Raw genomic sequence first — 54,999 nt, forward strand, 5'->3', positions numbered from 1 at the left:
GAACAGGACCGTGAAACAACTTTGCGCCGATGATAGTGCTGCAACCAGTGTGAAAGTAGGTTATCGTCAGGCTTGTTATTCGAAAAAACCCCTTCCGGTGATCCGGTTGGGGTTTTTTTACGTCTGGCGGTTTGATACGCCGCGGGTGGTGTCGGATTACGGCTTGCGGCCTAATCCGACCTACGTCCATAGGATGCCGGGTAGGTCGGATTAGCGTAGCGTAATCCGACAACATTGTTGACATTCGCGTGGTGATTGCTGGCTTACGCTTGTGCGTCAAGCCGACCTGGGGTATAATTCTCCTCCTCAGATCAGACGACTTGCTGCCCAGTTGGGAGCAAGTTGTTGAAAAAGTTATGCCTGATGACCATAGCAAGTTGGTCCCACCCCTTCCCATCCCGAACAGGACCGTGAAACAACTTTGCGCCGATGATAGTGCTGCAACCAGTGTGAAAGTAGGTTATCGTCAGGCTTGTTATATAAAAAAACCCCGCTAGGTGCGGGGTTTTTTTTCGTCTGCAGCGTTCATCGGATCAGATGCCCCAGGTGATGCTTTCATTTTCCGCCTTGGCCGAGCGCAGCATTTCCATCAGCGGATAGGCGCGCTGCGAGAAATGCACTTTTTGCGCGCGTGCATGGGCGCCCGTTTCGCCATCTTCCAAGGTTTCCGGCGTATGCACATCGTGTTCGATGTCGTTTTCCGGATGCAACTTGCTTTCCGCGACTTCTTTTTCCAGCAAGGCCAAGGCATCGCCCGCTTCAGCTGGCGTGATGACGCCGCGCGTGGGGTTCTTGTGCAGGATGTCGAGGATACGCTGGGCATGTTCTTGGTACATCAGCACTTCAGGGGAAGATTTGGATTTGAATGAGATCAACATAAGCGCTTTCTGAAACTTGTTGTTAGTGTCGAAACAATATCACGACTTGAAATGTCGCACAGGCCGTCCGTTTGTCCCGGATTGCATATTTGCAAGCCGGATAGAGCCATCTGTTGGACAACGCACGTATTTACAAGAGCTCGCTTATCGTGAAAACACCCGTTTAAGCGATCGTTAAGTCTCAATCCAGTTTCACCGAGTCCATGAAGGTGTCGATGGTGTCACGCGACAGCTTGCTTTCTTCGCCGAGAATGATGATCTGGAAGATGCGTTTATCCTGCGCCACAAAACGGCCGACCAGCAAGACAGGCTTGCCTTGCTGCGTGCCTTTGGCCTCGATGCTGAGCGAACTGCGCTGCTGCGTTCCGGCAGCCGTGCTGCTGGCCGCCGATGCGGATTTTTCGCTGCGCACGGTGCCGTTGATGTTTTTCAACAGGGCAGTCTGCATGGCGGGCAGGGCCGCTTGCGCCTGTTCTGCGCTGTCGAGCACGGCGCTGCCGATGGCGAAGGTATTGCCATCGACTTCGCTGGCCGTCATGGTCAGGCTGACTTTCTTGCCATCGAGATCGACCTCGCGCGTCAGCACGGCGGGCTTGCCTGGAAACAAGGCCGTGAACTGGGCGTCGGGGCTGCGATAGTCGCGCCAGTTGAACTTCGGACTGCAGGCGGACAGGACGCTGGCGGCCGCGAGCGTAGCCAGAAAGAGGGCAAGTGATGGTTTTTTCATCAGCAGATGGTAGCAGCGCCGCCAGCCACGCGCAATCGCGCACGTGTGGCGCTCACTGGCCAGCTTATATTTCACGCAGCACGCGCCGGTACTGGATCGCTTCGGCGACATGCGCTTGCGTGATGCCGGGGCTGGCCTCCAGGTCCGCGATGCTGCGCGCCACGCGCAGTACCCGGTGATAGGTGCGCGCCGACCAGTGCAATCGCGCCATGGCACCATGCAGCAGCTGTTCGCCATGCGTTTCCAGGCGACAATGCTGTTCGATTTCCGTGCTGCTCAGGCGCTGGTTCGCTTTGCCCTGGCGTGCCAGCTGCAGGGCAAAGGCTGCCGCGACCCGCGTGGCGATGGCTTGCGTGCTTTCGCCAAGGCCTGCGTGCCGCCCCAGCGCCGCCGGCGGCATGGCGGCCACTTCAATCTGCAGGTCGATACGGTCGAGTAGCGGACCGGACAGGCGGCTGTGATAACGGAGCACGGCGTCCGGCGTGCAGCGGCAGCGTCCCGAAGCATGGCCCAGATAACCGCAGGGGCAGGGATTCATGGCGGCGATCAGCTGGAAGCGGGCAGGAAACTCGGCCTGGCGGGCCGCGCGTGAAATGCTGATCACGCCCGATTCCATGGGCTGGCGCAGCACATCGAGCACCCGGCGCTGGAATTCGGCGATTTCATCGAGAAACAGCACACCGCAGTGGGCCAGCGAGATTTCTCCCGGGCGCGGCACGTTGCCGCCGCCCACCAGGGCCACGCCGGACGCCGTCTGGTGCGGAGCACGGTAGGGGCGCCGTTTCCAGTGTTCCACCTTGAAGTGGCCGCCCAGCGAATGCACGGCGGCCGATTCCAGCGCCTCTTCGTCGCTCATGGGCGGCAGCACGCCAGGGAAGCGACTGGCCAGCATGGTCTTGCCCGCGCCCGGTGGCCCCACCATCAGGACGTTATGGCCGCCCGCGGCCGCCACCTCGAGTGCGCGGCGCGCCTGCTGCTGTCCTTGCACGTCGGCAAAGTCCGGATACGCAAAATCGGGTACGGCCAGCATGGGCTGATGGCGTTGCAGGGTGGTCCGGCTGGCGTGCGCGGCAAAATGCGCGCAGACCTCGAGCAGGCTGTGGGCGGGATAGATGCAGGCATCGCTGACGAGAGCCGCTTCGTCTGCATTCGCCTGCGGCAGGATGAAGGCGCGCGGTGCGCCCGACTGGCTGCGCTGCATGGCAAAGGTCATGGCCAAGGCGCCACGGATGGGGCGCAACTGGCCCGACAGCGACAGTTCGCCAGCGAATTCGTAGTGGTGTAATTGGTCGCTCGGCAACTGGCCGGAGGCGGCCAGGATGCCCAGTGCGATGGGCAGGTCGAAGCGCCCCGATTCTTTGGGCAGGTCGGCCGGCGCCAGATTGGCCGTGATGCGCCGCGCCGGCATCTCAAAGCCGCAGTTTTGCAGCGCGGCGCGGACGCGGTCGCGCGATTCCTTCACTTCCGTATCCGGCAGGCCGACAATCGTAAACGAAGGCAAGCCATTGGCAAGGTGGACTTCGACACTTACCTCGGGCGCTTCCATGCCGGCCAGGGCGCGGCTTTTCAGGACGGCCAGACTCATCAGACTCCCCTGTGGCGCGGGCGCGGGCAGGATCAGTCTAGCGCGTGGAAGGCCGTCGGGCTTGAGCTATGCCAGCAAGGCCGTCAATAACGCGCCTGGCTGGCCGCAGCTTAGGCCTTGGTGTCGTTCAGGCGCGTTTCCAGCTCGATCAGGCGCAGTTCCAGCGCGTCCAGTTTGGCGCGGGTCTTGGCCAGTACTTGCGCCTGGATATCGAATTCCTCGCGCGTGACCAGATCGAGGCGGGCGAAGCCCTGGGTCATCATCGATTTCACGTTTTTCTCGATATCCTTGGCTGGCGAGTTTTCGATGGCTTGATGGATCTTGCCTTGCAAGTCGTTAAAGAAGGTATTCATGTCCATGGTCAGTCCTTTTATGGTGCGGCCTGTGCATCGCACCATTGCGGTGCACAGCGGCGTTAATCTGGTGCGAAACTGGGCAAATTCACAATGCTTCAGCAGCCCGTACCCGCATGCCCAGAGGCTTGGAGGGTATGTATGGCCGGAAACGCACCTGTCAAGGTGGCAATGGAGCTGGCACGTATTCTGCTAAAGAAGGTATGAACGCTTTGTGATCTCCAGCCAAGATTTTAAACCTCAACCGCTTTAAAAGTTCAATAAAAGGGAATCGCCATGAAGAATCTGTCCAAGAACATGACTTTAGCTGCAGCGTTGACGCTGGCCATGACCGCCTTGTGCGGTAGCGCCATGGCCCAGGATGCAGTGGCGGCGCCTGCTGCAGCCGAGGCCGTACCTGATAACGTGGTGAGCTACAACGTGGCGCTGACCAGCGACTACCGCTACCGCGGCATCTCGCAAAGCCGTTTGAAACCGGCCATCAGCGGCGGTGCCGACTATACCCACAATCCGACGGGTTTGTACGTCGGTACCTGGCTGTCGAGCATCAAATGGATCAAGGACGGCGGCGGCGATACCGACCTGGAATGGGATGTGTACGGTGGCAAGCGTGGCGAGATCAGCAAGGATTTTACCTATGACGTGGGCGGCCTGTACTATTTCTATCCCTCGAATGGGCTGAGCACCAATGCCAATACCTTCGAGCTGTACGGCCAGCTTGGCTATGGCCCGATGTATATCAAATACTCGCATTCGACCACGAATCTGTTCGGTGTTGCCGACAGCAAGAACAGCGGCTACCTCGATGTGGGCGCCAACGTCGAGGTGCATGATGGCTACATGCTCAACCTGCATGTCGGACGTCAGAAGGTCGAGCACAACGATTCCCTCAGCTACAGCGATTACAAGATCGGCGTGACCAAGGACTTCGGCATGGCGACCGTTTCCCTCGCTGCGGTGAAGGCCAACATCACGTCGCTGGCACCGAATGGCAAGAATCTGGCGAAATCCGGTCTCGTGCTGACCGTATCCAAAACCTTTTAAGCGAGACTGCCATGAAAATGATTACCGCAATCATTAAACCGTTCAAACTGGACGAAGTACGTGAAGCCTTGTCGGCTATCAATGTGCAAGGCATTACCGTTACCGAAGTCAAAGGTTTCGGCCGCCAGAAAGGTCACACGGAACTCTACCGTGGCGCCGAGTATGTCGTCGATTTCTTGCCAAAAACCAAGATTGAAGCGGCCGTCGATGACGCCATTGTCGACCAGGCCATCGAAGCGATCGAAGGTGCCGCGCGTACCGGTAAAATCGGCGATGGCAAGATTTTCGTCTACAACCTGGAACAAGTCATCCGCATCCGTACCGGTGAAACCGGTAACGAAGCGCTCTAAGGGGAATATTGATGCGTAAAAATATAACAAAATTGCTAGCTGGGTTTGCCTGTCTGTGTGCGTTTGGCGTCGCTGCGCCGAGCTTTGCCGATGCTCCCGCCAAGACGGAGGCGGCCACGACCACGGCCGTCGCCGCCCCCGCCGTCACGCCGGTGGCTGACGCAGCAGCACCGGCTGCCGCCGCTCCGGCCCCGGCCGCTGCAGCGCCAGCTGCCGCGCCCGTCGCCAACAAGGGCGATACCAGCTTCATGATGATCAGCACCTTGCTGGTGATCTTGATGACGATTCCCGGCCTGGCCCTGTTCTACGGCGGCCTGGTGCGTTCGAAGAACATGCTGTCGGTGCTGATGCAAGTGTTCATGGTGTTTGCACTGGTCATCGTGCTGTGGTGCATCTACGGCTATTCGATCGCCTTCACGGAAAAAACCGCCTTCTTCGGTGGCTTCGACCGCCTGTTCCTGAACGGTATCTGGGATCCGGCCAAGGGCACGTTTGCCGCCGCCGCCACCTTCAGCAAGGGCGTCGTCATTCCCGAGTTCGTCTTCGTCGCGTTCCAGGGCACGTTTGCCGCCATCACCTGCGCACTGATCGTCGGCGCCTTTGCCGAGCGCGCCAAGTTTTCCGCCGTGCTGGCCTTTGTCGTGCTGTGGTTCACGTTCGCCTACCTGCCAGCGGCCCACATGGTGTGGTTCTGGACCGGTCCTGACCTGATCACCAACGCCGCCACTTCGGCCAGCGAAGCCCTGAAGGCTGGCTGGATCTGGCAAAAAGGCGCGCTGGACTTCGCCGGCGGCACCGTGGTGCACATCAATGCCGCCGTCGCCGGCCTGGTGGGCGCGATCATGATCGGCAAGCGCGTCGGCTATGGCCGCGAATCGATGGCGCCGCACTCGCTGACGATGACCATGATCGGTGCGTCGCTGCTGTGGGTGGGCTGGTTTGGTTTCAATGCCGGTTCCTCGCTGGAAGCGGGCGACGTGGCTGCGCTGGCCTTCGTCAATACGCTGTTGGCCACTGCCGCCGCTACCCTGTCGTGGGTATTTGGTGAGTGGATCAGCAAAGGCAAGCCATCGATGCTCGGTGGCGCATCGGGCGCCGTTGCCGGCCTGGTGGCGATCACCCCGGCGGCCGGCTTTGTCGGTCCGATGGGCGGCCTGGTCATCGGCTTGCTGGCCGGTGTCGTCTGCCTGTGGGGCGTGAATGGCCTGAAACGCCTGATTGGCGCCGACGATTCACTCGACGTGTTCGGCGTGCATGGCGTGGGCGGCATTCTCGGTGCCTTGCTGACGGGTGTGTTTGCTGCACCACAATTGGGCGGCCAAGGCATCTTCGATTATGTCACCAACAAGATGTCGGCTGACCCGTACTCGATCAGCCATCAGGTGTGGGTGCAGGCGCAAGCGGTCGGCACCACTATCCTCTGGTCTGCCATTATTTCCGTCATCGCCTATAAACTGGTCGACATCGTCATCGGCCTGCGCGTACCGGAAGAAGAAGAGCGCGAAGGCCTCGATATCACCAGCCATGGCGAGCAAGCGTATCATGGTTAAATAGTCATTCTCTGGCATGCCAGCGCCCCGGCGCCGCATGTCCGGCTGGAAAAGGCACCTCATTGAGGTGCCTTTTTTTCGTTGTGGGAATGTAAAAGGTCTTTAAAACAAGGCTTTTGCCCCGATTTGGGGTACTTACACGGTAATATAGTCGGCAGTTCTGTGTGCTTTTTTGAATACTGCACATAATTTAAGGATGTAACTATGGTTCCCCATCTCGTCACGGCCCTGACCGGACCGCTGCTCGACCTCGAAAAAAAGATTCTGGCCGCGACGCCGGCCATTGAGCGCTGGTTTCGTATGGAGTGGCAAGAGCACACGCCGCCCTTCTATTGCTCGGTAGACTTGCGCAACGCCGGCTACAAGCTGGCGCCCGTCGATACCAATCTGTTCCCTGGCGGTTTTCACAATCTGGCCACGGAAATGCTGCCCCTGTCCGTGCAAGCGGCCATGGCCGCCATCGACAAGTATTGCCCGGACGCCCGCAACCTGCTGATCGTGCCGGAATTGCACAACACCACGCCGCAATACCTGCAAAACGTGGCGCGATTGATGCAGATATTCCGCCAGACGGGGCTGCACGTGCGCTTTGGCTCGTGGTCGCCCGAGATTACCCAGCCGACACCGCTGGCGTTGCCAGATGGCAACATGCTCGTCATCGAACCGCTCGTGCGCCTGAACAATGGCCGCCGCCTGGGCTTGAAGGATTTCGACCCTTGCACGATTCTGCTGAATAACGACTTGTCGGACGGTATCCCCGATATCTTGCAAAATATCCATGAGCAAAGCCTGTTGCCACCCTTGCACGCGGGCTGGGCCTTGCGCCGCAAGAGCAACCACTACACGGCCTACGATGAAGTGGTGAAAAAATTCGGCAAGATGATCGATGTCGACCCGTGGATGCTCAACCCCTTCCACGCCAAGTGCAGCGACGTGAATTTCCAGGAAGGCGAGGGCGAAGATGCGCTGGCCGCCAGCGTCGACGTGCTGCTGGCCAAGATCCGCAAGAAATACAAGGAATACGGCATCAAGGAAAAGCCGTTCGTCATCGTCAAGCCCGATGCGGGCACGTATGGCACGGGCATCATGACGGTGCGTGACGCGAACGAAGTGCGCGACCTGTCGCGCAAGCAGCGCGAAAAAATGTCCATCGTCAAGGATGGCCAGCTGGTGACCGACGTCATCATCCAGGAAGGCGTGCCGACCTTTGAAAGCATCAAGTATGCCGTGGCCGAGCCCGTCGTCTACATGATCGACCGCTACGTGGTGGGCGGCTTCTACCGCGTGCATGCTGAAAAAGGCGTGGACCAGAACCTGAACGCACCCGGCTCGCAGTACGTGCCGCTGGCGTTTGCCCAGCAGCATGCCGTGCCGGATTTGAAGGCCAAGCCGGGCACGGCCGCGCCGAACCGCTTCTATGTGTATGGCGTGGTGGCGCGCCTGGCCTTGCTGGCCGCGTCGCTGGAAATGGAGCGCACGGACCCAAATCCCGAGGTGTATTGATCCGTCAACGAGACTTGCCGGGCCCGGCGACTACCGCGCCTGGCGATCTCGGCTAGAATCAAGCATTCCTTATCCAGGCTCCCCGATTGGACGCACCATGAAAATTGCATTCCTTGCCGACCCGCTGGCAGGCTTCAAGACTTACAAAGATTCCACTTTCGCCATGATGCGCGAGGCGGCCAAACGCGGCCATGCCGTGTATGCCTTCGAACAGAAGGACATGGCGCTGGAAGAGGGCATCGTCACGGCACGGGTCAAGCACATCGAGCTGACCGGCGACGAACATGACTGGTACAAGGTTGTCTCCACCGAAGAAGTGCGCCTGTCGGCGCTGGACGCCATCATCGAGCGCAAGGACCCGCCGTTCGACATGGAATACGTGTACGGCACGTATCTGCTGGAACTGGCGGAAAAGCAGGGTGCTTGCGTCTTCAACAAGCCGTCCGCCATCCGCGACAACAATGAAAAGCTGGCCATTGCCCAGTTTTCCGAATTCACGTCGCCGACCCTGGTGACGTCGGACGAAGCGCGTCTGCGCGCCTTCCACGCCAAGCACCAGGACGTCATCTTCAAGCCGCTCGACGGCATGGGCGGCACGGGCATCTTCCGCGTCAAGGCCGATGGCCTGAACCTGGGCGCCATCATCGAGACGCTGACGGACAATGGCGCGCAGACCATCATGGCGCAGCGTTTCATCGCCGACATCGTCAAGGGCGACAAGCGCATCCTCGTCATCGGCGGCAAGCCGGTGCCATTTTCGCTGGCGCGCATCCCGCAGGCGGGCGAAGTACGGGGCAACCTAGCCGCCGGCGGTACGGGCGTGGCGCAGCCATTGACGGCGCGCGATCTGGAAATCGCAGAAAAGCTGGGCCCGATCCTGGCCGCGCGTGGCCTGATGCTGGTAGGATTGGACGTGATCGGCGACTATCTGACGGAAGTCAATGTCACCAGCCCGACCTGCTTCCAGGAAATCATGCAGCAGACGGGTTTTGATGTGGCAGCCATGTTTGTCGACGCCGTCGAGCATGGCGTTGCGCAAGCGCAGCAGCGCTAAAAGGTGAAATGACTATGGTAGGGATTTTGCTCATGACACATGCACCGCTGGGACAGGCGTTCATCGCCGCCTGCGCGCATGTGTTCCGGGGGCCAACGGAACGGTTTGAAGCCATCGACGTCGTCGCCGACCAGGACCTGGCGGAAGTGCAGAAGCTGGCGTCGGAGGCCATCTGCCGCCTCGACGACGGTTCCGGCGTGCTGGTGATTACCGACGTGAAGGGCGGCACGCCGTCGAACTGCTGCAACAAGCTGGCCGATGCGGGCAGGGTGGAAGTCATCGCCGGCATCAGCCTGCCGATGCTGCTGCGCGCCATCACGTATCGCCGCGACACGCTCGACGTGGTGGTGGAGATGGCGCTGGCCGGTGCGCAAAGCGGCGCCGTGCGCGTCGATAACCGTATTCGCGTGGGCGAGTAAAGAGTGACATGGCCGCCGCCCTGAAGGCGGCGGGTTTTATAGCAGGGCTGGCAACAATGCAGTGCATTCAGGGATAGAGACCATACAAAAATGATTCAAAAAGAACTCGAAATCATCAACAAGCTGGGACTGCACGCACGCGCCTCCGCCAAATTTACCCAGCTCGCCGCCAAGTTCAAGAGCGACGTCTGGCTGACCCGCAACGCGCGCCGCATCAACGCCAAGTCCATCATGGGCGTGATGATGCTGGCCGCCGGCAAGGGCGCGAAAGTGACCCTGGAAGCAGAGGGCGATGATGAGCAGGCATGTGTCGATGCGTTGACCGCCCTGATTAATGACAGGTTTGGCGAAGGCGAGTAATGCCCGCCGAACGCAGCCGCAGCCGCATTCCGACAGGTCAACCCATGGCATCTTTCACGCTCCACGGCATCCCGGTCTCCCGCGGCATCGCCATTGGCCGCGCGCATCTGCTGGCGCCGGCCGCCCTTGACGTCAAACATTACCTGGTCGCCCAGGAGCAGATCGAAGCCGAAGTGCAGCGCCTGCAAAGCGCCATCGCCACCGTCCACAAGGAACTGCAAACCCTGTGGAACGAGTTGCCCAAGGATGCGCCCACGGAGTTGGGCGCCTTCATCGACGTGCATGCGCTCATCTTGTCCGATCCGATGATTTCCGAAGCGCCGCTCGACATCATCCGCAAGCGCCACTACAACGCCGAATGGGCGCTGCTGACGCAGATCGATGAATTGTCGGCGCAGTTCGACGAAATCGAAGACCCCTATCTGCGCGAACGCAAGGCGGACATCCAGCAGGTGGCCGAACGCGTCTTGAAAGTCTTGCTGGGCACGGAGCAGCTGCTGCCCAAGGCCGCGGCCGAAGATGAATTGATGGCACAGATGATTGTCGTCGCCCACGATATCTCGCCGGCCGACATGCTGCAGTTCCGCGACCGCTCCTTCATCGGTTTCATTACCGACGTGGGCGGACAGAACTCGCACACGGCCATCGTCGCGCGCAGCCTCGATATTCCCGCCGCCGTCGGCATGTCGCAGGCATCGATGCTGATCGACCAGGATGACTGGCTGATCATCGATGGCGACGCCGGCGTCGTCATCGCCAACCCCAGCGCGCTGGTGCTGGAACAGTACCGCGAGCGCCAGGTGGCCATGCAGCGCGCGCGCAAGAAGCTGGGCAAGCTGAAAAAGACGCCGGCCGTGACCAAATGCGGCACGCCCGTCACTTTGCTGGCGAATATCGAATTGCCCGAGGATTGCCCGTTTGCGCTGGAGTCGGGCGCCAGCGGCGTGGGCCTGTTCCGCTCCGAATTCCTGTTCATGGGCCGCGCCCACAAGATTCCCACTGAGGATGAGCAGTTCGAGGCTTACCGCAACACGGTGCAGTCGATGAAGGGCCGTGTGGTCACCATCCGCACGCTCGATATCGGCGCCGACAAGCCGCTCGACCAGTCCGACCATACGGCCCTGAATCCCGCGCTCGGCTTGCGCGCCATCCGCTATTGCCTGGCCGAGCCGCAATTGTTCCTGACGCAGCTGCGCGCCATCCTGCGCGCCTCCGCCTTCGGCAAGGTGCGCATCCTGATTCCGATGCTCGCGCATGCGTTCGAGATCGACCAGTCGCTGGCCATGATCGCGCAAGCGAAGGCCTGCCTGCGCGAGGAGGGCGTCAAGTTCGACGACGAAGTCGAAGTGGGTGCCATGATCGAGATTCCCGCCGCCGCGCTGGCGCTGCCCATGTTCGTCAAGCGCATGGACTTCCTGTCGATCGGCACGAATGATCTGATCCAGTACACCTTGGCCATCGACCGGGTCGACTACGAAGTGGCGCATTTGTACAATCCGCTGCACCCGGCCGTGCTGCAACTGATCTCCATGACGATCGCCGCCGGCCACAAGGCGGGCATCGACGTGGCCGTCTGCGGCGAAATGGCGGGCGACGTGAAGCTCACGCGCCTGTTGCTGGGCATGGGCTTGCGCGAGTTTTCCATGCATCCGGCCCAGTTGTTGGCGGTCAAGCAAGAGATCCTCAACAGCGACCTGGGCCTGATTGCGCCACAAATGCGCAAAATTATGCGTTCCATGGAACCAAATGTGATCGCGGAAGCCGTCCAGCAGCTGCAGCTCATGTAAACTGTCACCTTATCGGCATCAGGACACCTCGCGCGTGGCGAGAGGCGTCTTGATGCGAAAGTTGCAGCACCTATCATCGCGGTGCTGCATCGACCATGGCCCGTGGGGCCACCCCCCTTTTATAAACCGACACACATGTCATCCATTGGAATCGTTTCGCCGCAAACCATGTATTTTGCGCAACCCCTGCAGCTGCAAAGCGGAGCATCGCTGCGGGACTATATGTTGATGTATGAAACCTACGGCACCCTGAACGCCGACAAATCGAACGCGGTGCTGGTCTGCCACGCCCTGAACGCCTCGCACCACGTGGCAGGCGTCTACGCGGACCAAGCGAAGAGCACGGGCTGGTGGGACAATATGGTCGGTCCCGGCAAGCCGCTCGACACGGACAAATTCTTCGTCATCGGCGTCAACAACCTCGGCTCCTGCTTCGGTTCGACGGGCCCCATGCACACCAATCCCGCCACCGGCAAGCCGTATGGCGCCGCCTTCCCCGTCGTCACGGTGGAAGACTGGGTCAGCGCGCAGGCGCGCCTGGCCGATGAACTGGGCATCACCCAGTTCGCCGCCGTGATGGGGGGATCCTTGGGCGGCATGCAGGCGCTGGCGTGGAGCATCATGTTCCCGGAGCGGCTGCGCCACTGCGTGGTGATCGCCTCGACGGCCAAGCTGTCGGCGCAAAATATCGCCTTCAACGACGTGGCGCGCCAGGCCATCCTGTCCGATCCCGATTACCATGGCGGCGACTTCTATGCGCACGGCGTGGTGCCGAAGAACGGCTTGCGCGTGGCGCGCATGGTGGGCCATATCACCTATCTGTCGAATGACGACATGGCGGAAAAATTCGGCCGCAAGCTGCGCGATGCGGCGCAGACGGGCGACTACAAATTCGGCTTCGGCATCGACTTCGAGATCGAATCGTATTTGCGCTACCAGGGCGACAAGTTCTCCGAATACTTCGACGCCAACACGTATCTCTTGATTACGAAGGCGCTCGATTATTTCGATCCGGCGCGCGCGCATGGCGGCGACCTGGCCAAGGCCCTGTCGGGCACCAAGGCCAAGTTCTTCCTCGCCTCGTTTTCCACCGACTGGCGTTTTTCGCCCGAGCGCAGCCGCGAAATCGTCGAGGCGCTCGTATGCAACCGCCGCCAGGTCACGTATGCGGAGATCGACGCGCCGCACGGCCACGACGCCTTCCTGCTGGAAGACGCGCGCTACATGAACATGGTGCGCGCCTATTATGGCCAGGTATGGAACGACATCGGGGCGGGCTTGCCTGCCGCCGTACAGCACACAGCCGTCCGCCAGGGCGCGAAGGAGACCGCATGACTTTTGACGAATTGAGCGCGCTGCGCCCCGACCTGGCCTTCATCGCCCACTGGGTGCCGAATAACGCGCACGTGCTGGACGTGGGTTGCGGCGAAGGCGTGATGCTGCAGTATCTGCAAAGCGACAAGGAGTGCAGCGGCTACGGCATCGAGATCGCCGACGACAAGGTGCTGGCCAGCACCCGCCGTGGCGTGAACGTGATCCAGCAGGACATGGAAAAGGGTTTGTCGATTTTTGGCGACAACAGTTTTGATACGGTGCTGTGCCTGTCGTCGCTGCAGATGATGAAGCAGGTCGAGCCGCTGCTGCGCGACATCGTGCGCGTGGGCGCCGAAGCCATCGTGTCCTTCCCCAACTTCGCCTACTGGCCGCACCGCGTGGCATTGCTGAAAGGCCGCATGCCCGTGTCGAAATCGCTGCCGTACCAGTGGTACGACACGCCGAACGTGCGCTGCGCCACCATCAACGACTTCCGCGAACTGGCCGAGGAATGCGGCCTGGAAGTGATCGAATGCGTGGCCCTGGCCGAAGGCAAGATGGTCTCCGTGCTGCCGAACCTGCGCGGCGACCTGGCCGTCTTCCGCCTGCGTAAAAAAGCGGTGCATTGATGAGCAAAAGCCCGGCGCCTGGCTGGCGTTCCTATGCCAACGGCCGCATGCTGGCCGTGCTGGTGCTGGGCTTCAGTTCCGGCCTGCCCCTGTTTATCCTGCTGTACCTGCTGCAGGCATGGCTGGCCAAGTCGGGCTTGAACGTCAAGGCGCTGGGACTGTTCGCGCTGGTGCAGTTCCCCTACATCTGGAAATTCCTGTGGGCGCCGCTGATGGACCGCTACCGCATCCTGGGACTGGGACGGCGGCGCGGCTGGATGGCGCTCACGCAAGTGGCGCTGTTCTTTGCCATCGGCGGCATGGGCATGCTGGACCCGCTCACGCAGATCGGCCTGATCGCGGCGGCTGCCGGCGGCGTAGCTTTTTTGTCTGCCAGCCAGGACATCGTCATCGACGCTTACCGGCGCGAAATCCTTTCCGACAATGAGCAGGGCCTGGGCGCCGCCGTCATCGTCAATGCGTATAAAGTGGCGGGCATGGTGCCGGGCGCGCTGTCGCTGATTCTGGCCGACCGCATGCCGTGGCAGCCCGTCTTCTGGATCACGGCCGCCTTCATGCTGCCGGGGTTTGTCTGTACCCTGCTGATCAAGGAACCGACCGTGTACGGTTCGCCGCCGAAGACCATGCGCGAAGCGATCATCTTGCCGTTCCAGGAATTCATCGCGCGCGATGGCTGGCGTAACGCAATGTGGATCCTTGCCTTCGTACTACTCTACAAAATCGGCGACAGCATGGCCACGGCGCTGGCGACGAAGTTCTATCTGGACCTGGGTTTTTCCATGACGCAGATCGGCCTGGCCGCCAACACCACGGGTTTCTGGGCCAGCCTGGCCGGTGGCGTGGTGGGCGGCATATGGATGCTCAAGCTGGGCATCAACCGGGGCCTGTGGGTGTTTGGCGCGCTGCAGGCGGTCGCCATTCTCGGATTCGCCTGGCTGGCGCAGGTGGGGCCGAACACCATGCTGCTCAGCGCCGTGATCGGTTTTGAATCCTTCGCCAGCCTGGGTCTGGGCGCGGCCGCCTTTGTCGCGTTCCTGTCGCGCAGCACGGACCCGCGTTACACTGCCACGCAATATGCCTTGTTTTCCAGCCTCAGTGCCGTGCCGCGCACCCTGATCAATGCCTCGGTGGGCTTTCTGGTCGCCGAGCTGGGCTGGTTCTCGTTTTTCATCGTGTGCTTCTTCCTGGCCTTCCCGGCCATGATGATGCTGCCTAAAATCGCTCCATGGAGGTCTGCCAATGGCACCAATATCCCTTAAACGTTACGCCGTCCTGGCCAGCCTGTGCGCGGCCACCGCGCTGTCGTCCCTGTCCGCCCACGCCCAGCAGGCGACGGTCCAGGATGGCATCAAGGTACGCCCCCTGTCGACTTCGCGCATCTTTGCCGGCGGCGCCGACTTCAATGAACAATCGAAGCAGCAATATATGCAGCTGGTCAACGAGGCGAAGGAAAAAAATGCGCTGGTACCCGACAGCGATCCGCAAGTGAAACGCTTGCGTGCCATCGCCCAGCGCATCATCCCGTTCGCCACGCGCTGGAATGAGGCGTCGGCCAACTGGAACTGGCAAGTCAACCTGCTCAATTCCGACCAGGTCAATGCCTTTTGCATGCCGGGCGGGCAGATCGCTTTTTACAGCGGCATCATCACCAAGCTGAATCTGACCGACGACGAAGTGGCTATCGTCATGGGCCATGAGATTTCGCACGCCTTGCGCGAACACTCGCAGGCGCAGGCCGGCAAGGGCAACCTGGCCGCCGTCGGCGCCAAGCTGGCCGGCGCCGGCCTGTCGGCCTGGCTCGGCGTCGATCCGAGCATCACCAGTACCGCCACGAATATGGCGGCGCAGGGCGTGATGCTGAAGTTTTCGCGCGACGATGAACGCGAGGCGGACCTGATCGGCATGGACCTGGCGGCGCGCGCCGGTTTCGACCCGCGCGCCGGCGTCATCTTGTGGCAGAAAATGGCCGCCGTGAGCAAGGGCGCGCCGCCGGAATTCCTCTCGACGCACCCGTCGGGCAAGGACCGCATCTCGCAGATGAACAGCCACATGGCGCAAGTGCTGCCGCTGTACGCGCGCAGCAAGGGCGTCAGCGTCGACGCCTTGCCGCCCTACCGCAGCAACGCCATCGCGCAGCGCTAGGATGCCGGCCCGTCACGCCGCCGCACCCTTGCCCATGCGCGACGGCGTGGCGCCCAGCTATCTATGGCTGCCGGAAGGGCAGTGGCCCGACATGTTGTCCTTCTTGCTCGAGCGCTATCCGCAGATCAGCGCCGCGCAATGGCAGGACCGCATGGCGCGCGGCGAAGTGGTCGATGGTGACGGTGCCGTGCTGAGCCCCGGCAGCGCGTACCGGCGTGGCATGCGCATTTTTTACTACCGCGAGCTGGAGCGGGAAACGCCGATCCCCTTCCAGGAAGAGATCCTGTTCCAGGACGAACACCTGGTGGTGGTCGACAAGCCGCACTTCCTGCCCATGACGCCGGCCGGGCGTTTCGTGCAGGAGACCTTGCTGACGCGCCTGAAGAAAAAACTGGAGTGCGCCGAGCTGACGCCCATCCACCGCCTCGACCGCGAGACGGCTGGCGTGGTGATTTTTTCGCGCCAGATTGCCAGCCGCGGCGCCTATCAGTCGCTGTTCCAGCGCCGCGAAGTGCGCAAGACGTACGAGGCGCTGGCGCCTGTGCTGGCGGGCCGCGATTTTCCATTTACCTACCGCAGCCGCATGGTCGAGGGCGCGCAGTTTTTCCTCATGCGCGAAGAGGCGGGCGAGCCGAATTCGGAAACCATCATCGAGTTGATCGAAGAGCGTGGCATTGTCGCCCTGTACCGGCTGCAGCCGCACACGGGCCGCAAGCACCAGCTGCGCGTGCACCTGGCCGCGCTGGGCATCCCCATCGTCAACGATGCGTTTTATCCGGTGGCCCTGCCGTGCAAGGAAGACGACATGTCGCAGCCCTTGCAGCTGCTGGCGCGGGCCATCGATTTTACTGACCCGCTAACGGGCGAGCCGCGCCATTTCGAAAGCCGGCGCGTGCTCGGGTAATCCGACGTCACCACCCGCGACGTGTCAAAGATCAGCCCTTGATCGTGTAATCGATGATCAACGGCGCGTGATCGGAAAAACGCTCGTCCTTGTAGACGCTGACCGTGTGCGCCTGGGCCGCGATGCCGGGGGTGGCGACGTGGTAGTCGATGCGCCAGCCCACGTTTTTCGCGTAGGCTTGTCCGCGGTTGCTCCACCACGTGTACTGGTCTTCGCGCTTGTCCAGGCCGCGGTGCACGTCGACGAAGCCCACTTCGTCGAAGACGCGCGTCAGCCATGCGCGCTCTTCCGGCAGGAAGCCGGAATTCTTCTTGTTGCCCTTCCAGTTTTTCAGGTCGATTTCATGGTGGGCGATGTTCCAGTCGCCGCAGATGACCACTTCGCGTCCCAGCGCCTTCAATGCCAGCAAATGCGGCAGGAACAGTTCCATGAAGCGGAACTTGGCTTCCTGGCGCTCGGGGCCGGACGAGCCGGACGGGCAGTACACGGAAATGACGGAGAGGTTGCCAAAATCGCAGCGCACGTAGCGGCCTTCGGCGTCGAATTCAGGGCTGCCGAAACCGATGTGCACGGCGTCCGGCTCGACCTTGCTGTACACGCCCGTGCCGGAATACCCCTTTTTCTCGGCGTAGTGGAAATGGCCATGGTAGCCGTGCGGATTGAGGAATTCCGGCGTCATGTCGGGCAGCTGCGCCTTCAATTCCTGCACGCAGATGAAATCGGCCGTCTGCGTGCCCATCCAGTTGAAAAAGCCTTTTTTGGCGGCGGAACGGATACCGTTCAGATTGGCGGAAATAATTTTTGGCATAGGTCGAGAGTGAAAAGGGCGTTGTACGGGGCCGGCGGGCGCGGCATGGCGATTGTCTCGCCGGTGCGCGCGGATTAAAATACAGGCACTTTTAAAAAATGAGGCTAATGTGAATAATTTACGCCAGCAGTTTATCGCGTTTTCAGTATCCAAGGGAGTCTTGCGGTTCGGCGAGTTCACCACCAAGGCCGGACGTCAGTCGCCGTACTTCTTCAATGCGGGCCTGTTCCATGACGGCGCCACCCTGGCCGAACTGGCGCAGTTCTACGCGCAAACCCTGCTCGATTCGGGCGTGGAATTCGACATGCTGTTCGGCCCCGCCTACAAGGGCATCACCCTGGCGTCGGCCACCGCCGTGGCGCTGGCCGGCAAGGGCCGCAACACCTCGTTCGCCTTCAACCGCAAGGAAGCCAAGGACCATGGCGAAGGCGGCACCATCGTCGGTGCCAAGCTGCATGGCAAAGTCGTCATCATTGACGATGTGATCTCGGCCGGCACTTCGGTGCGCGAATCGGTGGACATGATCCGTGCCGCCGGCGCCGAGCCATGCGCCGTGCTGATCGCCCTGGACCGCATGGAGCGTTCCGGCCCGGACGGCCAGCTGTCGCCTAGTTCGGCGGTGCAGGAAGTGTCGAAACAGTATGGCATCCCCGTCATCTCGATCGGTAACCTGGACGATTTATTCGGCTACCTGAATGGCGCGGGCGCCGATCCGGAACTGCTGAAACATAAAGAGGCTGTTTCCGCGTACCGCAATCGGTATGGTATTTAAGTAGTCCTCTCCAGCAGCGCCCGCAACCGCGGGTCGCTGCAGGCGGTAGCAGCTTGCGGGTGGCATTGCAACAGCCGCCGCAACAGCGCCCCGCCGATGCCGCGCCGGCGGAACGGCGGTTTCACGAACAGCATGTTCACCGTCACTACATCGGCACATCTGCTGATGTCGAGCATGGCCACCTGCTGGCCATCGATCCACGCGCATAGCGCGTTGTCCCCTTGCCAGTCTATCTGCATCACGCCAGCCATGGTTTGAGCGCCGCATGCAGGCCCAGGGCGAACAGCCCGGCAAAGAAGCACCGCTTGAATACCTGCTGCGCGATGCGTCCGCGCAGCCATTGACCGGCCAGCATGCCGGCCAGCGCCGGCAGCAGCGCATACGCGGAGGCGCCGGCCGCGCCGAGGCTGAAGTTGCCGTGCAGGGCCAGGCTGGCCGCCAGCGCCACGGTCGATGCCGTAAACGCCAGGCCCAGTGCCTGCACCAGCGCGTCGCGCGCCAGCCACAGCCCCTGCAGATACGGCACGGCGGGGATGACGAAGACGCCCGTGGCGGCCGTCACCAGTCCCGTCACGGCGCCCGCCACGGGGCCCAGCCACGCTTCGTGCCGCGCCGGCACGCGCAACTGCAGCGAGAACAGTCCCGCCAGCGCATACAGCATTAGCGCCACGCCCAGCGCGACGACGGCCCAGGCGCCGCTGTCTTGCGGCAGCAACGCGCCACCCGCCAGGGTGCCTGCCATGACGGCGGCCAGCATGGGCCACAAACGGTGCAGCAGGGCGCGCAGGCCGGGGCCGGCCGCCAGCTGCCAGACATTCGTCACCATCGATGGCACGATCAGCAGGGCGGCCGCCTGCACGGGCGGCATGACGAGGCTGAGCGTACCCATGGCCACCGTCGGCAAGCCCAATCCGACTACGCCCTTGACGAAGCCAGCGGCGAGAAAACTGGCGCCGACGGCCAGCAGGAATGACGTCTCCATCTTTTTTATCCACAGTGATTTTGCGTGGATTCTGCGCTTGCCAGGCACTTTCGCCAAGGCGGATTATTTTGAGTCAGCCTTAGCCAAATACGAAGGCTGGTAAGATGGCGAAAAGGAGAGCCGCCATGCGCTTTGATCTGGTCGATTTGCAGCTGTTTGTCAACGTGGTGGAGGCGGGCAGCCTGACGGCGGGCGCCGCGCGCAGCCATCTCGCATTGGCGTCGAGCAGTGCGCGTGTGCGCGGCATGGAAGAGATGCTGGGCATGCCCCTGCTGCTGCGCGGTCGGCGTGGCGTGGAGCCGACACCAGTGGGCCAGACCTTGCTCCATCACGCGCGCCTGGTGCTGCTGCAAATGGAGAAAATGCGCGGCGAACTTGGCGAATTTGCGCGCGGCTTGAAAGGGCAATTGCGGCTGCTGTGCAATACGGCCGCGCTCAGCGAATTTTTGCCCGAGGCGCTGGGCGCTTTTCTCGACCGCCATCCGAACCTGACCATCGACCTGGAAGAGCGCCTCAGTTACGATATCGTCAAGGCCGTTTCGGAAGGACTGGCCGACATGGGCATCGTGTCCGACTCGGTCGACATGCGCGGCTTGCAGACGTTTTTGTTTCGCCCCGACCGGCTGGTGGTCATCGCGGCGGCCGATGGCGTGCACCACCGCGCGCTGGGCCAGGATGGCGCCGTCGATTTTGCCAGTGTGCTCGATCACGATTTCATCGGCCTGGCCGACGACAGCGCGATGCAGCAATACCTGGGCATGCATGCGGCGCGCCTGGGGCGTCCCTTGAAGGTGCGCGTGCGCCTGCGCAGCTTCGATGCCGTCTGCCGCATGGTGGCCAGCGGCGTGGGCATCAGCGTCGTGCCGCTGGCGGCGGCCAGCCGCTGCCAGCAGACGATGGCGCTGCGCTGCCTGGAATTATCCGATCCCTGGTCGGTACGCAATCTCACCATTTGCGTACGCCAGTTCAGTGAATTACCCCTGTATGCGCGCCAGTTGATCGATCATCTGAAAGCGTGACAGGGCATGACAGGAGCAACGATGCGTTTTTCGGAAGACAAGATGGCCAGCCTGCTGTGCAGCGACCAGGTCGAGCGGCCCATCCACATCTGGCAGCCCGAGCATCCCCGCGCTGTGATCCTGGCGATCCACGGCGGCATGGCGCATGCGGGCGACTACGTCACGCCGGCGCTGTATTTCCGCCAGCACGGCATCGCCACCGTCAGCTTCGACATGGTGGGCCACGATGGCAAGCGCAAGGTGGACATTCCCTCGTTCGACGCCTTCCTCGACGACGCGGAGCTGTTCCTCGCCTGGGTCAAACAGACGTATCCGGGCTTGCCCGTATTCGTCATGGGCCACTCGATGGGCGGCCTGATCGCCACGCACCTGGGGTTGCGGCGTTTCGCGGGCGATGCGGCCATCAAGGGGTTTGTGATTTCATCGCCGTACTACGTGAATGCGATACCCGTGCCGAAAGTGCTGCAGATGCTGTCGGGCTGGCTGGCGCAGCGATTCCCCACGATGAAGGTGCCGCTGGGGAATCTGACCATGCTGCTCACGCACGATCAAACCATCACCGCGCGCCATTTCCAGGATGAGCGCGACGGCATCCGCGCCAGCGCGGCGTCGGTGCGCTTCGCCCATGCCTTGACGTCGGCGCAAAAGGAGCTGGCGGGCGGCTTGTCGGACTGGCGCTTCCCCCTGTTCGCCGTGGTGGCCGGCGACGACAAGCTGGCCGACAGCCGCGCCACGGAAAGCATGCTGCGCAGCGTGCCCGATGGCCTGCTCGACTATCACTACTATCCGGCCAATTATCACGAGAACTTCAATGAAGTGAACCGCGACGTCATCTTTGCCGCCATCCTGGCCTGGATGGAAAAACTGCTGGCGCCCGTAGCGCCTTGAGGCGCCAGTATCGTTATAATCGGTTTAACTAAATTTACCGTCGGCGCATGCCGGCCCGGTCCCCGCGGCACAGGGGAATACTCAAGGAACGAACGATGCGCTTGCTGATTGCCCTGATACTCCCGTGGCTGACCTTTTTCACGATCGGCCGCCCGATCGCCGGCATCATTTGCCTGATCCTGCAAATCACCCTGATCGGCTGGCTGCCAGCGACGATCTGGGCCGTGTACTCGCTGAGCCAGTACAAGACGGACCAGAAGATCGCCGAGGCCATGCGCCGGCGCTAAGCTAAGACTGGCCTAAGCTGCGCTTCCTATCTTGATTCAACCGACATGAGGAGAGTGAGATGGCACCAGACAGACGCGGTACCTTGAACCTGGCGGCGGCAATGCTGGCCGCCGGGCTGTTGCTGGGAAGTGCGGCGCAGGCCCAAACCGACGGCGCACTGCCGCCCGTGCAGAAGAGCGGGGCGGTGGAATACCTGAGCGGCGGCATCGGCCTCGACGAGTCGACGGCCATCAAGAGCGCCAGCCGGCATTGGCCCTTGAGCCTCGTGTTTTCCGTGCAGGCGGAGGGCAAGGCGGAATTTGCTTCCGACGTAAAGCTGGAAATACGCGACGCCAAGGGCGCGCCGGTGCTGGAAACGACGGCCAGCGGGCCGTTCCTGCTGGCGAAACTGGCGCCGGGCAGCTACAGCCTGCGCGCCACCCTGGCAGGCAAGACATTGGAACGCAAGGTGCAGATCAAGGCGGGATCGTCCGCGCGCGTGGAGCTGGTCTGGCCGGCGGGAACGAATCAAGGTAAATCCTGATGGCTGGTGACGGCAAGGCGCCTGAACAGGGCTTGTCGGCGCGGGGTTTGTCGGCACATATCCTGCCCACGTCGGCGACCATGGTCGGCGTGTGCATGACGGTGCTGTCGATCGGGCACCTGGCGCCGCGCGGCGAGGTGCGCGTGGCCATCGACAAGCTGCTTGCTGTCGATGCCATCGTCTTTCTCGTCAGCGCCGTGCTCTCGTTCATGTCGCTGCGCCCCGGCCAGTCGCGCTTGCGCTACGAATGGTGGGGCGAGCTGCTGTTCATCTGCGGCCTGGCCCTGCTGGCGCTGGGCGCCGTGGTGCTGGCCTTTGTCATCAACTGAACCCGATCAACTGACCTTGAGCACGCGCCCTTCGGCGGCGCTTTGCAGCGCCAGTTCGATCAGGCGTATCGTCGCCGCCGCATCTTCGGCCGCCACAGGCGCCGCTGCGCCGTGGCGGATGGCGTCGGCCATGCCCTGGTAAAAGTCCTGGTAGCGGCCTGCCTGCATGTCAAGGTGTTCACAATGTCCGTCCGGCTGCGTGTCCAGGTGCAGCGCGCCGCGCACGGGATCGACGCCCCAGCCGGGCTGCCCAGGCCTGCCGCCCGCCTTCAGGGCGTCTTCCTGCGGGTCGAGGCCAAACTTCACGAAACTGCCCTTGTCGCCATGCACGGCGAAGCGCGCCGTCGGCGCTTTCACCAGGCAGCCCGCTTGCAGCACCACGCGCAGCCGGTCGTAGTACAAAACGATGTGCATGTAGTCGACGGCTTGCGCACCATCGCGCTGCAGGACGATATCGGCGTACAGCTTTTCCGGCTGGCCGAACAGCTGCATGGCCTGGTCCAGCATGTGCGGGCCCAGGTCGTACAGCAAGCCGCCACCCGGCGCGCCGGACTCGCGCCAGCGCTGGCGGATCTCGGGGCGGAAGCGGTCGAAGTGCGATTCGACGCTGGCGATGCGGCCCAGGGTGCCTTGTGCCAGCAGTGCTTTCAGGGTCAGGAAATCGCCATCCCAGCGCCGGTTGTGGTACACGCTGAGCACCAGCTTGCGTTCTTTCGCCAGCGCGATCAGGCTCTGCGCCTCGGCACTGGAAATGGTGAATGGCTTGTCGACCACCACGTGCTTGCCCGCTTGCAGGGCCGCCTGCGCCAGGCTGAAATGCGCTTCGTTGGGTGCGGCGATGACGACCAGTTCGATCGATGGATCGGCAAACAGCTGCGCGGGTTCCGCATACACGGTGGGATGCGGCCAATCCTTGTGCACGAGTTCCGGCTTGCTCGAGGCGACGGCAGTCAGTTCCAGGGCATCGATGGTGGACAGGACGGGAGCGTGGAAGGTGGAGCCGGCAAAGCCGTAGCCGACCAGGCCGGTTTTGATCTTGTTCATGGCGTGTTCACAGGTGCGTGGAAGAATCCATGATCATACCCGCAAGCGGGCGGCGGCAACGCTGCTGCGATGTTGCTGCGCTGCCGCCGCCCGGACATTACTTCAGACTCCAGACGTATTGCACCTTGACGCTGGCGCCGACAGGCTTGCCGCCAGCGAGGGCCGGCTTGAACGTGCACTTGGCGATGCCGGTGCGCGCCGCTTCGTCGAGGGCCGGATGGCCGCTGCTTTTGACGACGCTCGAGCCCGTTACCTTGCCGGTGGCATTCACGTCGAAGGACATGGTGACCGTGCCCTCCTCCTTCGCCTGCAGTGATGCGGCTGGCCAGGCCGGTTTGCCACACACGCCAAAGTCGACGATGGGGCGGCGTTCCAGCACGGGCGCGCTGTCGGCGGCGACGGCCTGGCCGTAGATGCCGAGGCAGGCGCCGGCCAGGGCCAGCAGCGGCAAGGCCGCCTTCCAGTTCAGGTTGTGTGGTGCGGGGCGCAGCAATCGTTTGATACGTGACATAAGATCTCCTCCGTTGGCCGCCTGGGCCAGGTGGTGGGTTGAGAACTGGAGGCGTTCCAGTTCCGAGAGTGCAAGAGCCAGACGCCGCGGTTCGCCCAGTTGTCTTGCTGCGAAATCATCTGCAATGTGTTCGCGCTCGAGGCGCACGCCGCGTGAAATCCACCAGACGGCAGGGTGGAAGAACAGCAGCGCCTCGATGGCGTTTTGCAGCAGGTTGATCAGATAATCGTGGCGCCGGATGTGCGCCAGTTCGTGCGCCAGCAGCGCGTCGAGCAGGTGCGGCGGCATGCCGGTCAACAGCGCGGCGGGCACCAGCACCATGGGGCGCCAGATGCCGGCGGTGAGCGGGCTGGCGATGTTGTCGAGCACGCGCAGCCGCACGGGCCGCGTCACGCCCGCATCGTGCGCCATGCGCGACAGCCTGGTCTGCAGTTGGCCATGCGTGGCGCCCGTGTTCCTTGCGCTGCGCTCTATCCACAGCATGCCCAGCGCCATGCGCACGGCCAGCACGGCTGCGCACAGCGCCCACACGCCGACGACGGCGCGCAACAGCAGGTCCAGGTCGGGCAGGCTGTCGGGCGCCAGCAGGGCGGCCGGCAGCAAGGCGCTGGAGTACAAGGCGCCAGTGACATCGCCACCGGCCAGGCGCAGATACAAGCCCGCCGCCGGCCATGCCAGGCATGCCAGCAGGGCGCCGCAACCGACGGCGTAGCGCGCTTCAGGACGCGCATTGCGCAGGGCTGTCCACGCCAGCGCCGTGGCGCAGCCGATCAGCAAGCCTTGCCACAGGAAGTGCAGCAGGGTCCAGCCCAGCGCTGGCACGAAGCCGCTCATGACTGATCGTCCTTGAGCATTTTTTCGATTTCCTCGCGTTCGGCGCGCGACACGCCCGTGCGCAGCGCCGCCAGCACCAGCGCCTTGGCCGAACCGGCAAAGGCCTTCTGCATCAATTCCTTGAGCAGATTCGTCTGCAGGCTGTCCTGCGCCTGCGCCGGCGCATACACGTGCGAGCGCTGGCTTTCGTCGCGGATCAGCAAGCCCTTGCCGTGCATGATCTGCATCAGGCGCAGCACGGTGCCATACGTGATGGCCGGCTTGGCCAGCGCCATCGCCTCGTGCACCTGCTTGGCCGTGGCGGCGCCCAGCGGCCACAGCGCCTGCAGCAGATCGAGTTCGGCTGCCGTCGGTTTCGGAATGTCGTGCGTCTTGGCCATGCGGTTTCCTCTTGCCTGAAATTCAATAGGGCTAGATTAAACCTTGTAGACAAAAATGTATACTTTAATTTTAATAGGCCTTCAAACGCCTTTCAGTACGGAGGAAAAGTCTAGACAAGGTTGTTTATAAGTGATGTGCGCAGGCGAAAAAAAAAGACGCCGCAGCGTCTTTTTTTAGGCGAGGGGAGTTATCCCGCCAGCTTGGCCTTCAGCAGCTCCGTCAGCTGGGCCGGGTTGGCCTTGCCTTTGGAGGCTTTCATGGCCTGGCCGATCAGCGCATTGATGGCCGCTTCCTTGCCGGCGCGGTACTGCTCCACCGACTTGGCGTTCGCCGCCAGCACTTCGTCGACGATGGCTTCCAGGGCACCTGAGTCCGAGATCTGTTTCAGACCCTTGGCATCGATGATGGTGTCGACCAGGTTTTCGTCGCTGGATTTCGCTTCCCACATGCCGGCGAAGACTTCTTTCGCCGCCTTGTTCGAGATCGTGCCGTCGGCGATGCGCTTGAGCATGGCGGCCAGCTGCGCGGCGGAGACGGGGGCGTCGTCCAGGTCCACGCCTTCGCGGTTCAGGGTCGACGAGACGTCGCCCATCAGCCAGTTGGCGGCGGCCTTGGCGTTTTCCTTGCCGGCCTTGTCGACCACGGCGACGAAATAGGTGGCCATGGATTTCGACTGCGTCAGCACCAGCGCATCGTAGTCCGGCAGCGCGTATTCGCTGATGAAGCGGGCGCGCATGGCGGCCGGCAGTTCCGGCATCGACGCCTTGACGGTGTCGATCCACGCTTGCGAGATGACCAGCGGCGGCAGGTCAGGGTCCGGGAAGTAGCGGTAATCCTGCGCGTCTTCCTTGCTGCGCATTTCGCGCGTTTCCTTGCGGTCCGGATCGTACAAACGCGTCGCTTGCACGACCTTGCCGCCGTCTTCGATCAATTCGATCTGGCGGCGCACTTCGACGTGCACGGCTTCTTCGATGAAGCGGAAGGAGTTCAGGTTCTTGATTTCGCAGCGGGTGCCGAATTCCTTCTGGCCGACGGGGCGCACGGAGACGTTGACGTCGCAGCGGAACGAACCTTCCTGCATGTTGCCGTCGCAAACGCCCAGCCACATGACCAGCGAGTGCAGCGCCTTGGCGTAAGCCACGGCTTCGGCGGCGCTGCGGATTTCCGGTTCCGAGACGATTTCCAGCAGCGGCGTGCCGGCGCGGTTCAAGTCGATGCCGCTCATGCCCGCGTAGTCTTCATGCAGCGACTTGCCGGCGTCTTCTTCCAGGTGGGCGCGCGTCAGGTTGACCGTCTTGGTGACGAATTCGCCATCCTTTTCATAGCCGAAGGTCAGGGCGCCGCCGATGACGACGGGGTCTTCGAACTGGCTGATCTGGTAGCCCTTCGGTGAATCAGGGTAAAAATAGTTTTTGCGCGCGAAGACCGAGTGCGGCGCCACGGTGGCGCCCACGGCCAGGCCGAAGCGGATGGCGCGGTCGACGGCCTGCTTGTTCATCACCGGCAGCACGCCTGGCAGGGCCAGGTCGACGGGGCTCGCCTGCGTATTGGCGTCGGCGCCGTACTTGATCGGCGAACCGCTGAAAATTTTGGATTCGGTCGTGAGCTGCACGTGGTTCTCAAGACCGATGACGACTTCCCATTGCATAGTGTTCTCGCTTATTTTTTGGTGGCGCCGCCTGGGCGGCGCGTCTGTTCTTATTAAATACCGGCAGGGCTGCGCGTATGCCAGTCCGTCACCTGCTGGAACTGGTGGGCGACGTTCAGCAGCTTGGCTTCGCCAAAATAATTGCCGATGATTTGCAGGCCGACGGGGCGCTTGCCGTTTTTCTCGCCTTCGCCGAAGCCGCAAGGGATCGACATGCCGGGCAGGCCGGCCAGGCTGGTCGACAGGGTGTAGATGTCGGCCAGGTAGTTCGCCACCGGGTCGTCCGTCTTGTCGCCCAGGTCCCAGGCGACGGTTGGCGCGACCGGTCCCATGATGACGTCGCAGACGGCGTTCGGGCCATTCAGGACGGCGTCGAAATCCTGCGCGATCAGGCGGCGGATCTTTTGCGCCTTCAGGTAGTAGGCGTCGTAGTAGCCATGGCACAGCACATAGGTGCCGACCATGATGCGGCGCTGCACTTCCGGGCCGAAGCCCTGGGCGCGCGACTTCTTGTACATGTCCTGCAAGTCCTTGTACTCGGTGGCGCGGTGGCCATAGCGCACGCCATCGTAGCGCGACAGGTTCGACGACGCTTCGGCCGGGGCGATCATGTAGTAGGCGGGAATCGACAGGGCGGTATTCGGCAGCGAGATATCGACCAGGGTGGCGCCCAGCTTTTCATACTGCGCCAGCGCGCCGCGCACGGCCGCTTCCACGTCCTTGGCCAGGCCTTCGCCGAAGTATTCGCGCGGCACGCCGATGCGCAAGCCCGTGAGCGGTTGATCGAGGTCGCGCGAAAAATCTTCCGCCACGCCGCCCTGTTCCGGCGACAGGCTGGTCGAATCGCGCTCGTCGAAGCCGGCCATGGCACTCAAGAGCAGGGCGCAGTCTTCGGCCGAGCGGGCCATCGGGCCGCCCTGGTCCAGCGACGAGGCAAAGGCGATCATGCCGAAGCGCGAGACGCGGCCATACGTCGGCTTGATGCCGGTGATGCCGCAAAAAGCGGCTGGCTGGCGGATCGAGCCGCCCGTGTCGGTGCCGGTGGCCGCCGGCGTCAGGCCGGCCGCCACGGCGGCGGCCGAGCCGCCCGACGAGCCGCCTGGCACGGCGTGCTTGTCCCACGGATTCTGCACGGCGCCGAAAGCCGAGTTCTCATTGCCGGAGCCCATGGCGAATTCATCGCAATTGACCTTGCCCAAGGTGACCATGCCGGCCGCCTGGAATTTTTCCACCACGGTGGCGTCAAACGGGCTGGCGTAGTTGGCCAGCATTTTCGAGCCGGCCGTCGTGCGCCAGCCTTTGGTGACGAACAAGTCCTTGTGCGCGATCGGCACGCCCGTCAATGGCGTGGCCTTGCCGGCGGCGATGCGCGCGTCCGCTTCGGCCGCTTGCGCCAGGGTCAGGGCACGGTCGACGTGCAAAAAGGCGTTCGAGTTGTCCGCTTCGATGCGGTCGAGGAAATGCGTCGCCAGCGCAACGGCGGAAATTTCCTTGTTCTGCAAGAGCGTGGACAGCTGTTTGATGGATTTTGTATGCATGGCGTTTCTATTTTGATATTCGACGGGAAGGCAGCAGCATGGAGCGGCGCAGTTACTCGATCACTTTTGGCACGAGATACAGGCCATCCTGTACCTTCGGCGCCACGGCCTGGTAGGCGTCGCGGCGGTTCTGTTCCGTGGCCAGGTCTTCGCGCAGGCGCAGGGCGATATTGTCCATGTGGGCAGCCAGCGGGTGGCTCAGGGGCGCCACGCCATCGGTATTGACGGCTTGCATTTGTTCTGCCAGTGCAAAAATCTTGTTCAATTGGGCCAAAGACGTGACGGCCTGGTCGTCGGCCATTTCAAGTTGGGCCAGGTGGGCGATGCGTTTTACGTCGGAGAGTGTCAGGGACATGGCGAATGGCGCGGAGTGCCGCGCATTAGTATTAAGTTGGCGTTTTGATAAAACGCGGGTATTTACTGCTATTTTGCTCACAAAAATCGAGGAATGCCGCGTAACTCGCGGCTGCAAGAGTCGCACTTTTCCATGGTTTTTGAGCAAATCGCATTCAAATTATAAGGTAGAATGGCGGGTTAATGCGTTGCCGGCGCTGATGGACCGCTGCCGCAGCATAGAAAAGATTGCGCAAGCGCCAAGCGAAACCCGAAAAAATCGCCTCCACGGATTTTCAGGGTGCCTGAAAGCGCCCGCTTTGAAACTCCCCATAAACAGCTTTTGCGCAGCTCGATGCGCTACAGGACACTCATGTTTGGTTTTTTACGCAGGTATATCTCCACCGATCTGGCCATTGACTTGGGCACGGCCAACACCCTTATTTATGTACGCGGCCTCGGTATCGTCCTGGACGAGCCATCCGTCGTCGCCATCCGCCAGGAAGGCGGTCCGAATGGCAAGAAGACCATTCAGGCAGTCGGCAAGGAAGCCAAGCAGATGCTGGGCAAGGTGCCGGGCAATATCGAAGCAATCCGTCCGATGAAAGATGGCGTGATCGCCGACTTCACCGTGACCGAGCAAATGCTCAAGCAATTCATCCGCATGGTGCACGACTCGAAATTCTTCCGCCCTTCGCCGCGCATCATCATTTGCGTGCCTTGCGGTTCGACCCAGGTCGAGCGCCGTGCGATCCGCGAATCGGCGCTGGGCGCCGGCGCCTCGCAGGTGTACCTGATCGAAGAACCGATGGCAGCGGCCATCGGCGCTGGCTTGCCTGTGTCGGAAGCGACCGGCTCGATGGTGGTCGACATCGGCGGCGGTACCACGGAAGTGGGCATCATTTCGCTGGGCGGCATGGTCTACAAGGGTTCCGTGCGCGTGGGCGGCGACAAGTTCGATGAAGCCATCGTCAACTACATCCGCCGCAACTACGGCATGCTGATCGGCGAACAGACGGCCGAAGCCATCAAGAAAGCCATCGGTTCGGCTTTCCCTGGTTCGGAAGTGAAGGAAATGGAAGTCAAGGGCCGCAACCTGTCCGAAGGCATCCCGCGCTCGTTCACCATCTCCAGCAACGAGATCCTCGAAGCGCTGACCGACCCGCTGAACAACATCGTCTCGGCCGTGAAAAACGCGCTGGAACAGACGCCGCCGGAACTGGGCGCCGACATCGCCGAAAAAGGCATGATGCTGACGGGCGGCGGCGCACTGCTGCGCGACCTGGACCGCCTGCTGATGGAGGAAACCGGCCTGCCGGTGCTGGTGGCCGAGGACCCGCTCACCTGCGTGGTGCGCGGTTCCGGGATGGCACTGGAACGTATGGACAAGCTCGGCTCGATCTTCTCCTACGAATAATCTGACAGAAGGGCCGGAAACCAATCCGGCCTTTTTTTGGTTTTGGCGCCGGCGTTTGACCGGGGCCTGCACGTTGGCGCACTGCGCCTGGCCTGATCATTGGAAGTCATGGAATACAGTCCTCCGCCACTTTTCAAACAAGGCGCCTCCGCCCGCGTCAAGATGATGGTGTTCGCCGGCATTTCTATCGCCCTGCTGCTGGTCGATTCGCGCATGCACGCGCTGACGGCCGTGCGCCAGGCAGTCGGCACCGTGCTGTATCCGGTGCAGATGGCGGCGCTGGTGCCGCGCGACGTGGCGCTTGGCGTCGGCAATTACTTTTCTTCGCTGTCCGCCCTGGAAAAACAGGTGCGCGACCTGAAGCACGAACAGATCGCCTCGGCGCAGATCCTGCAGCAGGCGCAGCTCAACATCGTTGAAAACAACCACTTGCGCAAGCTGATGGAAGCGCGCGAGCGCGTCCCCGTCAAGACCATGATGGCCGAAGTGCTGTACGACACGCGCGATTCGGCCACGCGCAAGATCGTGCTCGATCGCGGTATCCAACATGGCGTGGAACTGGGCCGCCCCGTGATCGACAACCTCGGTGTGGTGGGACAGGTCACGCGCGTGTTCCCGTTCACCTCCGAAGTGACCTTGCTGACCGATGAAGAGCAGGCCATTCCCGTGCAGCTGCTGCGCAATGGCGTGCGCAGCGTGGCCATCGGGCGCGGCAAGTCCGGCACCATGGAGCTGCGCTTCACGGCCCCCAGCGCCGACATCCAGATCGGCGACATCGTCATTACCTCGGGCCTCGACGGCCTGTACCCAGCTGGCCTGGCCGTGGCGCGCGTGACCCTGGTCGAGCGCAATGCGCATGGCCCGTTCGGCCGCGTCGTGTGCCAGCCGCTGGCCGGCATCGAACGCAACACCCAGCTGCTCATTTTGATGACGTCGCCCGAGATTCCGCCGCGTCCGCCCGCCGAAGATATCAAGACGGGCCGCAAGATCGCCGGCAAGATGGCGCCGATCAAGGACCCTGCCAAGGAGGCTGCCGCTGCTGCAGCGCCTGCCGCCAAGCCGCCTGCCGCCAACGCGGCCGCGCCCGCGCCCGCAAAACCTGCGACGCCCGCGCCCGCACCTGCCGCCGTGCCACCGAAGGAAGCGACACGATGAACCGCCCGCATTACATCCTGCTGCCGGTCAGCCCCCTGTTCATCGGCTTTTCCCTGCTGTGCGCTTTTTTGCTGAACCTGCTGCCGTGGGGGCAGTTCGTCGGCGTGCCCGATTTCGTCGCGCTGGTGCTGGTCTTCTGGGGCATCCACCAGCCGCGCAAGGTCGGCATCGGCGTGGCCTTCTTCATGGGCCTGATGATGGACGTGCACGACTCGACCCTGCTGGGCGAGAATGCGCTGGCCTATACCTTGCTGTCGTATTTCGCCATCATGATGCACCGCCGCGTGCTGTGGTTCCCCATCATGACGCAGGCGCTGCACGTGCTGCCGCTGCTGCTGCTGACGCAGGCGCTGCAATTGCTGACGCGCTTGATCGTTTCGGGCCGCTTCCCCGGCTGGCTCAATTTCATCGAGAGCTTCGTCGCCGTCGCCCTGTGGCCCATCGTCACGTGGATCTTGCTCGCGCCGCAGCGCCGCGCCGTGGACCGCGACCATAACCGGCCGATCTGACGAGCGCCTGCCATGACTGAACTCAAGAACACCGAGCGCGAACTGCATTTTTTCCGCATGCGCCTGACCATTCTGGGCGCGCTCGTCTTCGTCTGCTTTTCGCTGCTGCTGGCGCGCTTCATCTGGCTGCAGGTGATCAAGCACGAGGACTACGCGACCAAGGCCGAGGACAACCGCATCGCCGTGGTGCCCATCGTGCCCACGCGCGGCCTGATCCTCGACCGCAACGGCGTGGTCCTGGCGCGCAATTACTCGGCCTACACCCTGGAAATCACGCCGTCGAAACTGAGCGCCAGCCTTGATTCCGTGATCGACGAGCTGTCGACTCTGGTGCAGATCGACATCAAGGATCGCCGCCGCTTCAAGAAGCTGCTGGAAGAATCGAAGAACTTCGTCAGCGTGCCGCTGCGCACGCGTTTGACGGACGAGGAAGTGGCGCGCTTCACGGCGCAGCGTTTCCGCTTCCCCGGCGTCGAGGTGCAGGCGCGATTGTTCCGCCAGTATCCGATGGGCGAAGTGGCCTCGCACGTGGTGGGCTTCATCGGTCGCATCAACCGCAATGAATCCAAGGCGCTGGAAGAGGGCGAGGACGCGGCCAACTACAACGGCACCGACCATATCGGCAAGGAAGGCCTGGAAAAAAGCTACGAAAAGCAGCTGCATGGCACCACCGGCTACGAAGAAGTGGAAGTGTCGGCCGGCGGGCGCGCCATGCGCACCCTGTCGCGCACGGCGGCCACCCCCGGCAACAACCTGATCCTGTCGATCGACATCGAACTGCAAAAAGTGGTCGAGGAAGCGTTCGGCGAATGGCGCGGCGCGGCCGTGGCCATCGACCCGGCCACGGGCGACATCCTCGCCTACGTGTCCAAGCCTGGCTACGACCCCAACCTGTTCGTCGACGGTATCGACCAGCAAAGCTGGAACGAACTCAATACCTCGCTGGACCGGCCGATGGTCAACCGTCCCCTGTCCGGCACCTACGCGCCCGGCTCGACTTTCAAGCCTTTCATGGCGCTGGCCGCGCTGGAACTGGGCAAGCGCACGCCGAGCCAGTCGATCTCCGATCCCGGTTTCTTCATCCTCGGCGGCCACACCTTCCGCGACGACAAGGTGGGCGGCCATGGCACGGTGGACATGCACAAGTCCATCGTCGTCTCGTGCAACACCTATTATTATCAGCTGGGCCGCGACATGGGCATCGACGCCATTCACGACTTCATGAAGCCGTTCGGCTTCGGCCAGCTGACGGGCATCGACCTGAATAACGAGAAGACGGGCGTGCTGCCGTCGACGGAATGGAAGCGCAACCGCTTCAAGACGCCGCAGCAGAAAAAATGGGTGGGCGGCGACACGATTTCGGTGAGTAACGGCTCCGGCTACAACTCCTACACGCCGCTGCAGATCGCCCACGCGACGGCCAACCTGGCCAACAACGGCGTGGTGATGAAGCCGCATCTGGTGAAGATCATCGAAGACGCCGCCACGCGCGCGCGCACCCTGACGGTGCCCAAGGAAAGCTACCGCATTCCGCTCAAGCAGGAAAACATCGACACCATCAAGCGCGCCATGGTGGGCGTGACGAGCGAGCAGGGCGGCACGGCCGCGCGCATCTTCACGGGCGTGCAGTACACGGTGGGCGGCAAGACGGGTACGGCGCAGGTGGTGGGCATCAAGAAAAACGAGAAGTACAATGCCAAGCTGCTGGCCGAGCGCCTGCGCGACAACGCCCTGTTTACGGCCTTCGCGCCGGCCGACAAGCCGCGTATCGCGATCGCCATCGTGGTGGAAAACGCGGGCTTCGGCGCCGGCGTGGCCGCGCCGATCGCGCGCAAGGCGCTCGACTACTACCTGCTGGGCAAGCGCCCGAGCGACAAGGAAAAGGACACCACCAAGGTGCCCAAGGAAGATGTCGACGAAGTGCGCACCCTGGAAGAAATCACGGACGAGCAGGCCGCCCCGGCACCTGCCAGGCAATAAGGAAGCACATGCCCATTAACGAGAGGCGCTCGCTGTGGCGGCGCGCCAAACCCTACCTGGCGGTGTTCGATCCGCCGCTGATGATCATCATCCTGATGCTGCTCAGTACCAGCTTGCTGACCCTGTATTCGGCCAGCATCGGCATCCCCGGCAAGATCGAGGATCACCTGCGCAACATCCTGCTGTGCTTTTTCGTCATGTGGGTGGCGGCCAATGTCACGCCGCAGATGATGATGCGCATCGCCGTGCCCGTGTACACGGTATCTGTGATCCTGCTGGTGGCCGTGGCGCTGTTCGGCACCATCAAGCTCGGTGCGCGGCGCTGGCTGCATATCGGCGTGATCGACATCCAGCCGTCCGAATTCCTGAAGATCGCCACGCCGCTGATGCTGGCCTGGTTCTTCCAGCATAATGCGGGCGCCCTGCGCTGGAAGTCGTTCCTGATGGCGGCCGTGCTGTTGCTGGTGCCTGTCTACCTAATCGCGCGCCAGCCCGACCTGGGCACGGCGCTGTTGGTGGTGGCGGCCGGCTTTACCGTCATCTTCCTGGCCGGCCTGTCGTGGAAGGTGCTGGCCGGCTTGCTGATCACCTTTGTGTCCTGCCTGCCGATCGCCTGGTCGCACCTGCATGATTACCAGCGCGACCGCGTGATGATGCTGATCGACCCGACCAAGGACCCGCTGGGCAAGGGCTTCCATATCATCCAGTCCATCATCGCCATCGGTTCCGGCGGCATGACGGGCAAGGGCTGGACGCACGGCACGCAGGCCCACCTGGAATTCGTTCCGGAGCGCACGACCGACTTTATTTTTGCCGTATATTCCGAAGAATTCGGCCTGGTCGGTAACTTGATCCTGATGCTGATGTATTTGCTGCTGGTGGGACGCGGGATGATGATCGCCGCCAACGCCCCCAGTTTTTTCACTCGCCTGCTGGCAGGAGCGATAACTATGATTTTCTTTACGTACGCCTTTGTAAACATGGGCATGGTCAGCGGCATCGTGCCGGTGGTCGGCGTCCCCCTCCCATTCCTCAGCTATGGCGGCACCGCGCTGCTGACCCTGGGCGTGGCCACCGGTATCCTGATGAGCATTCAGCGCCACCGCAAGCTGGTGCAGACCTGATGCGGGCGCCTTTCGACACCTTCGCCATGCGCGGATTGAGCCTGGCGGTCTTGCTGACCCTGGCCGCCTGCGGCACCACGCCGCAAAAACCCGCATCGAATAACGTGCCGTTGCCGTCCGGCGGCAAGGTCAAGGTGCCCGTGCGCCAGGATCCCACCTTGCCGGTATTGCCGGCGGCCGGCTCCGGGCGCGGCGGCTACTACAAGGATGACGGTCCGGGCGACAATCCGCCTGCCAACCTGCGCGACGTACCCGATGCGGAAGTGCGCAACGAGCCGTATTCGACGCGTTCGAACCGCCCGTATGTCGTCTTCGGCAAGACCTACACGCCGATCACCGACAACGAACCGTTCAAGCAGAAGGGCACGGGCACCTGGTATGGCAAGAAGTTCCATGGCCAGCGCACCTCGTCGGGCGAAATCTACGATATGTACAAGATGACGGCGGCCCACCCGACCTTGCCGATTCCATCGTATGCGCGCGTGACGAGCATCGACAGCGGCCAGCAGGTGATCGTGCGCATCAACGACCGCGGCCCGTTCCACGCCACGCGCGTGATCGACGTGTCCTATACGGCGGCGCTGAAACTGGGCTTCCTGGGCAAGGGCAGCCACCAGGTGGTCGTCGAGCGCCTGCTGCCGGCCGACATCGACGCCATCCTGGCCGCTCGCGCGGCGCCGAAGCCGGTGCCGTCGGTGGTGGCCAGGTCGATCGATACGCCGGTGGAAACGGGCGCTGTGGTGCAGCCTGAAATCACCGCGCTGTCAGCGGTCGATGCCACCGTGGCCGCACCCGCGCCAGCGGCGCTGGCCACCGGCTTCTACCTGCAGCTGGGCGCCTATTCGCGTGCGGACAATGCCGAAGCGGGCCGTGCGCAACTGGCGCCGTATGCGCAAACGCTGGGCAATCTCGATGTGGTGCCTGCCGGCCCGTTGTTCCGCCTGTACGGCGGACCGTTCACGAGCCGCACCGATGCGGCGCGCGCGGCGGCCAGCCTGCCGGCGTCGGCGGGTGTCAAACCGATCGTCATTGAGAGATGAGCGTAGGTCGGATTAGGCGCAAGGCGCCGTAATCCGACGCGATTGTCAGGCGTTATTTACAGGAGCGCAGTTCCTGCTCCGGGAACTGCGTTTTGATTTTCTCCAGCCGCGCGCGCGTGGCCGCGTCGAGGTCGCGGAACTGGTAAGCGAATTGCTTGCTGGCGCTGTAGCGCGGCGCGATGCGGGCGCTGTGCACGCCCTGTTTGTTGAGCATTGCCAGCTGGCTTTGCGCGCTCGTTTCCGACTTGAACACGCCCAGTGAAATGCCCCAGCGCAGCGGGCTGCTTTCGTTCATGATGAAGTAATTCGTCACGCCCAGCTGCTTCAATTCGCCGGCCTTGCGGTCGGCGCCTTCCTTGCTGCCCTGCGGCGGGATATACACCATGTAGCTGGAAATGTCCTGGCCGGCCACGTTGCGGCGCGACTGGCGGTCGCCCAGGTCCAGCGCCGCCACTTGCGCTTCGAAACGGCGGCCGTCGGCCAGCAGGAAATTGCCCACTTCCGTGCACGCATACGATGGCGGCGCCGCTGGTGCGGCCGCTGCCGCGCCTTCGGCTGCTGGTAGCGCGGCGGGCGCCGTGGCCTGCTCCTGCGTCAGCAAGGTGAGCTTGCCCGCCTGCAGCTGGTTTTTCAGGCGTGCCGGTTCGCGTGTCTCGGTGCGAAAACTGCCCAGATAACCCTGGCCGATGGCCAGCACCAGCAGGTTGACGCCGGCCAGCAGCCAGAAGACGAATTTCAGCATACGTGGTTTCCTTGTGTTCCTGCGGCCCCGGCGCGCGCGGCCGCCTGCAGGCCGATCATGACGATATTATCGACCAGGCGCAGCGGCACCGCCAGCGCCAGGGCCGGTGCGATGCGCGGTGCGGCGCCGCCCGACAGCAGGCAGGCGCTGGCGCCGTGCATGCGCACGGCCCGTTCGATGGCGCCCGCCTGCGCGGCCAGGCAGCCGGAGAGGATGGCGTCGTCCGTGTTGTCGGCAAAGCCGGCCGGCAGAATGGCGTCGCTGGCGATTTGCGGCAGCTGCGCCGTGTTGCGCGCCAGCGAGCTGGCCATCAGTCCCAGTCCCGGCAAGATCATCCCGCCGAGGAAAAGGCCATCGGCCGTGATGGCGTCGATGGTGGTGGCTGTGCCGCAATTGGCGACGATGACGGGCAGGCCAGGCGCCAGCGCCTGCGCGCCGATGGCCGCGGCAAAGCGGTCGCAGCCCAGCTGCGACGGCGCGCGGTAGCCGTTCGTCAATCCCGCCAGCTGCGGCAGCGAGACAAAGTCACGCGGCGCGACCGGCAGCATGGCGCGCAGGCGCGTGCCGATATTGGCGCCCGCCACGTTCGACAGCAGCGCCTCATGGATGGCCAGTTGCGCCCATTGCGCGGCCAGGGTGTCGATCTGCGCATGCGCGACGGCGCCGCTGGCCAGCCAGCCGCCGGCGGCACTGTCGGCGGCCACGAGTGCCCATTTGATGCGCGTATTGCCGGCGTCGATCAGCAGCAGCATGTGCTTACTCCCCCAGCAGGCGCAAGGACACGTCGCCGGACATGACTTCCTGCAGGCCGCCATCGGTGCGCAGCAACAGCCGGCCCAGGTGATCCACGCCGGCCGCCACGCCTTGCTGCAGCAGCTGGCCGTTGTCGAGGATTTTCACGTGCTGGCCCTGCCAGGCATGCAGCAGGTTCCAGCGCTCCGTAAACGGCGCGAAGCCCGTGTCGTCGAATTCGGCCAGCACGCCGGCCAGGCGGCTGAGCAGCGCCGCCACCAGGGTATTGCGTTCCATCTGCGCCAGCCAGGGCACGGCCGAGACGCTGCGGCCGATCTGCCGTTCCAGCACATCGGGCATCAGCAGATTGATGCCGCAGCCGATGACAGCCCACACGCCGCCGTCGGGCGCCTGCTGCGTTTCGACGAGGATGCCGGCCAGTTTATGGCCATCCTTGAGCATGTCGTTCGGCCACTTCAGCTGCACCGGCACGCCCAGCGAGGACATGGTTTCGGCCAGCGCCACGCCGACGGCCAGCGGCAATCCCACCAGTTGATGCAGCGGTCCCTTGAAGCGCCAGGCCAGCGAGAACATCAGGCTGGCGTCCGCCTGCGACACCCACGGCCGTCCGGCGCGCCCCCGTCCGGCCGTCTGCTGTCCCGCGATGCGCAGGGTGGGGCCGGCCAGGGTGGCGCAGCGCGCCAGCAGGTCGGCATTGGTCGATCCCGTTTCGTCGACCACCTCTATGCATACGTGGGCGGCGCCCGTGGCGCAATGGGCGGCGATGGCCGCGCTGTTCAAGTCTGAGTGCTTCGTCATGGTAATAGGGTCAGTTGCGCGCCTTGTGCGGCGCATTCGCGAAGGCCCGGTCGTACACGGCATTGGGCAGCGCGCGCAGCAGCTTGGCGACGACGCCCATCTGCCACGGGATCACGCGGTAGCTGTCGCCGTCGGCGATGGCGCGCGCGGCGCGTGCGGCGAATTTTTCGGCCGGCATCAGGAATGGCATGCGGTAGGCATTGTGGCGCGTCATCGGCGTGTCGATGTAGCCGGGCGTGATGGTGACGACCTTGATGCCGGCCGGTTTCAATTCCAGGCGCAGCGATTCGCAGTAGCTGATGACGGCGGCCTTCGAGGCGCTGTAGGCTTCGGCGCCGGGCAGGCCGCGGATACCGGCCACGCTGCCGATACCCACCAGGCGTCCGCTGCCCTGGTTTTTCATGGCGGCGATGAAGGGCGCGAAGGTGGCGACGGTGGCCGTGACGTTGATGGCGATGAGGCGCGCGAAGGCGTCGAGGTCTTCCGCGTGTTCGCTCAGGGTGCCGTAGGATACGCCGGCGCTGGCGATGACGACGTCGATGCCGCCAGCATGGGCGATGAAGTCATCTGCCGCGCTTTTCAGGGCGGCGTGGTCGCAGACATCGACGGCGTAGGCGCGGTGGCGTTCAGGGTGGGGCAGGGAAGCGATCAGTTGCTGCAGGGTGTCGCCGCGGCGGGCCAGCAAGCCCAATTGGGCACCCTGGCGCGCGTACTGCAGCGCCAGGGCAGCGCCTAATCCGCTCGACGCGCCCGTGATGAAAACGCGATGCATCAGGCGATGCCCGGGCGCGCCAGGGAAGTGGCCATGCTTATTTCTTTTCCGCTTTGGCTTTCGCGACCAGCACGTCCATCACGGTGAGCGCCTGGGCGTTCAGCTGCTCTTCGTTCTTGGCCGACTTGCTGCCCTGATCGGCTTGCGAAGGCGATGTGATGTAGCGGCCATCGATGGCGATCATGGGCCAGAACGTGACGTTATAGCCCTGCATCATGGCGTCCGCACGGCGCACGCGGGCCGAGATGCCCATCGAGCGGTAGGTGTCGATGAACTTCTGGCGGTCCACGCCCTGCTTGGCGACGAAGTCGAAGACGGCGTCGTCGGTATTCAGGCGGTTGCGTTCCACGTGCATGGCGTGGAAGACGCTGGTGTGCAGCTTGTCGACCAGGCCCATGGCTTGCAGGGTGAAGAACAGCCGCTGCTGCGGCGCCACGCTCTCATCGCGCGACACGTGCACGCGCTTGAAGACGATGTTGTCGCCCTGTTTCTTGACCCAGGCGGCCAGCTGCGGTTCGAGCACGTTGCAATGCGGGCAGTAATAGGCGAAGAATTCCGTCACTTCGATTTTCTTGCCCGATTCCGTCGCCTGCGGCGTGTGCAGGGTTTCGTATTCGACGCCGTTCTTTGGGTCGGCCGGCGAGGCCGATGCGCCCATGGCGGCGGTGCACAGTGCGGCGGCGATCAGGATGTTCTTCAGAAAACGCATGCTGGTTCCTTATTTTTGGTTGCGGACGACGGCGACATCGATGCCGTTTTCAGACAGTTTGGTGCGCGCGCGGTTCATCGCTTCGAGCTGGTTGAACGGCCCGACGCGCACGCGGTGCAGCACGCCGGCATCGGTGCTGCGGTCGCTGATGGCCGCTTCGAAGCCGAGCAGCGCCAGTTTGCCGCGCGTGCTTTCGGCGTCCGACATGTCATGGAAGGCGCCGGCCTGCAGATAATAAATCCATTTGTCGCTGGCTGCATCGGCCTTGGCTTCTTTCACGTCGGCCTTCGCTTGCGGTGCTGGCGCCGCTGGTGCCGCCGCTGGCGTTTTCGGCGCCGGCTTGTCTTTCAACGTACCGATCAATTCCTGCAGCGCATCCGGTGGCGGCGCTTTCGGCTGCTGCGCTGGCGCTGGCGCCGGTGCGGCAGGCTGCGTTGGCGTGACGATCTCGCGTGGCTCCTTGGAGAAGTCGCGCGCTGCTTCCTTGGCCGCTTCCTTGTTGCCGTACATCGGCTTGTTCGGGTCGGCGATCTGGCCGGCCGTCGGTTCGGCCGATTTGCCGGCCTTGCCCGACTTGTCGGTGAACGGCGAGGCGCCCTTGGTGATCACCAGGGCGACCACGACGGCGATGCCCAGGCCGATGACCAGGCCGATGATGATGCCGACCAGGGTGTTGCCCTGCTGGCGCCGGGTCGAAGAGAAGCGGGAAACATGATTCATTGACGGTTTGACCTTCGCGATTACATTTTGTTTGGCGCGGACACGCCGATCAGTGCCAGGCCGTTGCGCAGTACCTGGCGCGCGGCGATGACGAGAGCCAGGCGGGCCATCTTGACGGCTTCGTCCTCGACCAGCACTTTTTCGGCGAAGTAGAAGCTGTGCAGGTTGGCGGCCAGGTCGCGCAGGTAGAAGGCGACTTGATGCGGTCCCAGTTCGGCTTGCGCGCGCGCCAGCATTTCCGGGTAGGCGGCCAGGGTCGCCAGCAGGGTCGCTTCGGTCGGCGCCGTGAGTGGGGACAAATCAACGCCGGCGATCGTGTTTTCATCGCCGCCCCAGTTTTCCAGGATGCGGCAGATGCGCGCATGCGCGTACTGCACGTAATAGACGGGGTTTTCATCGGTGGTTTTCAGCGCCACGTCGACGTCGAAGACGAATTCCGTGTCGGCCTTGCGCGAGATCAGGAAGAAGCGCACGGCGTCGCGGCCCTTGGCGATGTCGCCGCCGCCCGACCATTCGATCAGGTCGCGCACGGTCACGTAGGAGCCGGCGCGCTTCGAGATCTTGACCTCTTCGCCGTCCTTCATGACGGTGACCATCTTGTGCAGCACGTAGTCGGGGTAGCCTTGCGGGATGCCCATGTCGACCGCCTGCAGGCCGGCGCGCACGCGCGCGATGGTGCCGTGGTGGTCGCTGCCCTGGATATTGATGGCCTGCACGAAGCCGCGCTGCCATTTCACCAGGTGATACGCGACGTCGGGCACGAAATACGTGTAGGTGCCGTCCGTCTTGCGCATCACGCGGTCCTTGTCGTCGCCGAAGTCGGTGGTGCGCAGCCACAGCGCGCCATCCTGCTCGTAGGTGTGGCCGGCCTTGATCAGGGTTTCGACGGCGCTGTTGACCTTGCCGTCCGCGTACAGCGACGATTCCAGGTAGTAATTGTCAAACTTCACGCCGAAGGCCTGCAAGTCGATGTCCTGTTCGTTGCGCAGGTAGGTGACGGCGAACGGGCGGATCGAGTCGATGTCTTCCACGTTGCCATTGGCCGTGGCAGGCTGGCCATCGCTGGCCGAGACGGTCTTGCCGGCCTTGAAGTCGTTGGCGATATCGGCGATGTAGTCGCCGTTGTAGGCGGACTCGGGCCATTCGGCGTCGCCGGGCTTGAAGCCGCGCGCGCGCGCCTGCACGGAATTGGCCAGGGTCTGGATCTGCACGCCCGCATCGTTATAGTAGAACTCGCGCGTCACTTGGTAGCCTTGTGCGTCGAACAGCGAGGACAGGGCGTCGCCCAGGGCCGCTTGGCGGCCGTGGCCCACGTGCAGCGGACCGGTCGGGTTGGCCGAGACGAATTCCAGGATGACTTGCTTGCCGGCGCCTGCCGTGCTGCGGCCATAGCTGTCGGCTTCGCTCAAGATGGTTTTCACGACGGCCTGCTTGGCGGCGTTTGACACGCGCACGTTGATGAAGCCGGGACCGGCGATTTCCACTGCCTCGACCAGACCCTTGCCGGCCGGGTTGGCCAGCACGGCCGTCACGATGGTTTGCGCCAGTTCGCGGGGATTCTGTTTCAGCTGCTTGGCCAGTTGCATGGCGATATTGCAGGCGACGTCGCCATGCGATGCATCGCGTGGTCGCTCGAGCACCACGGTAGGCTCAAGCGTAGTGCCGGCCAGGACGGGAGCGAGGGCGGCCTGGAACAGGGCGATGATTTCTTGTTTCTGTTGGGCGAGCATGAGCAGGATGGCGGTGGAACCGCGTTAAGAATGAATAGAATGAATCAAAAAGCAAAACGGACGGCAAGTACACAAGCCGCCCAGACTGCGTTAATTATACTGGTTTGCTGCCGGGAACAATACGCCAGCCGGCAGTGTCCCCGTGCTTGCGCGTTTCACGATATTATCAGGACAGCATGCCCATGTTGGTGCGCGAAAACATCAGCATGGCGCATTCTGCTTGTATATATGCAGTTTTTTGCCGCAATTTACATGTATCGCTGCAATCGCTTGGGCCAGAGGGCGCCACAAACGCTACAATCGACCCTTTATTGATGACGCGCGGCCGCGACTTTGCCTCCATGCAGCCCGCCGCGCGCAGCCACACCGGATAACTATGAACAAGCGCCCCACGCTGAAATTGAAAACCAAGCCGGCGCCAGGCCAGGCTCCTGCCGCACCGAAATTGCGTCCCAGCTACCATCCCGACCTGAAACCGGTCTTGCAGCCAGGTTTCCAACCCGATTTGCGCGCCGACTCGCTGGCGTTTTGCCTGCTGGGCGCCGCCAATGCCGTAGCGCAAGTGCGTACGGGCACGGCCCTGCCGCAGGCGCTGGCCAAGGTGTTTACGCAATCGAACGCCAGCCCGCAGGCGCGCGGCGCCATCCAGGATATTTCCTACCGCACCATGCGCCAGCTGGGCCGCAGCGAAACCCTCGTCGGCCAGATGACGTCGAAGGCGCCCGAGCCGCCGATGCTCGCGGCCTTGCTGTGCTGCGCGCTGTCCTTGATGTCGGCCGAGCCGGGCGAGCAGCCGTATGAGGAATTCACGGTGGTCGACCAGGCCGTCACGGTGGCCACCTCGCACCCTGACCTGGCGCACGCCAAGGGCATGGTCAACGCCGTCTTGCGCCGTTTCTTGCGCGAACGCAAATCCTTGCTGGAAGCGGCCTTGCAGCAACCGTTGGCGCAATGGAATTATCCACAGTGGTGGATCGACTCGCTGCGCCTGGCCTATCCGCGCGACTGGCAAGCCATTTTGACGGCCGGCAATGCCGTGCCGCCATTGACCCTGCGCGTGAATCGCCGCAAGAGCACGGTCGAAGCCTACCTGGCCGTGCTGCAGGAAGCGGGCATCGCCGCGCGCCAGGTGGGACCGTTCGCCGTGCGCCTGGACAAGCCGATCGGCGTGGCCTTGATTCCCGGTTTCGAGCAGGGCGTCGTTTCCGTGCAGGATGCAGGCGCGCAACTGGCCGCACCGCTGCTGGACTTGCAGGACGGCATGCGCGTGCTCGATGCTTGCGCGGCGCCGGGCGGCAAGACCTGCCACATCCTGGAACTGGCCGACGTGCAAGTGACCGCCATCGACGCGGACGCCAAGCGTTTGCCGCGCATCGCGGAAAATCTCGAGCGTCTGGGCCTGGACGCCACCCTGAAGGCGCAGGATGCGCAATCGAGCGCGTGGTGGGACGGCCAGCAGTACGACCGTATCCTGGCCGACGTGCCGTGCACGGCCTCGGGCATCGTGCGTCGCCATCCCGATATCCGCTGGTTGCGCCGCAAGGGCGACGCGTTCCAACTTGCAACACTTTCATCCAAAATTCTGGACAACCTGTGGCAGATGCTGCGCCCCGATGGTAAATTGCTGTTCGTGACATGTTCATTGTGGCCGCAGGAGTCCGAGGCACAGGCGGCGGCATTTGCGGTGCGCAATAATGCGACCCGATTGACAGCGCCTGGCCAGCTGTTGCCGACCGGCAGCGCGGAGCAGGACCACGACGGTTTGTTCTATGCGCTATTCCAAAAAAATGCGGCTTGAGCGATTCGTCGAACCTTATCCTACGGACTACACCGGCACACCTGTGACAACACGACTCTTCCGACTCCTGGCCCTGCTGCTGATGCTGGCATGTACGATGCCACGCGCGCATGCCGCCGATATGGTCGAGATCACCCGTGCCTACATCGAGGCTAGCGAAGAGGGCTACAAGCTGGCCGCCACGTATTCCTTCGAGCTCAATCACGACCTCGATGATGCCGTCCAGCATGGCGTGCCCCTGTTTTTCACGACGGAAATCGAACTGACCCGGCCCCGCTGGTACTGGTTCGATGAAAAGGCCATCGTCGCGCGCCAGACCAGCCGGCTGTCGTACAACGTGCTCACGCGCCAGTATCATGTGTCGGGCGGCGGCTTGCAGCAAAGCTTTCCCACGCTCGACGATGCGCTGTTCCTGATCCGCCGCCCCAGCCGCTGGCTGGTGGCGCCGCGCGGCGCGCTGAAAGTGGGGCAGACGTATAACGTCACCTTGCGCATGGGCATGGACCGCGATTACCTGCCCAAGCCGATACAGGTCAATGCCTTCAATAACAGCGACTGGCGCCTGGCTTCGAATAAAAAAACCTTCTTGTATACGGCGGAGTAGTGAGTCAAGCATTGCGCTATCTGCTGGTGGTGGGCGGCGGCATTGTCAGTATCCTGCTGTTCCTGCTGGCGTCGGCTTCCGACAATTCCGGCTTTTTCGACCGTTACTACACCTGGCTGCTGGGCCTGAACGCGGCCGTGGCCGTATCCCTGCTGGCGCTGGTGGGCATTTCCCTGGCCCGCCTGTACGCGCGCTACAAGAGCGGCAAGTTCGGCTCCAAGCTGATGACGCGCCTGGTGATGCTGTTCGCCGCCGTCGGCATCCTGCCGGGTCTCGTGATTTTCCTTGTTTCCGTGCAATTCGTCTCCCATTCCATCGAATCCTGGTTCAACGTCAAGATCGAAGCGGCGCTGGAATCGGGGATTGAGCTGGGCCGTGCCGGCCTCGATGCGGCCTTGGTCGAGCTCGACCACCGGGGGCACAAGGCGGTCGAAGAAATGGGTGCCGACCCGGTGGCCGGCCCGGCCGTGCTGACCAGCCTGCTGCGCGAAGAGGGCATGCAAAATGCCATGCTCGTCAGCGGTGACGGCGTGCTGCTGGCCAGCGCCGGGCCGCACAGCGCGGCCGACTTGCCGACGCCGGCCATGCTGGTGCAGGCGGCCTCGCCGGCCGGCTATGCCTCGGCCGAAGGGGGGCTGGAGTTGCACGACGATGGCACGGAGTCGGGCGGCGGCGGTTTCCGCTCGGGCCTGCCAGCGTCGCTGGAAACGGCGGCCAGCCTGCGCCTGCGCGTGCTGGTAGCCGTGCCGGGGCCGTCCGTCTCGCCCCGCTACCTGCAACTGCTGCAGGCCGTGCCACCCAAGCTGGCGACGAATGGCGAAGTGCTGCGCGCCGCCTACAGCGAATACAAGGAACGTTTCGTCGCGCGCGTAGGTCTGCGCAAGATGTACATGGAAATCCTCACCTTGACCTTGCTGCTGGCCATCTTTGGCGCCATCGGCAGCGCTTTCCTGATCGCGGGCAATTTGGCCCAGCCCCTGCTGCTGCTGGCTGAAGGCACGCGCGCCGTGGCCGAGGGCGACCTGTCGCCGCGTCCCATCGTCGCTACCAAGGATGAACTGGGCACCCTGACACAGTCGTTCAACATCATGACGCGCCAGCTGCTCGATGCGCGCACGGCAGTGGAAAGCAACCGCGCCGCGCTGCAAAACGCCAAGGCCCACCTGGAATCGGTGCTGGCGAACATGTCGGCCGGCGTGATGGTGCTCGACGGCGACTTCAAGCTGGTGACTTGCAACGAGTCGGTCGAGCGCATCCTCCAGCATTCGGGCACGAGCATGGTGGGCCAGCCGCTGGCGCATATTGCTGGAATGGAAGAGTTTGGCGGCGCCATCATCAGCGCCTTCACGGCGCAAAGCGCGCAATCGGCGTCGGGCCGCAACCAGCAGCGTTTGCACTGGCAGCGGCAGATCGAGATTCCGCGCCGCCTGGGCAGCAGTGCCGACGAGCATGACATCACCCTGCTGGCGCGCGGCTCGCGCCTGCCGCTGGAGTCCGGCAGCGGCTACATCGTCGTGTTCGATGATATTTCCGACGTCATTTCGGCGCAGCGCTCGATCGCCTGGGGCGAGGTGGCGCGCCGCCTCGCGCATGAAATCAAGAATCCGCTTACGCCCATCCAGCTGTCGGCCGAGCGCCTGCAGATGAAGCTCGAAGGCAAGCTGGAGCAGCCCGATGCGGATCTGCTCAGCCGCGCCACCACCACCATCGTCAAGCAGGTCGATGCGATGAAGCGCATGGTCGACGACTTCCGCGACTATGCGCGCACGCCGCCGGCCGTGCTCGTGCCGCTGCGCCTGAACGAGCTGATCGAAGAGATACTGAACCTGTACCTGCGCGGCGACGATGGCGACATCATCCACCCGCTGCTGGCGCCGAATCTGCCGATGGTGATGGGCGATCCGACCCAGTTGCGCCAGGTGATTCACAACTTGCTGCAGAACGCGCAGGACGCCATGGCCGACCTGCCGCCGGACTCGCCGCATCCGCGGATTGACGTGAGGACGGAAGCAATTCATTATCGCAGTGCGGACGGCGGCGTGAATATCGCCGTGCGGCTGGCCATCACGGACAATGGTCCTGGTTTTGCACCAAAAATCCTGGCGCGCGCGTTCGAGCCGTATGTGACCTCGAAAGCCCGCGGCACGGGATTGGGCCTGGCGATGGTAAAGAAAATTATCGATGAACACGGCGGACGCATCGATATCGAGAACCGGGTCGACGGCAATGGCGCTTCGGTGGTCATTTTGCTGTTAAAGTTAGCTCCCGACACTCCTGCCCAGGAATTCCTGGCGTGAGGGTCTGGTTTAGTATTTAAAACACTAATAAAATCATAGTTGTCCGCCGCGTGCATCTTGTGCGCGACGGCCGGCGAAATGAGGAAGGCAAGACACGAATGGCAAACATACTCGTAGTGGATGATGAAATGGGTATCCGTGAGTTGCTCTCGGAAATTTTGGGCGACGAAGGACATGCTATCCAGCTGGCCGAAAATGCGCAGCAGGCGCGCGAAGCGCGTGCCGCCGGTGCGCCGGATCTGGTATTGCTGGATATCTGGATGCCCGACACCGATGGCGTCACCCTGCTCAAGGAGTGGCAGCGCGATGGCCTGCTGACCATGCCGGTGATCATGATGTCGGGCCACGCCACCATCGATACGGCGGTCGAGGCGACGCGCATCGGTGCCATGAACTTCCTGGAAAAACCGATTGCCCTGCAAAAACTGCTGAAGGCGGTCCAGCAAGGCTTGACGCGAGCCCAGGAAACCGTGCGCGCGCCGAGCGTGGCGCCGCGTCCCGTGGCGCCCGTGGTGGCAGAGGAAAGCAGCCATCCCGTGCCCAGCTTTGCCGGCAGCGCGCCGCAACAGCTGATGGTGCGCCCAGGCATCGCCGTACCGGCGGTGGCCGAAGGCCATGGCTACAACCTGTCGTTCGACTTGCCGCTGCGCGAGGCGCGCGATGCGTTCGAGCGCATGTATTTCGAACACCACCTGGGCCGCGAAGGCGGCAGCATGACCCGCGTGGCGGAAAAAACGGGCCTGGAACGCACCCATTTGTACCGCAAGCTGAAACAGCTGGGCGTCGAACCGGGCAAGCTGGCCAAGAAAGGCCTGTGACGTCAGCGGTACGGCGTCCGACGCCGCTGACCCTGGTCAGCGGTGGTCGCGCCGCCGAGCGCGAAGCGGCCATCGCGCAAGCCTTGCAGCCTGGCCACGCGACCGCCGTGATCCTTGAGGGTCTCGCCGACGGCAACGTCATCCTGGCCGACCTGGCCGAAGAAATTTCCCCTTCCTCATCGTTTCCATTGCAACTGTTGCGCATCGCGCCCGGTTGCCTGTGCTGCAGCGGCAATCTCGTATTGCGTGTAACATTAAATCGTCTGCTGCGCCATCCACCCGCGCGCCTGTTCATCAGCCTGGCCGACGCCTCGCATATCGAACAGCTGCGCACCTGGCTGACCGCCAGTCCCTACGATGTCCTGCTGGCGCTGGAACCGGACTTGATTGTTTCCTCAACGTAGTTTCCTGATCGTCTTACCGCAGTCGCAGTTTGCATCTCGTTACAACTCTGTAGCCCGCAGAGTGGCATTGCCGCTTGAAATGGCGGCGTGGGAACCCCACCTCTGTCCTGAAACCGCAAGAGTTTCTCTTGCTTGAGCGAAGGATGCAAAATGAACCTGATCTATAACAGCGAACAATATAGCGTCGTGGAATTCGGCGTCGATGGCGACCTGGAAGCCCTGCGCTTTGGCGGCTATGAAATCGTCGACAAGGGGGGCAAGCGAGAAACGTTTATCGCCGGCATCCTTGCGCAAAACTTCCGCCGTGACGTCACGGAATTGATCGCCAGCGAACCAAGCATGGAAGAGATCGATGAATTCTTGGGCAGCTACGATTCCCTCATGAGCCAGCCCGTCCTGTTGCACTGATGTGATGGCCATCGCCGCCATACCAATCCGCCAGGCGGCGTGGTATGGTGGCCGTGTTATCCAGCTGCAAACAGACCATGTGCCAACTTCTCGGAATGAATTGCAATGTCCCCACGGACATTGTCTTTAGTTTTACCGGCTTCGCCATGCGCGGCGGCCACACCGATACCCACCATGACGGCTGGGGCATCGCCTTTTTCGAGGGCGCCGGCGTGCGCCATTTCGTCGACCACCAGGCAGCCATCGCCTCGCCCGTGGCCGAACTGATCAAACGCTACCCAATCAAGTCGCGCAATGTCATCGCGCATATCCGCAAGGCCACGCAAGGCCAGGTGGCGCTGGAAAACTGCCACCCCTTCGTGCGCGAACTGTGGGGCCGCTACTGGGTCTTTGCCCACAATGGCGATTTGAAGGATTTCAACCCCGTGCTGACGGGCAGTTACCGTCCCGTCGGCTGCACCGACAGCGAACGGGCTTTCTGCTACCTGCTGCAGGAATTGCACGTACGTTTTGGCGATGCCCCGCCGGCCTTGCCGCAACTGCATGCCGCCCTGGCGCAGTTGTTGCCCGGCATCGCGGCCCACGGCACGTTCAACATGATGCTGTCGAGCGGCGAGACGCTGTTTGCCCATTGCTCGACCAGCTTGCACTATCTGGTGCGACAACATCCGTTCCCAACTGCTAAACTCTCCGATGAAGACCTGAGCGTGGACTTTTCCCAGGTGACGACGCCCCAGGACAGAGTGGCCGTGATCGTTACCCAGCCGCTGACGACGAATGAACAATGGACGGCGTTTGCGCCCGGCGAATTGAAATTATTTGTCGACGGGATGGTGCAAGACATGCCAGTGGCCTAATTTGTTGACGACAATACGCTGGATTGCTGCCAAAATACCCACAGCGCGGGCGGAATTCAGCTAAAGTATTGTCAATAGTGAACCTTGATGCGGGCGCGGCGCGGCCGGTGTCACTCGACGTGATTGATGAAGAGTTAATGATCGATATTTCCAGCAACGACATCACCCCGAAACCCTTGCGCGTGCGCGAGTTCTATCTGGGTCGACAACCTATCCTCGACCGCAACCAGGCCCTGTTCGGCTATGAGTTGCTATTCCGCAACGCTCCGGTCGGCCCCGCCAACATTACCAGCGACCTGTCCGCCACGGCGTCCGTCATCGCCCACGCCTCCCAACTGGGCATGGAAAAGGTCATTGGCGACGCGCTCGGTTTCGTCAACGTCGATGCCGACGTGATCATGAGCGACATCTTCGTCTTCCTGCCGCGTGAAAAAGTCGTGCTGGAAATCGTCGAATCGATGCCCGTCACGCCGGAAGTGCGCGCGCGCATCAGCGAACTGGTGGGCCATGGCTTCACCTTCGCGCTGGAAAACGTCGTTTCCGATACGGCGCAAGTGCAGGAACTGCTGCCGCTGGTGCAATACGTCAAGATGGACATGAGCACGGTCGACCCGAAAGTGCTGGCAGCGCTGGCGCCCCGTTTCAAGCAGGAAAACAAGAAACTGGTGGCGGAAAAGGTCGAGACGCGCGAAGAATTCAAGTCGGGCCTGGATCTGGGCTTCGATTACTTCCAGGGTTATTACTTTGCCAAGCCCGCCATCATGACGGGCAAGAAGCTGTCGCCGTCGCAACTGGCCGTCATGGAACTGATGACCCTGGTGACGTCGGACGCCGACAACATGGATATCGAGCGCGCCATCAAGCGCGACGTGTCCCTGGCCCTGAACCTGCTGCGCCTGGTCAATACGCCGGCCGTCGGCGCGCGCCAGCGCATCGATTCGCTGAGCCAGGCCGTGACCGTGTTGGGCCGCCGCCAGCTGCAGCGCTGGCTGCAAATCATGTTGTACGCGGAGCCAAGCAAGCGCGGCCATAGCATGACGCCGCTGCTGATGCTGGCCACCACGCGCGGCCGTTTGCTCGAATTGCTCGCACATAAGCTGCGCCCGAACCACGCCCACTCGGCCGATATCGCCTTTACGGTCGGCATCATGTCCTTGATGGATACCCTGTTCGGCGTGCCGATGTCGGAAATCCTCAGCCAGATCGAAGTGATCGACGAAGTGGCTGAAGCGCTGCTGTCGCGCGAGGGATTCTACGGCGACCTGCTGCGCCTGGCTGAATGTATCGAGCGCATCGAAGACATGGAAGGCGAGATCGTACCAACCTTGCGCGACCTGGCCATGTCGCCGGACGATCTGGTGGAGCTGGAAATGGCCGCCTATGAATGGAGCGATAACGTTGTAAGGTATGCGCTGTAGGTCGGATTAGGCCCAACGGGCCGTAATCCGACAACGGTGTTGGCGATGACTGTGCTGGTGTCGGATTACGCGCAAGCGCTAATCCGACCTACGCGACCCGTCCAAAAAAACAGCCCTGCACGGCGTCGCCGTAGCAGGGCTTTTTTACGCCGCTACGCGGCCGCACCAGGCCAGTGCTTGTGCAGCTCGGGGTCGGTGCGCAGTTCCCACAGGGCCAGCACGACGACGGCGATACCGACGAGCAGCTCGTTCCACATGACGACGGGCTGATCGGCCAGCCGCAGGATCCACGGCGAGGCGGCGACCCAGACGCCGACGAGCAGGTTGACGACGACGGCCCAGAAATAGGTCTTGTACAGGTCGAAGGCGGCCAGCGCGGCGATCACCAGGCCCGAGACAAAGGCATTGATCATCTGCGGCGAGCCTTCGGGATAGGAAAAGGCCCAGGGCGAGACGATCAGCCATAGGCCCAGCAACAGGATCACTTGGTCCTGCCAGCGTTTCAGTTTGAAGTTGGTTGCCATATATCCTCCTTAGCCAGTCAGGGAACGGGCCGGAGCGGGCATGCAGCATGCCGGCCGGCATACTGCGTTAGTGCGCTGCGGCGCGCGGAAAGTTCCGCGCGCCTCGTGCTGATATTATGACAGATTGGGCGCCAGCCAGCGTTCCACGTCCTCGATATTGGTGCCACGGCGCTTGGCCATGTCTTCCACCTGGTCCATGCCGATCTTGCCGACGACGAAGTATTTTGACTCCGGATGAGCGAAATAGAAGCCGGACACGGCTGCACCGGGGAACATGGCATACGATTCCGTCAGCTGCATGCCGATTTCCTCGGCCTGCATGACCTCGAACATCTGTTTCTTGACCGTGTGCTCGGGGCAGGCCGGGTAGCCGGGCGCGGGACGGATGCCCACATATTTCTCGGCGATCATGTCGTCGTTGCCCAGATGCTCGTCCGGCACATAGCCCCACAAGTCCTTGCGCACGCGCTCGTGCAGGTATTCGGCAAACGCCTCGGCCAGGCGGTCCGCCAGCGATTTCAACATGATGGACGAGTAATCGTCGTGCGCATCCTCGAAGCGCTTTTCGTATTTCTCGATGCCCAGGCCGGACGTCACGGCAAACATGCCGATGTAATCCTTCACGCCCGATGCCTTCGGTGCGATGAAGTCGGCCAGGCACTGGTTCGGACGCTGCACGCCGTCGACCACGGGTTTGACGCCTTGCTGGCGCATGCCGTAGTAGGTAAATGCCACGGTACTGCGCGTATCGTCCGTGTACACCTCGATATCGTCGTCATTGACGCTGTTCGCCGGCAGCAGGGACACGACGCCATTGGCCGTCAGCCAGCGCCCGTCGATGAGTTTTTTCAGCAAGGCCTGTCCTTCCGCGTACACCTTGGTGGCCGCGTCGCCCACCACTTCATCGGTCAAAATGGCGGGGAAGGGGCCGGCCAGGTCCCAGGTCTGGAAGAACGGGCCCCAGTCGATGTAATTGGCCAGGGTGGCCAGGTCGACGTTTTTAAAGACGCGGCGGCCGATGAACTTCGGTTTCACGGGCGTGCAGGCGCCATCGAAGGGCACGACCATCCGGTTGGCGCGCGCTTGCGCCAGCGGCAGGATGGGCAGGACCTTCTTGTTGGCGTGCTGCTCGCGGATGCGTGCGTAGTCGAGTTCGATGTCTTCCACATACTTGTCGCGCTGCTCGGGCGTCAGCAACGATTGCGCCACGGACACGGAACGCGAGGCGTCCGGCACGTAGATCACGGGGCCTTCGTAGTTGTGCGCGATTTTCACGGCCGTGTGGGCGCGGCTGGTGGTGGCGCCGCCGATCAGCAGGGGAATCTTGAGCATGCGGAAATGTTCGTCGCGCTGCATTTCCTTGGCGACATACGCCATTTCTTCCAGCGACGGCGTGATCAGGCCCGACAGGCCAATGATGTCCGCGTTTTCTACCTTGGCACGGGCGAGGATTTCCGAGCACGGCACCATCACGCCCATGTTCACCACTTCGAAGTTATTGCACTGCAGAACGACGGTGACGATATTCTTGCCGATGTCATGCACGTCGCCTTTCACGGTCGCCATGATGATCTTGCCCTTCGGCTTGGCGACGATGCCCGTGCGTTTTTCTTCCAGCAGCTTTTCTTCCTCGATAAACGGAATCAAATGGGCCACGGCCTGTTTCATCACGCGCGCCGATTTCACCACTTGCGGCAGGAACATCTTGCCCTGGCCAAACAGGTCACCGACCACGTCCATGCCGGCCATCAAGGGGCCCTCGATCACGTGGATGGGGCGGCCGCCATTGTGCAGCAGTTCCTGGCGCGCTTCTTCCGTGTCTTCCACGATGAATTGCGTGATGCCGTGCACCAGCGCGTGCGACAGGCGCTCCTGCACCGTGCCTTCGCGCCAGGCCAGGGTTTGCGCTTCGGCCTTGCCGCCTGCCTTCAGGGTGCCGGCAAACTCGATCATGCGTTCGGTCGAATCTTCGCGGCGGTTCAGCACCACGTCTTCCACGCGCTCGCGCAGTTCCGGGTCCAGGTTGTCGTACACGCCGACCATGCCGGCGTTGACGATGCCCATGGTCATGCCCGCCTTGATCGCGTGGTACAGGAAGACGGTATGGATGGCTTCGCGGGCTGGATCGTTGCCGCGGAAACTGAAGGACACGTTCGATACGCCGCCCGAGATCTTCGCGTACGGCAAGTTTTCCTTGATCCAGCGCGTGGCGTTGATGAAGTCGACGGCGTAATTGTTGTGCTCTTCGATACCGGTGGCGACGGCAAAGATATTTGGATCGAAAATGATGTCTTCAGGCGGGAAGTCCAGCGCATCGATCAGCAGGTGGTAGGCGCGCGCGCAAATTTCGATCTTGCGCTCGAAGGTGTCGGCTTGCCCCTTTTCATCGAAGGCCATGACGATGACGGCCGCGCCGTAGCGGCGGCACAGTTTCGCCTGGCGCAGGAATTCCTCTTCGCCTTCCTTCATGGAAATCGAGTTGACGATGGCCTTGCCCTGCACGCATTTGAGGCCCGCTTCGATGACCGACCATTTCGACGAGTCGACCATGATGGGCACGCGCGAAATATCGGGTTCCGAAGCGATCAGGTTCAAAAAGCGCGTCATGGCGGCCAGCGAATCGAGCATCGCTTCGTCCATGTTGATGTCGATCACTTGCGCGCCGTTTTCCACCTGCTGGCGCGCCACGGACAAGGCTTCGTCGTATTGCTCGTTCAGGATCATGCGCGCGAACGCCTTCGAGCCCGTGACGTTGGTGCGTTCGCCCACGTTGACGAACAGCGACGCGTCATTGACGACGAACGGTTCCAGGCCGGCAAGGCGCAAGTCGTGCGATGGGGCCGGCACGGTGCGCGGCGTGTTTTTCGACAGCAATTCGCCGATGGCGGCAATGTGCTCGGGCGTGGTGCCGCAGCAGCCGCCGGCCATGTTCAAAAAGCCCGCGTCGGCAAATTCACGCAGCAGGGCCGATGTGTCGGCTGGCAACTCGTCAAAGCCCGTGTCGCTCATGGGGTTGGGCAAGCCCGCGTTCGGGTAGATGCACACGAAGGTGTCGGCGATCTTGGCCAGCTCTTCCGCGTACGGGCGCATCAGGGCGGCGCCCAGCGCGCAGTTCAGGCCGATCGTCAGCGGTTTCGCATGGCGTACGGAATTCCAGAAGGCGGGCACGGTCTGGCCCGACAAAATGCGTCCCGAGGCGTCCGTGACGGTGCCCGAAATCATCAAGGGCAGGCGCACGACGGTCGGGTTTTGCTCGTAGAACAGGTCGATGGCGAACAGGGCCGCCTTGCAGTTCAAAGTATCGAAAATGGTTTCCACCAGCAGCACGTCGGCGCCGCCTTCCACCAGGCCCTGCGTCTGCTGCAGGTAGGCGGCCACCAGCTGATCGAAGGTGACGTTGCGCGCGGCCGGGTCGTTCACGTCGGGCGAGATCGACGCCGTCTTTGGCGTGGGCCCGAGGGCGCCGGCGACAAAGCGCGGCTTGTCCGGCGTGGAATACTTGTCGCAGGCGGCGCGCGCCAGCTTGGCCGCCTGCACGTTCATTTCATAGGCCAGGTGGGCCATGTGGTAATCGTCTTGCGCGATCGTCGTGGCGCCGAAGGTATTCGTTTCTATCAGGTCGGCGCCGGCCGCCAGGTAGCGCTCGTGGATTTCCTGGATGATGTGCGGCTGCGTCAGGGTCAGCAGTTCATTGTTGCCCTTGACGAACAGTTCGCGCGCGCCACTGTCGGCCGGCGCGGCGAAATCGATGAAGCGGCCGGCGGGACCGCCACGGTACGCTTCTTCGTCGAGCTTGTACTGCTGGATGATCGTGCCCATGGCGCCGTCGAGGATCATGATCCGCTGCGCCAGAATGGCGCGCAAGGTGGCTTCGGTCGGGGACATGGAGGGGATCACGGTATCGTTCATTTCATGCTTTCAATAG

The 54,999-nt window shown here is 62.7% G+C and carries 56 protein-coding genes and 1 rRNA gene; 35 read left to right on the plus strand and 22 right to left on the minus strand.

What is annotated here, in order from left to right:
- Window positions 1–214: hypothetical protein (locus tag MRBLMS1_RS26930; RefSeq protein WP_485883353.1), on the plus strand; the 214-nt coding region annotated here is incomplete at its 5' end.
- Between the two features lie 145 nt (window positions 215–359).
- A 5S ribosomal RNA gene (gene rrf, locus MRBLMS1_RS26935) occupies window positions 360–472 on the plus strand.
- Between the two features lie 61 nt (window positions 473–533).
- Here rrf and MRBLMS1_RS26940 read toward each other — a convergent pair.
- From MRBLMS1_RS26940 to MRBLMS1_RS26955, 4 genes are all read right to left on the minus strand, one after another.
- The gene (locus MRBLMS1_RS26940; RefSeq protein WP_092716690.1) at window positions 534–878 is read right to left on the minus strand and encodes a DUF1840 domain-containing protein; all 345 of its coding nucleotides are present in this window, start codon (window positions 876–878) and stop codon (window positions 534–536) included.
- Window positions 879–1,059: 181 nt separating this feature from the next.
- Window positions 1,060–1,605, minus strand: a complete 546-nt coding sequence (locus tag MRBLMS1_RS26945) for a hypothetical protein (RefSeq protein ID WP_485883355.1) — start codon at window positions 1,603–1,605, stop codon at window positions 1,060–1,062.
- Window positions 1,606–1,669: 64 nt separating this feature from the next.
- Window positions 1,670–3,190, minus strand: a complete 1,521-nt coding sequence (locus MRBLMS1_RS26950; RefSeq protein ID WP_485883357.1) for a YifB family Mg chelatase-like AAA ATPase — start codon at window positions 3,188–3,190, stop codon at window positions 1,670–1,672.
- Window positions 3,191–3,300: 110 nt separating this feature from the next.
- Complete coding sequence (locus MRBLMS1_RS26955) at window positions 3,301–3,549, minus strand: accessory factor UbiK family protein (RefSeq protein ID WP_034749434.1); 249 nt, start codon at window positions 3,547–3,549, stop codon at window positions 3,301–3,303.
- A 270-nt stretch (window positions 3,550–3,819) separates the two neighbouring features.
- On the opposite strand from MRBLMS1_RS26955, the gene MRBLMS1_RS26960 reads away from it, so the two are divergent.
- The 13 genes from MRBLMS1_RS26960 to MRBLMS1_RS27020 all read left to right on the plus strand — a co-directional run bounded on the left by MRBLMS1_RS26960 (window position 3,820) and on the right by MRBLMS1_RS27020 (window position 16,599).
- Window positions 3,820–4,587 (plus strand): TorF family putative porin, encoded by a 768-nt coding sequence (locus MRBLMS1_RS26960; RefSeq protein ID WP_485883360.1) that lies wholly within the window; start codon window positions 3,820–3,822, stop codon window positions 4,585–4,587.
- Window positions 4,588–4,598: 11 nt separating this feature from the next.
- Entirely contained in the window at window positions 4,599–4,937 is a 339-nt protein-coding gene (locus MRBLMS1_RS26965; protein ID WP_010393464.1) for a P-II family nitrogen regulator, read from the plus strand.
- Between the two features lie 11 nt (window positions 4,938–4,948).
- Window positions 4,949–6,487, plus strand: coding sequence for an ammonium transporter (locus MRBLMS1_RS26970; protein WP_128141226.1), 1,539 nt, complete (start codon window positions 4,949–4,951; stop codon window positions 6,485–6,487).
- Window positions 6,488–6,691: 204 nt separating this feature from the next.
- Window positions 6,692–7,990, plus strand: a complete 1,299-nt coding sequence (gene gshA, locus MRBLMS1_RS26975; RefSeq protein ID WP_485883363.1) for a glutamate--cysteine ligase — start codon at window positions 6,692–6,694, stop codon at window positions 7,988–7,990.
- Window positions 7,991–8,087: 97 nt separating this feature from the next.
- Complete coding sequence (gene gshB, locus MRBLMS1_RS26980) at window positions 8,088–9,044, plus strand: glutathione synthase (RefSeq protein ID WP_456148442.1); 957 nt, start codon at window positions 8,088–8,090, stop codon at window positions 9,042–9,044.
- A gap of 14 nt (window positions 9,045–9,058) precedes the next feature.
- Window positions 9,059–9,463: a PTS sugar transporter subunit IIA gene (locus tag MRBLMS1_RS26985; protein WP_029496035.1), complete on the plus strand. Its 405-nt coding sequence runs from the start codon at window positions 9,059–9,061 to the stop codon at window positions 9,461–9,463.
- A 90-nt stretch (window positions 9,464–9,553) separates the two neighbouring features.
- Window positions 9,554–9,823: an HPr family phosphocarrier protein gene (locus MRBLMS1_RS26990; RefSeq protein WP_010393142.1), complete on the plus strand. Its 270-nt coding sequence runs from the start codon at window positions 9,554–9,556 to the stop codon at window positions 9,821–9,823.
- Window positions 9,824–9,867: 44 nt separating this feature from the next.
- On the plus strand, window positions 9,868–11,610 hold the full coding sequence (gene ptsP, locus MRBLMS1_RS26995; protein ID WP_485883366.1) for a phosphoenolpyruvate--protein phosphotransferase: 1,743 nt from the start codon (window positions 9,868–9,870) through the stop codon (window positions 11,608–11,610).
- A 135-nt stretch (window positions 11,611–11,745) separates the two neighbouring features.
- Window positions 11,746–12,945 (plus strand): homoserine O-succinyltransferase MetX, encoded by a 1,200-nt coding sequence (gene metX, locus MRBLMS1_RS27000; protein WP_485883368.1) that lies wholly within the window; start codon window positions 11,746–11,748, stop codon window positions 12,943–12,945.
- Window positions 12,942–13,553 carry a methionine biosynthesis protein MetW gene (gene metW / locus MRBLMS1_RS27005; protein ID WP_034749410.1) on the plus strand — a complete coding sequence of 204 codons (612 nt, stop codon included), beginning with the start codon at window positions 12,942–12,944 and terminating at the stop codon, window positions 13,551–13,553. Before metX ends, metW begins: the two co-directional genes overlap by 4 nt.
- Window positions 13,553–14,812: an AmpG family muropeptide MFS transporter gene (locus tag MRBLMS1_RS27010; protein WP_139091780.1), complete on the plus strand. Its 1,260-nt coding sequence runs from the start codon at window positions 13,553–13,555 to the stop codon at window positions 14,810–14,812. The genes metW and MRBLMS1_RS27010 overlap by 1 nt, the downstream gene beginning before the upstream one ends.
- Window positions 14,793–15,695, plus strand: coding sequence for a M48 family metallopeptidase (locus MRBLMS1_RS27015; protein WP_485883371.1), 903 nt, complete (start codon window positions 14,793–14,795; stop codon window positions 15,693–15,695). Before MRBLMS1_RS27010 ends, MRBLMS1_RS27015 begins: the two co-directional genes overlap by 20 nt.
- A 1-nt stretch (window position 15,696) precedes the next feature.
- Window positions 15,697–16,599 (plus strand): RluA family pseudouridine synthase, encoded by a 903-nt coding sequence (locus MRBLMS1_RS27020; protein ID WP_485883373.1) that lies wholly within the window; start codon window positions 15,697–15,699, stop codon window positions 16,597–16,599.
- Between the two features lie 31 nt (window positions 16,600–16,630).
- Here MRBLMS1_RS27020 and MRBLMS1_RS27025 read toward each other — a convergent pair whose 3' ends face one another.
- Window positions 16,631–17,407 (minus strand): exodeoxyribonuclease III, encoded by a 777-nt coding sequence (locus MRBLMS1_RS27025; RefSeq protein WP_099379999.1) that lies wholly within the window; start codon window positions 17,405–17,407, stop codon window positions 16,631–16,633.
- A 109-nt stretch (window positions 17,408–17,516) separates the two neighbouring features.
- On the opposite strand from MRBLMS1_RS27025, the gene pyrE reads away from it, so the two are divergent.
- Window positions 17,517–18,179 (plus strand): orotate phosphoribosyltransferase, encoded by a 663-nt coding sequence (gene pyrE / locus MRBLMS1_RS27030; RefSeq protein WP_096233755.1) that lies wholly within the window; start codon window positions 17,517–17,519, stop codon window positions 18,177–18,179.
- Here the strand turns inward: pyrE and MRBLMS1_RS27035 are convergent.
- On the minus strand, window positions 18,176–18,430 hold the full coding sequence (locus MRBLMS1_RS27035) for a GNAT family N-acetyltransferase (RefSeq protein WP_456148446.1): 255 nt from the start codon (window positions 18,428–18,430) through the stop codon (window positions 18,176–18,178). The two genes, pyrE and MRBLMS1_RS27035, sit on opposite strands and share 4 nt — an antisense overlap.
- Window positions 18,418–19,161 carry a sulfite exporter TauE/SafE family protein gene (locus MRBLMS1_RS27040; RefSeq protein WP_485883376.1) on the minus strand — a complete coding sequence of 248 codons (744 nt, stop codon included), beginning with the start codon at window positions 19,159–19,161 and terminating at the stop codon, window positions 18,418–18,420. The genes MRBLMS1_RS27035 and MRBLMS1_RS27040 overlap by 13 nt, the downstream gene beginning before the upstream one ends.
- 125 nt (window positions 19,162–19,286) lie before the next feature.
- Between MRBLMS1_RS27040 and MRBLMS1_RS27045 the strand changes: the two genes are divergently transcribed.
- The 5 genes from MRBLMS1_RS27045 to MRBLMS1_RS27065 all read left to right on the plus strand — a co-directional run bounded on the left by MRBLMS1_RS27045 (window position 19,287) and on the right by MRBLMS1_RS27065 (window position 22,208).
- Window positions 19,287–20,180, plus strand: coding sequence for a LysR family transcriptional regulator (locus MRBLMS1_RS27045; RefSeq protein WP_456148448.1), 894 nt, complete (start codon window positions 19,287–19,289; stop codon window positions 20,178–20,180).
- Window positions 20,181–20,201: 21 nt separating this feature from the next.
- Window positions 20,202–21,068: an alpha/beta fold hydrolase gene (locus MRBLMS1_RS27050; RefSeq protein ID WP_485883378.1), complete on the plus strand. Its 867-nt coding sequence runs from the start codon at window positions 20,202–20,204 to the stop codon at window positions 21,066–21,068.
- 95 nt (window positions 21,069–21,163) lie between these two features.
- On the plus strand, window positions 21,164–21,355 hold the full coding sequence (locus MRBLMS1_RS27055) for a YqaE/Pmp3 family membrane protein (RefSeq protein WP_099379993.1): 192 nt from the start codon (window positions 21,164–21,166) through the stop codon (window positions 21,353–21,355).
- 59 nt (window positions 21,356–21,414) lie between these two features.
- Window positions 21,415–21,879, plus strand: a complete 465-nt coding sequence (locus MRBLMS1_RS27060; RefSeq protein WP_485883381.1) for a carboxypeptidase regulatory-like domain-containing protein — start codon at window positions 21,415–21,417, stop codon at window positions 21,877–21,879.
- Window positions 21,879–22,208 carry a hypothetical protein gene (locus MRBLMS1_RS27065; protein WP_051959363.1) on the plus strand — a complete coding sequence of 110 codons (330 nt, stop codon included), beginning with the start codon at window positions 21,879–21,881 and terminating at the stop codon, window positions 22,206–22,208. The genes MRBLMS1_RS27060 and MRBLMS1_RS27065 overlap by 1 nt, the downstream gene beginning before the upstream one ends.
- Before the next feature lie 6 nt (window positions 22,209–22,214).
- On the opposite strand, the gene MRBLMS1_RS27070 is transcribed toward MRBLMS1_RS27065, so the two are convergent.
- The 6 genes from MRBLMS1_RS27070 to gatC form a co-directional block, all read right to left on the minus strand.
- Window positions 22,215–23,252 carry an oxidoreductase gene (locus MRBLMS1_RS27070; protein WP_485883383.1) on the minus strand — a complete coding sequence of 346 codons (1,038 nt, stop codon included), beginning with the start codon at window positions 23,250–23,252 and terminating at the stop codon, window positions 22,215–22,217.
- Window positions 23,253–23,349: 97 nt separating this feature from the next.
- Window positions 23,350–24,597, minus strand: coding sequence for a M56 family metallopeptidase (locus MRBLMS1_RS27075; protein ID WP_485883385.1), 1,248 nt, complete (start codon window positions 24,595–24,597; stop codon window positions 23,350–23,352).
- Complete coding sequence (locus tag MRBLMS1_RS27080; protein WP_046683490.1) at window positions 24,594–24,977, minus strand: BlaI/MecI/CopY family transcriptional regulator; 384 nt, start codon at window positions 24,975–24,977, stop codon at window positions 24,594–24,596. Before MRBLMS1_RS27080 ends, MRBLMS1_RS27075 begins: the two co-directional genes overlap by 4 nt.
- Window positions 24,978–25,165: 188 nt before the next feature.
- Window positions 25,166–26,641, minus strand: coding sequence for an Asp-tRNA(Asn)/Glu-tRNA(Gln) amidotransferase subunit GatB (gene gatB / locus MRBLMS1_RS27085; RefSeq protein WP_456151034.1), 1,476 nt, complete (start codon window positions 26,639–26,641; stop codon window positions 25,166–25,168).
- A gap of 38 nt (window positions 26,642–26,679) precedes the next feature.
- Window positions 26,680–28,164, minus strand: a complete 1,485-nt coding sequence (gatA, locus tag MRBLMS1_RS27090) for an Asp-tRNA(Asn)/Glu-tRNA(Gln) amidotransferase subunit GatA (RefSeq protein ID WP_485883388.1) — start codon at window positions 28,162–28,164, stop codon at window positions 26,680–26,682.
- 52 nt (window positions 28,165–28,216) lie between these two features.
- Window positions 28,217–28,519, minus strand: a complete 303-nt coding sequence (gene gatC / locus MRBLMS1_RS27095; RefSeq protein ID WP_034749369.1) for an Asp-tRNA(Asn)/Glu-tRNA(Gln) amidotransferase subunit GatC — start codon at window positions 28,517–28,519, stop codon at window positions 28,217–28,219.
- A gap of 351 nt (window positions 28,520–28,870) precedes the next feature.
- On the opposite strand from gatC, the gene MRBLMS1_RS27100 reads away from it, so the two are divergent.
- The 6 genes from MRBLMS1_RS27100 (at window position 28,871) to MRBLMS1_RS27125 (ending at window position 35,722) form a co-directional block, all read left to right on the plus strand.
- Window positions 28,871–29,914: a rod shape-determining protein gene (locus MRBLMS1_RS27100; RefSeq protein WP_010393186.1), complete on the plus strand. Its 1,044-nt coding sequence runs from the start codon at window positions 28,871–28,873 to the stop codon at window positions 29,912–29,914.
- 108 nt (window positions 29,915–30,022) lie between these two features.
- Window positions 30,023–31,069 (plus strand): rod shape-determining protein MreC, encoded by a 1,047-nt coding sequence (mreC, locus tag MRBLMS1_RS27105; protein WP_034749357.1) that lies wholly within the window; start codon window positions 30,023–30,025, stop codon window positions 31,067–31,069.
- Window positions 31,066–31,578: a rod shape-determining protein MreD gene (gene mreD / locus MRBLMS1_RS27110; protein WP_034749354.1), complete on the plus strand. Its 513-nt coding sequence runs from the start codon at window positions 31,066–31,068 to the stop codon at window positions 31,576–31,578. Before mreC ends, mreD begins: the two co-directional genes overlap by 4 nt.
- Before the next feature lie 12 nt (window positions 31,579–31,590).
- The gene (gene mrdA, locus MRBLMS1_RS27115; protein ID WP_436483341.1) at window positions 31,591–33,558 is read left to right on the plus strand and encodes a penicillin-binding protein 2; all 1,968 of its coding nucleotides are present in this window, start codon (window positions 31,591–31,593) and stop codon (window positions 33,556–33,558) included.
- An 8-nt stretch (window positions 33,559–33,566) separates the two neighbouring features.
- Window positions 33,567–34,682 (plus strand): rod shape-determining protein RodA, encoded by a 1,116-nt coding sequence (gene rodA / locus MRBLMS1_RS27120; RefSeq protein WP_034749348.1) that lies wholly within the window; start codon window positions 33,567–33,569, stop codon window positions 34,680–34,682.
- Window positions 34,682–35,722, plus strand: coding sequence for a septal ring lytic transglycosylase RlpA family protein (locus MRBLMS1_RS27125; RefSeq protein WP_485883392.1), 1,041 nt, complete (start codon window positions 34,682–34,684; stop codon window positions 35,720–35,722). The genes rodA and MRBLMS1_RS27125 overlap by 1 nt, the downstream gene beginning before the upstream one ends.
- Before the next feature lie 52 nt (window positions 35,723–35,774).
- On the opposite strand, the gene MRBLMS1_RS27130 is transcribed toward MRBLMS1_RS27125, so the two are convergent.
- From MRBLMS1_RS27130 to argS, 7 genes are read right to left on the minus strand one after another with little or no spacing between them, the layout of a single operon-like run.
- Window positions 35,775–36,464 (minus strand): SPOR domain-containing protein, encoded by a 690-nt coding sequence (locus MRBLMS1_RS27130; protein WP_485883394.1) that lies wholly within the window; start codon window positions 36,462–36,464, stop codon window positions 35,775–35,777.
- The gene (locus MRBLMS1_RS27135; RefSeq protein ID WP_485883396.1) at window positions 36,458–37,216 is read right to left on the minus strand and encodes a type III pantothenate kinase; all 759 of its coding nucleotides are present in this window, start codon (window positions 37,214–37,216) and stop codon (window positions 36,458–36,460) included. Before MRBLMS1_RS27135 ends, MRBLMS1_RS27130 begins: the two co-directional genes overlap by 7 nt.
- Before the next feature lie 4 nt (window positions 37,217–37,220).
- Window positions 37,221–38,015: a biotin--[acetyl-CoA-carboxylase] ligase gene (locus MRBLMS1_RS27140; RefSeq protein ID WP_485883398.1), complete on the minus strand. Its 795-nt coding sequence runs from the start codon at window positions 38,013–38,015 to the stop codon at window positions 37,221–37,223.
- A gap of 10 nt (window positions 38,016–38,025) precedes the next feature.
- Window positions 38,026–38,787: an SDR family oxidoreductase gene (locus MRBLMS1_RS27145; RefSeq protein WP_485883400.1), complete on the minus strand. Its 762-nt coding sequence runs from the start codon at window positions 38,785–38,787 to the stop codon at window positions 38,026–38,028.
- Window positions 38,788–38,824: 37 nt separating this feature from the next.
- On the minus strand, window positions 38,825–39,496 hold the full coding sequence (locus MRBLMS1_RS27150) for a thiol:disulfide interchange protein DsbA/DsbL (protein WP_485883402.1): 672 nt from the start codon (window positions 39,494–39,496) through the stop codon (window positions 38,825–38,827).
- A 9-nt stretch (window positions 39,497–39,505) separates the two neighbouring features.
- The gene (locus tag MRBLMS1_RS27155; protein WP_128141242.1) at window positions 39,506–40,216 is read right to left on the minus strand and encodes an SPOR domain-containing protein; all 711 of its coding nucleotides are present in this window, start codon (window positions 40,214–40,216) and stop codon (window positions 39,506–39,508) included.
- A 20-nt stretch (window positions 40,217–40,236) separates the two neighbouring features.
- On the minus strand, window positions 40,237–41,946 hold the full coding sequence (gene argS / locus MRBLMS1_RS27160) for an arginine--tRNA ligase (protein WP_485883405.1): 1,710 nt from the start codon (window positions 41,944–41,946) through the stop codon (window positions 40,237–40,239).
- 376 nt (window positions 41,947–42,322) lie between these two features.
- On the opposite strand from argS, the gene rsmB reads away from it, so the two are divergent.
- The 8 genes from rsmB (at window position 42,323) to MRBLMS1_RS27200 (ending at window position 50,550) form a co-directional block, all read left to right on the plus strand.
- Window positions 42,323–43,744 carry a 16S rRNA (cytosine(967)-C(5))-methyltransferase RsmB gene (gene rsmB, locus MRBLMS1_RS27165; protein WP_485883407.1) on the plus strand — a complete coding sequence of 474 codons (1,422 nt, stop codon included), beginning with the start codon at window positions 42,323–42,325 and terminating at the stop codon, window positions 43,742–43,744.
- A gap of 97 nt (window positions 43,745–43,841) precedes the next feature.
- Complete coding sequence (locus MRBLMS1_RS27170; protein ID WP_230537298.1) at window positions 43,842–44,348, plus strand: DUF4390 domain-containing protein; 507 nt, start codon at window positions 43,842–43,844, stop codon at window positions 44,346–44,348.
- Window positions 44,348–46,645, plus strand: coding sequence for a sensor histidine kinase (locus MRBLMS1_RS27175; RefSeq protein ID WP_139091761.1), 2,298 nt, complete (start codon window positions 44,348–44,350; stop codon window positions 46,643–46,645). The genes MRBLMS1_RS27170 and MRBLMS1_RS27175 overlap by 1 nt, the downstream gene beginning before the upstream one ends.
- A gap of 98 nt (window positions 46,646–46,743) precedes the next feature.
- Window positions 46,744–47,463 carry a response regulator gene (locus tag MRBLMS1_RS27180; protein WP_128141245.1) on the plus strand — a complete coding sequence of 240 codons (720 nt, stop codon included), beginning with the start codon at window positions 46,744–46,746 and terminating at the stop codon, window positions 47,461–47,463.
- Window positions 47,460–47,867 (plus strand): GTPase, encoded by a 408-nt coding sequence (locus tag MRBLMS1_RS27185; RefSeq protein WP_485883410.1) that lies wholly within the window; start codon window positions 47,460–47,462, stop codon window positions 47,865–47,867. Before MRBLMS1_RS27180 ends, MRBLMS1_RS27185 begins: the two co-directional genes overlap by 4 nt.
- Before the next feature lie 150 nt (window positions 47,868–48,017).
- Window positions 48,018–48,275: a BTH_I0359 family protein gene (locus MRBLMS1_RS27190; RefSeq protein WP_034749313.1), complete on the plus strand. Its 258-nt coding sequence runs from the start codon at window positions 48,018–48,020 to the stop codon at window positions 48,273–48,275.
- A 77-nt stretch (window positions 48,276–48,352) separates the two neighbouring features.
- Window positions 48,353–49,132 carry a class II glutamine amidotransferase gene (locus tag MRBLMS1_RS27195; RefSeq protein WP_485883412.1) on the plus strand — a complete coding sequence of 260 codons (780 nt, stop codon included), beginning with the start codon at window positions 48,353–48,355 and terminating at the stop codon, window positions 49,130–49,132.
- 137 nt (window positions 49,133–49,269) lie between these two features.
- Window positions 49,270–50,550, plus strand: a complete 1,281-nt coding sequence (locus MRBLMS1_RS27200) for an EAL and HDOD domain-containing protein (RefSeq protein WP_035824533.1) — start codon at window positions 49,270–49,272, stop codon at window positions 50,548–50,550.
- A 152-nt stretch (window positions 50,551–50,702) separates the two neighbouring features.
- On the opposite strand, the gene MRBLMS1_RS27205 is transcribed toward MRBLMS1_RS27200, so the two are convergent.
- Together MRBLMS1_RS27205 and metH are read right to left on the minus strand one after the other, a co-directional pair.
- The gene (locus MRBLMS1_RS27205) at window positions 50,703–51,074 is read right to left on the minus strand and encodes an SPW repeat protein (protein WP_128141248.1); all 372 of its coding nucleotides are present in this window, start codon (window positions 51,072–51,074) and stop codon (window positions 50,703–50,705) included.
- A gap of 114 nt (window positions 51,075–51,188) precedes the next feature.
- Window positions 51,189–54,959, minus strand: a complete 3,771-nt coding sequence (metH, locus tag MRBLMS1_RS27210) for a methionine synthase (protein ID WP_485883415.1) — start codon at window positions 54,957–54,959, stop codon at window positions 51,189–51,191.
- Window positions 54,960–54,999: the final 40 nt, after the last annotated feature.

The organism is Massilia sp. LMS1-1-1.1, from assembly GCF_040815535.1.
Classification (GTDB): Bacteria; Pseudomonadota; Gammaproteobacteria; order Burkholderiales; family Burkholderiaceae_D; genus Janthinobacterium; species Janthinobacterium aestuarii.

What these genes read in the sequence shown, in the direction of transcription:
- MRBLMS1_RS26940 (WP_092716690.1), bottom strand. Translation starts at nt 878, where the DNA reads ATGTTGATCTCATTCAAATCCAAATCTTCCCCTGAAGTGCTGATGTAC.
- MRBLMS1_RS26945 (WP_485883355.1), bottom strand. Translation starts at nt 1,605, where the DNA reads ATGAAAAAACCATCACTTGCCCTCTTTCTGGCTACGCTCGCGGCCGCC.
- MRBLMS1_RS26950 (WP_485883357.1), bottom strand. Translation starts at nt 3,190, where the DNA reads ATGAGTCTGGCCGTCCTGAAAAGCCGCGCCCTGGCCGGCATGGAAGCG.
- MRBLMS1_RS26955 (WP_034749434.1), bottom strand. Translation starts at nt 3,549, where the DNA reads ATGGACATGAATACCTTCTTTAACGACTTGCAAGGCAAGATCCATCAA.
- MRBLMS1_RS26960 (WP_485883360.1), top strand. Translation starts at nt 3,820, where the DNA reads ATGAAGAATCTGTCCAAGAACATGACTTTAGCTGCAGCGTTGACGCTG.
- MRBLMS1_RS26965 (WP_010393464.1), top strand. Translation starts at nt 4,599, where the DNA reads ATGAAAATGATTACCGCAATCATTAAACCGTTCAAACTGGACGAAGTA.
- MRBLMS1_RS26970 (WP_128141226.1), top strand. Translation starts at nt 4,949, where the DNA reads ATGCGTAAAAATATAACAAAATTGCTAGCTGGGTTTGCCTGTCTGTGT.
- gshA (WP_485883363.1), top strand. Translation starts at nt 6,692, where the DNA reads ATGGTTCCCCATCTCGTCACGGCCCTGACCGGACCGCTGCTCGACCTC.
- gshB (WP_456148442.1), top strand. Translation starts at nt 8,088, where the DNA reads ATGAAAATTGCATTCCTTGCCGACCCGCTGGCAGGCTTCAAGACTTAC.
- MRBLMS1_RS26985 (WP_029496035.1), top strand. Translation starts at nt 9,059, where the DNA reads ATGGTAGGGATTTTGCTCATGACACATGCACCGCTGGGACAGGCGTTC.
- MRBLMS1_RS26990 (WP_010393142.1), top strand. Translation starts at nt 9,554, where the DNA reads ATGATTCAAAAAGAACTCGAAATCATCAACAAGCTGGGACTGCACGCA.
- ptsP (WP_485883366.1), top strand. Translation starts at nt 9,868, where the DNA reads ATGGCATCTTTCACGCTCCACGGCATCCCGGTCTCCCGCGGCATCGCC.
- metX (WP_485883368.1), top strand. Translation starts at nt 11,746, where the DNA reads ATGTCATCCATTGGAATCGTTTCGCCGCAAACCATGTATTTTGCGCAA.
- metW (WP_034749410.1), top strand. Translation starts at nt 12,942, where the DNA reads ATGACTTTTGACGAATTGAGCGCGCTGCGCCCCGACCTGGCCTTCATC.
- MRBLMS1_RS27010 (WP_139091780.1), top strand. Translation starts at nt 13,553, where the DNA reads ATGAGCAAAAGCCCGGCGCCTGGCTGGCGTTCCTATGCCAACGGCCGC.
- MRBLMS1_RS27015 (WP_485883371.1), top strand. Translation starts at nt 14,793, where the DNA reads ATGGCACCAATATCCCTTAAACGTTACGCCGTCCTGGCCAGCCTGTGC.
- MRBLMS1_RS27020 (WP_485883373.1), top strand. Translation starts at nt 15,697, where the DNA reads ATGCCGGCCCGTCACGCCGCCGCACCCTTGCCCATGCGCGACGGCGTG.
- MRBLMS1_RS27025 (WP_099379999.1), bottom strand. Translation starts at nt 17,407, where the DNA reads ATGCCAAAAATTATTTCCGCCAATCTGAACGGTATCCGTTCCGCCGCC.
- MRBLMS1_RS27035 (WP_456148446.1), bottom strand. Translation starts at nt 18,430, where the DNA reads ATGGCTGGCGTGATGCAGATAGACTGGCAAGGGGACAACGCGCTATGC.
- MRBLMS1_RS27040 (WP_485883376.1), bottom strand. Translation starts at nt 19,161, where the DNA reads ATGGAGACGTCATTCCTGCTGGCCGTCGGCGCCAGTTTTCTCGCCGCT.
- MRBLMS1_RS27045 (WP_456148448.1), top strand. Translation starts at nt 19,287, where the DNA reads ATGCGCTTTGATCTGGTCGATTTGCAGCTGTTTGTCAACGTGGTGGAG.
- MRBLMS1_RS27050 (WP_485883378.1), top strand. Translation starts at nt 20,202, where the DNA reads ATGCGTTTTTCGGAAGACAAGATGGCCAGCCTGCTGTGCAGCGACCAG.
- MRBLMS1_RS27055 (WP_099379993.1), top strand. Translation starts at nt 21,164, where the DNA reads ATGCGCTTGCTGATTGCCCTGATACTCCCGTGGCTGACCTTTTTCACG.
- MRBLMS1_RS27060 (WP_485883381.1), top strand. Translation starts at nt 21,415, where the DNA reads ATGGCACCAGACAGACGCGGTACCTTGAACCTGGCGGCGGCAATGCTG.
- MRBLMS1_RS27065 (WP_051959363.1), top strand. Translation starts at nt 21,879, where the DNA reads ATGGCTGGTGACGGCAAGGCGCCTGAACAGGGCTTGTCGGCGCGGGGT.
- MRBLMS1_RS27070 (WP_485883383.1), bottom strand. Translation starts at nt 23,252, where the DNA reads ATGAACAAGATCAAAACCGGCCTGGTCGGCTACGGCTTTGCCGGCTCC.
- MRBLMS1_RS27075 (WP_485883385.1), bottom strand. Translation starts at nt 24,597, where the DNA reads ATGAGCGGCTTCGTGCCAGCGCTGGGCTGGACCCTGCTGCACTTCCTG.
- MRBLMS1_RS27080 (WP_046683490.1), bottom strand. Translation starts at nt 24,977, where the DNA reads ATGGCCAAGACGCACGACATTCCGAAACCGACGGCAGCCGAACTCGAT.
- gatA (WP_485883388.1), bottom strand. Translation starts at nt 28,164, where the DNA reads ATGCATACAAAATCCATCAAACAGCTGTCCACGCTCTTGCAGAACAAG.
- gatC (WP_034749369.1), bottom strand. Translation starts at nt 28,519, where the DNA reads ATGTCCCTGACACTCTCCGACGTAAAACGCATCGCCCACCTGGCCCAA.
- MRBLMS1_RS27100 (WP_010393186.1), top strand. Translation starts at nt 28,871, where the DNA reads ATGTTTGGTTTTTTACGCAGGTATATCTCCACCGATCTGGCCATTGAC.
- mreC (WP_034749357.1), top strand. Translation starts at nt 30,023, where the DNA reads ATGGAATACAGTCCTCCGCCACTTTTCAAACAAGGCGCCTCCGCCCGC.
- mreD (WP_034749354.1), top strand. Translation starts at nt 31,066, where the DNA reads ATGAACCGCCCGCATTACATCCTGCTGCCGGTCAGCCCCCTGTTCATC.
- mrdA (WP_436483341.1), top strand. Translation starts at nt 31,591, where the DNA reads ATGACTGAACTCAAGAACACCGAGCGCGAACTGCATTTTTTCCGCATG.
- rodA (WP_034749348.1), top strand. Translation starts at nt 33,567, where the DNA reads ATGCCCATTAACGAGAGGCGCTCGCTGTGGCGGCGCGCCAAACCCTAC.
- MRBLMS1_RS27125 (WP_485883392.1), top strand. Translation starts at nt 34,682, where the DNA reads ATGCGGGCGCCTTTCGACACCTTCGCCATGCGCGGATTGAGCCTGGCG.
- MRBLMS1_RS27130 (WP_485883394.1), bottom strand. Translation starts at nt 36,464, where the DNA reads ATGCTGAAATTCGTCTTCTGGCTGCTGGCCGGCGTCAACCTGCTGGTG.
- MRBLMS1_RS27135 (WP_485883396.1), bottom strand. Translation starts at nt 37,216, where the DNA reads ATGCTGCTGCTGATCGACGCCGGCAATACGCGCATCAAATGGGCACTC.
- MRBLMS1_RS27140 (WP_485883398.1), bottom strand. Translation starts at nt 38,015, where the DNA reads ATGACGAAGCACTCAGACTTGAACAGCGCGGCCATCGCCGCCCATTGC.
- MRBLMS1_RS27145 (WP_485883400.1), bottom strand. Translation starts at nt 38,787, where the DNA reads ATGCATCGCGTTTTCATCACGGGCGCGTCGAGCGGATTAGGCGCTGCC.
- MRBLMS1_RS27150 (WP_485883402.1), bottom strand. Translation starts at nt 39,496, where the DNA reads ATGCGTTTTCTGAAGAACATCCTGATCGCCGCCGCACTGTGCACCGCC.
- MRBLMS1_RS27155 (WP_128141242.1), bottom strand. Translation starts at nt 40,216, where the DNA reads ATGAATCATGTTTCCCGCTTCTCTTCGACCCGGCGCCAGCAGGGCAAC.
- argS (WP_485883405.1), bottom strand. Translation starts at nt 41,946, where the DNA reads ATGCTCGCCCAACAGAAACAAGAAATCATCGCCCTGTTCCAGGCCGCC.
- rsmB (WP_485883407.1), top strand. Translation starts at nt 42,323, where the DNA reads ATGAACAAGCGCCCCACGCTGAAATTGAAAACCAAGCCGGCGCCAGGC.
- MRBLMS1_RS27170 (WP_230537298.1), top strand. Translation starts at nt 43,842, where the DNA reads ATGCCACGCGCGCATGCCGCCGATATGGTCGAGATCACCCGTGCCTAC.
- MRBLMS1_RS27180 (WP_128141245.1), top strand. Translation starts at nt 46,744, where the DNA reads ATGGCAAACATACTCGTAGTGGATGATGAAATGGGTATCCGTGAGTTG.
- MRBLMS1_RS27190 (WP_034749313.1), top strand. Translation starts at nt 48,018, where the DNA reads ATGAACCTGATCTATAACAGCGAACAATATAGCGTCGTGGAATTCGGC.
- MRBLMS1_RS27195 (WP_485883412.1), top strand. Translation starts at nt 48,353, where the DNA reads ATGTGCCAACTTCTCGGAATGAATTGCAATGTCCCCACGGACATTGTC.
- MRBLMS1_RS27200 (WP_035824533.1), top strand. Translation starts at nt 49,270, where the DNA reads ATGATCGATATTTCCAGCAACGACATCACCCCGAAACCCTTGCGCGTG.
- MRBLMS1_RS27205 (WP_128141248.1), bottom strand. Translation starts at nt 51,074, where the DNA reads ATGGCAACCAACTTCAAACTGAAACGCTGGCAGGACCAAGTGATCCTG.
- metH (WP_485883415.1), bottom strand. Translation starts at nt 54,959, where the DNA reads ATGTCCCCGACCGAAGCCACCTTGCGCGCCATTCTGGCGCAGCGGATC.